Origin of the sequence: Halodesulfurarchaeum sp., assembly GCF_036626455.1 — an archaeon.
Lineage (GTDB): Archaea > Halobacteriota > Halobacteria > Halobacteriales > Halobacteriaceae > Halodesulfurarchaeum.
Window position 1 is genome coordinate 1 of sequence record NZ_JAZKRK010000018.1, and the last position, 42,658, is coordinate 42,658.

45 protein-coding genes and 1 pseudogene are annotated in these 42,658 nt (G+C 59.9%); 22 read left to right on the forward strand and 24 right to left on the reverse strand.

Translation table 11 applies throughout. From position 1 onward, the window contains the following. The coding region (locus tag V5A26_RS06925; RefSeq protein WP_332322295.1) for an IS5/IS1182 family transposase at nucleotides 1-705 on the reverse strand (705 nt) is incomplete at its 3' end. Nucleotides 706-1,263: 558 nt separating this feature from the next. Between V5A26_RS06925 and V5A26_RS06930 the strand changes: the two genes are divergently transcribed. Then, nucleotides 1,264-1,959: a hypothetical protein gene (locus V5A26_RS06930; protein ID WP_332321966.1), complete on the forward strand. Its 696-nt coding sequence runs from the start codon at nucleotides 1,264-1,266 to the stop codon at nucleotides 1,957-1,959. Between the two features lie 47 nt (nucleotides 1,960-2,006). Further along, complete coding sequence (locus tag V5A26_RS06935; RefSeq protein ID WP_332321967.1) at nucleotides 2,007-2,471, forward strand: TlpA family protein disulfide reductase; 465 nt, start codon at nucleotides 2,007-2,009, stop codon at nucleotides 2,469-2,471. A 148-nt stretch (nucleotides 2,472-2,619) separates the two neighbouring features. Here V5A26_RS06935 and V5A26_RS06940 read toward each other — a convergent pair whose 3' ends face one another. After that, a complete protein-coding gene (locus tag V5A26_RS06940) occupies nucleotides 2,620-4,206 on the reverse strand; it encodes a PAS domain-containing protein (protein ID WP_332321968.1) in 1,587 nt (528 codons plus the stop codon). Between the two features lie 146 nt (nucleotides 4,207-4,352). Between V5A26_RS06940 and V5A26_RS06945 the strand changes: the two genes are divergently transcribed. Beyond that, nucleotides 4,353-4,535 (forward strand): hypothetical protein, encoded by a 183-nt coding sequence (locus tag V5A26_RS06945; protein ID WP_332321969.1) that lies wholly within the window; start codon nucleotides 4,353-4,355, stop codon nucleotides 4,533-4,535. On the opposite strand, the gene V5A26_RS06950 is transcribed toward V5A26_RS06945, so the two are convergent. From V5A26_RS06950 to pyrH, 3 genes are read right to left on the reverse strand one after another with little or no spacing between them, the layout of a single operon-like run. Beyond that, nucleotides 4,532-6,298, reverse strand: coding sequence for a site-2 protease family protein (locus V5A26_RS06950; RefSeq protein ID WP_332321970.1), 1,767 nt, complete (start codon nucleotides 6,296-6,298; stop codon nucleotides 4,532-4,534). The genes V5A26_RS06945 and V5A26_RS06950 overlap by 4 nt on opposite strands. A gap of 48 nt (nucleotides 6,299-6,346) precedes the next feature. Further along, the gene (gene lysS / locus V5A26_RS06955) at nucleotides 6,347-8,038 is read right to left on the reverse strand and encodes a lysine--tRNA ligase (RefSeq protein ID WP_442908760.1); all 1,692 of its coding nucleotides are present in this window, start codon (nucleotides 8,036-8,038) and stop codon (nucleotides 6,347-6,349) included. A gap of 2 nt (nucleotides 8,039-8,040) precedes the next feature. Next, complete coding sequence (gene pyrH, locus V5A26_RS06960; RefSeq protein ID WP_332321972.1) at nucleotides 8,041-8,760, reverse strand: UMP kinase; 720 nt, start codon at nucleotides 8,758-8,760, stop codon at nucleotides 8,041-8,043. Between the two features lie 100 nt (nucleotides 8,761-8,860). Between pyrH and V5A26_RS06965 the strand changes: the two genes are divergently transcribed. From V5A26_RS06965 to V5A26_RS07005, 9 genes are all read left to right on the forward strand, one after another. After that, entirely contained in the window at nucleotides 8,861-9,640 is a 780-nt protein-coding gene (locus V5A26_RS06965; RefSeq protein WP_332322296.1) for a molybdopterin synthase, read from the forward strand. Between the two features lie 288 nt (nucleotides 9,641-9,928). Further along, entirely contained in the window at nucleotides 9,929-10,168 is a 240-nt protein-coding gene (locus V5A26_RS06970; protein WP_332321764.1) for a DUF7123 family protein, read from the forward strand. A gap of 154 nt (nucleotides 10,169-10,322) precedes the next feature. Beyond that, entirely contained in the window at nucleotides 10,323-10,979 is a 657-nt protein-coding gene (locus tag V5A26_RS06975; protein WP_332321765.1) for an NUDIX hydrolase, read from the forward strand. Nucleotides 10,980-11,038: 59 nt separating this feature from the next. Continuing rightward, the gene (gene tgtA / locus V5A26_RS06980; protein WP_332322297.1) at nucleotides 11,039-12,508 is read left to right on the forward strand and encodes a tRNA guanosine(15) transglycosylase TgtA; all 1,470 of its coding nucleotides are present in this window, start codon (nucleotides 11,039-11,041) and stop codon (nucleotides 12,506-12,508) included. Nucleotides 12,509-12,553: 45 nt separating this feature from the next. After that, the gene (arcS, locus tag V5A26_RS06985) at nucleotides 12,554-14,320 is read left to right on the forward strand and encodes an archaeosine synthase subunit alpha (RefSeq protein ID WP_332321767.1); all 1,767 of its coding nucleotides are present in this window, start codon (nucleotides 12,554-12,556) and stop codon (nucleotides 14,318-14,320) included. A 37-nt stretch (nucleotides 14,321-14,357) separates the two neighbouring features. Then, complete coding sequence (locus V5A26_RS06990; protein WP_332321768.1) at nucleotides 14,358-14,642, forward strand: hypothetical protein; 285 nt, start codon at nucleotides 14,358-14,360, stop codon at nucleotides 14,640-14,642. A gap of 132 nt (nucleotides 14,643-14,774) precedes the next feature. Continuing rightward, nucleotides 14,775-15,167 (forward strand): hypothetical protein, encoded by a 393-nt coding sequence (locus tag V5A26_RS06995; RefSeq protein WP_332321769.1) that lies wholly within the window; start codon nucleotides 14,775-14,777, stop codon nucleotides 15,165-15,167. 13 nt (nucleotides 15,168-15,180) lie between these two features. After that, nucleotides 15,181-15,462: a ubiquitin-like small modifier protein 1 gene (locus tag V5A26_RS07000; RefSeq protein ID WP_442908755.1), complete on the forward strand. Its 282-nt coding sequence runs from the start codon at nucleotides 15,181-15,183 to the stop codon at nucleotides 15,460-15,462. Beyond that, nucleotides 15,463-15,717, forward strand: coding sequence for a hypothetical protein (locus V5A26_RS07005; protein WP_332321771.1), 255 nt, complete (start codon nucleotides 15,463-15,465; stop codon nucleotides 15,715-15,717). A gap of 131 nt (nucleotides 15,718-15,848) precedes the next feature. On the opposite strand, the gene panB is transcribed toward V5A26_RS07005, so the two are convergent. Together panB and V5A26_RS07015 are read right to left on the reverse strand one after the other, a co-directional pair. After that, entirely contained in the window at nucleotides 15,849-16,661 is an 813-nt protein-coding gene (gene panB, locus V5A26_RS07010; RefSeq protein WP_332321772.1) for a 3-methyl-2-oxobutanoate hydroxymethyltransferase, read from the reverse strand. 85 nt (nucleotides 16,662-16,746) lie between these two features. Further along, on the reverse strand, nucleotides 16,747-18,669 hold the full coding sequence (locus tag V5A26_RS07015) for an aldehyde ferredoxin oxidoreductase family protein (RefSeq protein ID WP_332321773.1): 1,923 nt from the start codon (nucleotides 18,667-18,669) through the stop codon (nucleotides 16,747-16,749). A gap of 121 nt (nucleotides 18,670-18,790) precedes the next feature. Between V5A26_RS07015 and V5A26_RS07020 the strand changes: the two genes are divergently transcribed. Next, complete coding sequence (locus tag V5A26_RS07020; protein ID WP_332321774.1) at nucleotides 18,791-19,858, forward strand: archaeosine biosynthesis radical SAM protein RaSEA; 1,068 nt, start codon at nucleotides 18,791-18,793, stop codon at nucleotides 19,856-19,858. A gap of 193 nt (nucleotides 19,859-20,051) precedes the next feature. Here V5A26_RS07020 and purQ read toward each other — a convergent pair whose 3' ends face one another. From purQ to V5A26_RS07055, 7 genes are all read right to left on the reverse strand, one after another. Continuing rightward, nucleotides 20,052-20,744, reverse strand: a complete 693-nt coding sequence (gene purQ, locus V5A26_RS07025) for a phosphoribosylformylglycinamidine synthase I (protein WP_332321775.1) — start codon at nucleotides 20,742-20,744, stop codon at nucleotides 20,052-20,054. After that, complete coding sequence (purS, locus tag V5A26_RS07030) at nucleotides 20,741-20,992, reverse strand: phosphoribosylformylglycinamidine synthase subunit PurS (protein ID WP_332321776.1); 252 nt, start codon at nucleotides 20,990-20,992, stop codon at nucleotides 20,741-20,743. Before purS ends, purQ begins: the two co-directional genes overlap by 4 nt. A 119-nt stretch (nucleotides 20,993-21,111) precedes the next feature. Next, complete coding sequence (locus V5A26_RS07035) at nucleotides 21,112-22,131, reverse strand: phosphoribosylaminoimidazolesuccinocarboxamide synthase (RefSeq protein ID WP_332321777.1); 1,020 nt, start codon at nucleotides 22,129-22,131, stop codon at nucleotides 21,112-21,114. Nucleotides 22,132-22,356: 225 nt separating this feature from the next. Then, nucleotides 22,357-22,983 (reverse strand): 2-phospho-L-lactate guanylyltransferase, encoded by a 627-nt coding sequence (gene cofC, locus V5A26_RS07040; RefSeq protein WP_332321778.1) that lies wholly within the window; start codon nucleotides 22,981-22,983, stop codon nucleotides 22,357-22,359. A 6-nt stretch (nucleotides 22,984-22,989) separates the two neighbouring features. Further along, on the reverse strand, nucleotides 22,990-23,772 hold the full coding sequence (locus tag V5A26_RS07045) for a hypothetical protein (RefSeq protein ID WP_332321779.1): 783 nt from the start codon (nucleotides 23,770-23,772) through the stop codon (nucleotides 22,990-22,992). Further along, nucleotides 23,750-24,916, reverse strand: coding sequence for a tubulin/FtsZ family protein (locus tag V5A26_RS07050; protein WP_442908756.1), 1,167 nt, complete (start codon nucleotides 24,914-24,916; stop codon nucleotides 23,750-23,752). Before V5A26_RS07050 ends, V5A26_RS07045 begins: the two co-directional genes overlap by 23 nt. Nucleotides 24,917-25,065: 149 nt before the next feature. Continuing rightward, nucleotides 25,066-25,953: a complex I NDUFA9 subunit family protein gene (locus tag V5A26_RS07055; protein ID WP_332321781.1), complete on the reverse strand. Its 888-nt coding sequence runs from the start codon at nucleotides 25,951-25,953 to the stop codon at nucleotides 25,066-25,068. A 117-nt stretch (nucleotides 25,954-26,070) separates the two neighbouring features. Here V5A26_RS07055 and tmk point away from each other — a divergent pair, with 117 nt between their 5' ends. Further along, nucleotides 26,071-26,673 (forward strand): dTMP kinase, encoded by a 603-nt coding sequence (gene tmk, locus V5A26_RS07060; protein WP_332321782.1) that lies wholly within the window; start codon nucleotides 26,071-26,073, stop codon nucleotides 26,671-26,673. A 1-nt stretch (nucleotide 26,674) separates the two neighbouring features. Here the strand turns inward: tmk and V5A26_RS07065 are convergent, their stop codons facing one another. Beyond that, nucleotides 26,675-26,908: an Lrp/AsnC family transcriptional regulator gene (locus V5A26_RS07065; RefSeq protein ID WP_332321783.1), complete on the reverse strand. Its 234-nt coding sequence runs from the start codon at nucleotides 26,906-26,908 to the stop codon at nucleotides 26,675-26,677. Between the two features lie 132 nt (nucleotides 26,909-27,040). Here V5A26_RS07065 and V5A26_RS07070 point away from each other — a divergent pair, with 132 nt between their 5' ends. Further along, nucleotides 27,041-27,274, forward strand: coding sequence for an Lrp/AsnC ligand binding domain-containing protein (locus V5A26_RS07070; RefSeq protein ID WP_332321784.1), 234 nt, complete (start codon nucleotides 27,041-27,043; stop codon nucleotides 27,272-27,274). A gap of 81 nt (nucleotides 27,275-27,355) precedes the next feature. Then, the gene (locus V5A26_RS07075) at nucleotides 27,356-27,820 is read left to right on the forward strand and encodes a DUF5813 family protein (protein WP_332321785.1); all 465 of its coding nucleotides are present in this window, start codon (nucleotides 27,356-27,358) and stop codon (nucleotides 27,818-27,820) included. 15 nt (nucleotides 27,821-27,835) lie between these two features. Here the strand turns inward: V5A26_RS07075 and V5A26_RS07080 are convergent, their stop codons facing one another. The 3 genes from V5A26_RS07080 to V5A26_RS07090 all read right to left on the reverse strand — a co-directional run bounded on the left by V5A26_RS07080 (nucleotide 27,836) and on the right by V5A26_RS07090 (nucleotide 31,519). Further along, complete coding sequence (locus tag V5A26_RS07080; RefSeq protein WP_332321786.1) at nucleotides 27,836-28,252, reverse strand: universal stress protein; 417 nt, start codon at nucleotides 28,250-28,252, stop codon at nucleotides 27,836-27,838. A gap of 53 nt (nucleotides 28,253-28,305) precedes the next feature. Further along, nucleotides 28,306-30,123, reverse strand: a complete 1,818-nt coding sequence (locus tag V5A26_RS07085) for an ATP-binding protein (protein WP_332322298.1) — start codon at nucleotides 30,121-30,123, stop codon at nucleotides 28,306-28,308. Between the two features lie 76 nt (nucleotides 30,124-30,199). After that, entirely contained in the window at nucleotides 30,200-31,519 is a 1,320-nt protein-coding gene (locus V5A26_RS07090; protein ID WP_332322299.1) for a DNA double-strand break repair nuclease NurA, read from the reverse strand. Nucleotides 31,520-31,756: 237 nt separating this feature from the next. Here V5A26_RS07090 and V5A26_RS07095 point away from each other — a divergent pair, with 237 nt between their 5' ends. Beyond that, nucleotides 31,757-32,392: an HD domain-containing protein gene (locus V5A26_RS07095; protein ID WP_332322300.1), complete on the forward strand. Its 636-nt coding sequence runs from the start codon at nucleotides 31,757-31,759 to the stop codon at nucleotides 32,390-32,392. Nucleotides 32,393-32,419: 27 nt separating this feature from the next. Here the strand turns inward: V5A26_RS07095 and V5A26_RS07100 are convergent, their stop codons facing one another. After that, nucleotides 32,420-33,226 carry an inositol monophosphatase family protein gene (locus V5A26_RS07100; protein ID WP_332321898.1) on the reverse strand — a complete coding sequence of 269 codons (807 nt, stop codon included), beginning with the start codon at nucleotides 33,224-33,226 and terminating at the stop codon, nucleotides 32,420-32,422. 246 nt (nucleotides 33,227-33,472) lie between these two features. Here V5A26_RS07100 and V5A26_RS07105 point away from each other — a divergent pair, with 246 nt between their 5' ends. Genes V5A26_RS07105 through phnE form a run of 3 tightly spaced genes read left to right on the forward strand, consistent with a single transcriptional unit; the run spans nucleotide 33,473 to nucleotide 36,533 of the window. Next, nucleotides 33,473-34,585, forward strand: coding sequence for a PhnD/SsuA/transferrin family substrate-binding protein (locus V5A26_RS07105; RefSeq protein ID WP_332321897.1), 1,113 nt, complete (start codon nucleotides 33,473-33,475; stop codon nucleotides 34,583-34,585). Nucleotides 34,586-34,609: 24 nt separating this feature from the next. After that, nucleotides 34,610-35,401: a phosphonate ABC transporter ATP-binding protein gene (locus tag V5A26_RS07110; protein ID WP_332321896.1), complete on the forward strand. Its 792-nt coding sequence runs from the start codon at nucleotides 34,610-34,612 to the stop codon at nucleotides 35,399-35,401. Between the two features lie 19 nt (nucleotides 35,402-35,420). After that, nucleotides 35,421-36,533 carry a phosphonate ABC transporter, permease protein PhnE gene (phnE, locus tag V5A26_RS07115; RefSeq protein WP_442908758.1) on the forward strand — a complete coding sequence of 371 codons (1,113 nt, stop codon included), beginning with the start codon at nucleotides 35,421-35,423 and terminating at the stop codon, nucleotides 36,531-36,533. Between the two features lie 149 nt (nucleotides 36,534-36,682). On the opposite strand, the gene hjc is transcribed toward phnE, so the two are convergent. Next, nucleotides 36,683-37,174, reverse strand: a complete 492-nt coding sequence (gene hjc, locus V5A26_RS07120; RefSeq protein ID WP_332321894.1) for a Holliday junction resolvase Hjc — start codon at nucleotides 37,172-37,174, stop codon at nucleotides 36,683-36,685. A 50-nt stretch (nucleotides 37,175-37,224) separates the two neighbouring features. Further along, nucleotides 37,225-37,968: a DNA polymerase sliding clamp gene (locus V5A26_RS07125; RefSeq protein ID WP_332321893.1), complete on the reverse strand. Its 744-nt coding sequence runs from the start codon at nucleotides 37,966-37,968 to the stop codon at nucleotides 37,225-37,227. A gap of 122 nt (nucleotides 37,969-38,090) precedes the next feature. Between V5A26_RS07125 and V5A26_RS07130 the strand changes: the two genes are divergently transcribed. Then, nucleotides 38,091-38,861 (forward strand): 23S rRNA (uridine(2552)-2'-O)-methyltransferase, encoded by a 771-nt coding sequence (locus V5A26_RS07130; protein ID WP_332321892.1) that lies wholly within the window; start codon nucleotides 38,091-38,093, stop codon nucleotides 38,859-38,861. Here V5A26_RS07130 and V5A26_RS07135 read toward each other — a convergent pair. The 3 genes from V5A26_RS07135 to tatC form a co-directional block, all read right to left on the reverse strand. Beyond that, a complete protein-coding gene (locus tag V5A26_RS07135; protein WP_332321891.1) occupies nucleotides 38,858-39,571 on the reverse strand; it encodes a queuosine precursor transporter in 714 nt (237 codons plus the stop codon). The two genes, V5A26_RS07130 and V5A26_RS07135, sit on opposite strands and share 4 nt — an antisense overlap. Continuing rightward, nucleotides 39,568-39,759 carry a ribbon-helix-helix domain-containing protein gene (locus tag V5A26_RS07140; protein WP_332321890.1) on the reverse strand — a complete coding sequence of 64 codons (192 nt, stop codon included), beginning with the start codon at nucleotides 39,757-39,759 and terminating at the stop codon, nucleotides 39,568-39,570. The genes V5A26_RS07135 and V5A26_RS07140 overlap by 4 nt, the downstream gene beginning before the upstream one ends. A 125-nt stretch (nucleotides 39,760-39,884) precedes the next feature. Further along, nucleotides 39,885-42,140 carry a twin-arginine translocase subunit TatC gene (gene tatC / locus V5A26_RS07145; RefSeq protein ID WP_332321889.1) on the reverse strand — a complete coding sequence of 752 codons (2,256 nt, stop codon included), beginning with the start codon at nucleotides 42,138-42,140 and terminating at the stop codon, nucleotides 39,885-39,887. A gap of 98 nt (nucleotides 42,141-42,238) precedes the next feature. On the opposite strand from tatC, the pseudogene V5A26_RS07150 reads away from it, so the two are divergent. Beyond that, nucleotides 42,239-42,658: pseudogene (locus V5A26_RS07150) on the forward strand (hypothetical protein); the annotation flags it as partial.

Genomic DNA, 42,658 nt, shown 5'->3' on the forward strand with positions numbered 1-42,658 from the left:
ATACTGGCGATCCGTAATCAACAGATTTTGTGTATATCCCATCAAATCTTTCACTCGTGTCTGAATTAGTGGTTTGATACTTTCTGGCCAAAGCCTCGTCCGCAAAACATCCCAATCATATCCTTTATCGGTCGCGATAGCACTCAGATCGTCTAAATTCCGCACTACCACTTGGAAACCGACTTGGGTATCATGCGGTTGTTTCATCGAACAATGTATATCTAGGATTGCACTTGTTTTGCAATCAATAAGTACTAAAGTTTTGACCGCTTCAAATATGTAATCGGTTCGTTTCGCATAATGTTGACTAGCTTGGATTCGATCAACACCCGTCGCATCGATAGCCTGGACCTCTCCGAGATCGTAGAGCTCGATCGAATAATCGAGAATGGCTCGCCACCGTTTCATCGGAATATCTTGTTTTCTAGTACAAAATGTTGAAAAATGAGGAACGGTTTCAAGCGTTAAACCGAGCATATTAGTTATTCTCGGCATTTTTCTGAGTACATTCATCAATTTCCTGTATTGATGACCGAGATACTCTTTCAGCCCTTGAATAGCGAGAATTACCCAGTCGCCGTAGCCATATTTTCCCGGTCGGTAAGCCGGATCTGGCTGACCAACGACGGCTTTTTGTGCAAGCGATACCACTTCTTTTGTGAAGCGAGGGGTCTTAGTTAGTACACCTAAACCGTCTCGATTCACTTCCTAGTAAATTTGGTATTTCTCTGGAGCTACTAGAATCCTGATAATAGTAGTACAGGCTCTAGTCTGCTTGAATTTGATCGGCTAAACAAGGTTTAGAGGTTCTATTCAGCAGACGGTTTTGGTTATTATCTGAGTAGTTACAACCTACCGCTGATGAATACAAGGTGCAAATGCAGCAAACAAATATTCTCCTTACAGTGAGTTTTCTCCCCAGAGGGTAGGTATTGCTCAATTGGAGGGGGAACCGGAGCCGGTGTAACATACTATACGAAAGGACACGCTGCCCACCGTTCCGATCGACCGGGATCGCAAAAATTGAAGGATTTCAGTATGCAAATTTACTAATGAATGGTGCGGAAGATCAGAGCGATAATTGTAGGTATGATGTTCATTGCCCTGTTGGGGCTTCTTTCGGGGTTTCCTCTTCCCAATCCAAATGCGGCATCAACCGTTTTCGAGGGTCAGCCGATTCTCATATCGACAGCAATCATCGGTTTCGTCGACGGGTTCAATCCCTGTTCGCTGTGGATCCTTTCCGTATTGATTGGTCTAGTAATGCGTTCGGGCCGAAATAAGGTCCTGATCGTTGGCGGAACCTTTCTTGCGGTCACAGGGGCGATTTATGGATTTTTCGTTGCCGGTATTTTCACTGCAATGGATATCATCGCTCACTTGGATGTTGTTCGATACGTCGTTGCGGTGTTCGCGATCGGATTTGCGGTCGTAAGTATCAAGGATTACTTCTTTTTCGGCGAAGGCGTCTCATTTACCATACCGGATCGAGTGAAACCAGACGTCTATCGAGGGCTGCGGGAGGCGGTTCAAACGGACGGCACACTCTCCACGATTTTCGCGACTGCTGTGATGGCTGGCGGTGTTGCGCTGATTGAGCTTCCATGTACGTCTGGTTTCCCGGTCGTTTGGAGTAACTTGGTGGCCGTACACGATCCCTCGAAGGGGATTTTCGGTGCGTTGGTTTTGGTCTATATTTTGCTGTATCTGGCCGTCGAGATCGTGATTATTGGAGCGGCTTGGTATTCGATGGATCGGGTCCCGTATTCGGAAATACATGGACGATTCCTCAAGTTGTTTGCTGGTGTAGTTCTCTTGGGGTTGGGTATCGCGATGGTAATTCGCCCTGAAATTCTAGAGAATGTTAGGGAAACAGTCATCTTGTTCCTCGGTGCCGTGATTTTCTCAGGTTTAATTGTGTGGGCCGAATCGGTGGTGCGGGAGAATTCGGTCGTCTGAATAGATTGGCGGGGGTTTTTGAGGGATAACTGGCCTACTATTGATTGATGGCCGAACGTCGGGTAAGTCGAAGGGGATTGCTTGCGGCGGGTTCGGGACTGGCTCTCAGTGGGGTTGCTGGGTGTTTGTCATCGAACGAGACCAAAGAGGCTCAAGAACCGTTTTACGGGTGGGATGAAGAAGTAACGGAAGACGTCATCGTGTATTGGTTCTGGGGTGCGTCCTGTCCGCATTGTGAAAATATGATGCCATTCATGGAGGGGTTAGCAGATCGTAAAAATGTGGGTGTCGTCGGTTTGGAGGTGTATAATAACGAGGACAATCGCCAACGAATGAAAGAGTTTATCGATGGTTTTGGGGTCGATCAAGAGGCTGTCCCGATGACATTTATCGGCTCGAATTACTGGATCGGCTACGGTGATGAAATAGTGGCAAAAATCAAGGCCAAGATCGATGAGTGTTTAGATGAGGGGTGCCGGGATACGAGAGATATCGTCGCCAATCAGGATTAACGCTGGTCTGCGACGTGCTCAATTTGTTTGATGCTGGCCGACGTCTCCCGTGTGCGGGGCAATATCCTCCACTTTGTCGGTTACATTGCGGCAGACGGTGCTGATCAATCTACGACCAGGGAGGGGGACCGGGCTCAGCCATCCGTCGTTAGCGGTCGAAGTACGCCGTAATGAGTTTGCGTTCGGCCGCCCGGAGATGCTGGTGGAACGTCGACGGGTGAATGTCCATCGCACTGGCCAGACTCTCTCCCTCGACGCTTCTGGGCCACTCGAAAAACCCGCTGAGGTGGGCCTTTTGAAGTGCCTCGAGTTGCCGGTCGGTGAGTTCCTCGGTCACCGCTTCACGGAACTCCGGTCCGCGCTGCCCGCCACTCGTTCGCTCCCGAAAGGCAAGCAATTCGGTCCCGTCGTAGCCGTCACGGAACCGACCGACGACCGTGTTGGCCATGTGCTCGGAGGCAGCCCCAAATCGGAGTCTGACACTTGACGGGGTCGCGGACAGGCCATCGAGCCGAACGGCGTCCTCCACGAGCGAACGGGACAGCGGCCCCTCCGGAACAGTCCACTCGACGACAGTCTCCTCCGAACCACCGATCAGCGTGATGTCGGGGGTTCGGGAGACCGCATCAGCAACGGCGGCCGCCGGGACGTCGCCCAACCGCAGCAATAAGGTCGGATCGCCATCGGAGACCGCGACTTGCCCGTCCGCTGTCACCTCACTTGAAAGCGTGTCCGCGAGTTCGACCAGCGGCATTGTTGGATCGGCGATTTCCAACCGTGTTTCGATAACCGTCTGTGCGCCGGTGAGACTGACCCGTTCGAGCGCGTTTATCGCTGCGCCAGTGGCCTGGCCGACCGCTTGCATTACGACGGTCTCTCGCTCGTCGAACAGGTCCGTCTGGCTGGTCGCGGCCGCAAGCACACCGTACACCGTGTCACGATACTGGAGCGGGATCAGCGCCGTTGCAGCCACTCCACCCAGATCGCTGAAATAGTCCGCTGACTCCGTAACGAGCTCCACCGACCCTGACCCGACCAACTCGGAAAGCGGCGATGACTCCCCGTCCGGGACTGAGATTCCCCCTGCAGGCTGGTTGGTCCCTGCGACCGGTCGAAGCAGCCCCGTCGACGGGTTGTATTGACCGAGCCAGGCCGCCTCGATGTCAGGCTGGTCGGCAAACCGCTCTGCAATCGTCGATTCGAGGGCGTCCCGAGAGTCCGAGTGAATGATCGCTTCGGCGATCGCCGGAACAAGCGAAGCGACCCGCGAGAGGACGTGATCGAGGGTCTCCCGTTCGGCCGCAAGCGCCAGTTCGGCCTCCTTTCGGTCGGTCACGTCCGCCTGGTAGCCCACGAAGTACCGGGCCGACCCCGAGTCGTCCCAAATGGGGGCGATCTCGATCCGGTTCCAGAACAGTTCGCCGTTCTTCCGGTAGTTTTTGATCTCGACGGCGGTCTCCGCTTCCTCTGAAACCGCCTGGCCCATCTTCGCGACCGCCTCCTGGTCAGTGTCCTCGCCCTGAAGGAACCGACAATTGGTTCCCAGAATCTTGTCCCGATCGTAGCCGGTGATGTCGAGGAACGATTCGTTGACGTAGATCAACGGGTTGTCCGGGAGCATCGAATCGGAGATCGTGATCCCCACCGGGGCGCCGTCCATTGCGTCTTCCTTGAGATGGAGTTCCTCCTCGACGGAGAGTTGCTCTATCTGTGCCTCGGCAGGTTGCTCAACCATCGATACCACCCCGTGGGTCCCGGCCCGGCTCAGGACGATTCCCCTTCCAGCAGCTAATCCCTGTCAGCATCATCCGTCCCTACAAGCCCGGCCAAAATAAACATCCAGGCGGTACCGTTTTCCTCGCGGATAGGAAACACACCAGTATGGGCGTCGAGACCGTTCAGTGTCCGACCTGTAACGCCGACGTTCGCGTCGGCCTCCCGCAGGGGAGCGAGATACAATCGGTCCAGACCGAAGCAGAAAGAGCGTCGACCGAGCGAACGAAGACCCGGCCCCTTTCCTGTCCCGAAAGCCACGAGTTTGCCGTCCAGTTTACGGTCGGTTAAGGCCCGAGCAACTGTGGCCCGAACAACATCAACAAGAGGGCTAGCAACATCGTCAGCCCGACCGATGTTGTGATCGCTTTGGCCGCTGTTTGCCGGTCCGAAATGGGCAGTCTGGAAACCGTCGCTTCGGCCATCATCCGGAGAAGATGCCCACCGTCAAGCGGGAAGGCGGGAATGCAGTTGAAAAAGCCGAGGTTGAGATTGATCCACCCCGTCCAGAAGAGGAGATTCGCGAACAGGAAGACGCTGCTTCCCAGCGGCGCGAGTGGCCCCTCGACCGTGAAGAAACTCAGGTTCCAGCCGACGAACCCGGCGAAATTGTATTCCAGGCCACTCAAGCCAACACTCCCCACGAGCGGTAACAGCAAGCTCACGCCAATACCGCGGAGGAACCCGACGATCCCAGAACCGGTCGCGTCGCCACCGGCCATCTGGAGGTACGTCTGGGCCGGATAGAGTTTCGCTCCGAAGTCCGAGACGACCAGACCGCTGATCCCCTGGTACACCTGCACGCCTATGTAACTCGACCCGTCCTGGGACCCCAGTGTGACAGTAAACGTTTCGGCGGCGCCGTCACTGGCGGCTCGGACTGACACTTCTTCCCCGGGCTCGTACCTATCCAGCACGTCGTTCAGGGCCGTTTGCGAAGTGACCCGTTCGCCGCCGATATGTGTCACCACCAGCGACGACTCAGTCGGCATGCCGGCCGATGCGGCCGGTTCGTTCGGGACCGCCACGACCATGGCCCCGATTGGACCAGTGACTTCCTCGCCACCAGCGGTTCCAAGCGTCGCAACCGTCGTATTTCGAAGTGTCCCTCGAAGGTCGGCCTCGGTTTTCACCGGCGTCGAGTTGGCCGTCCGGATAGTGGTGTTCGTTCCGAACGTGTCAAACGGTGACCCTTCGGCGACGCCGGTTACCAACACGGAACGCTCGATTTCCGTCTCGCTGCCATCAGCAAGCCCCACCGTCACCGCGTCTGCGCCTGCAACGGACAGCGTGTCGCCCAGATCATCGTTTGTCTCGATCGGCTGGTCGCCAACGGCCACTATCCGATCGCCGCTATCGATCTCGGCCTGATCAGCCGGTGAGCCGGGGAAGACCCCGCCGATTGCGGCCCCTGGCGCGACCCCGATTGATCCGACGACTGGGCCAAACAGGAGGGCAAACGCGATCGCGGTCAAGACAAAATTGTTCGTCACGCCGGCCGCAAACATGCGGGCCCGACTGCCCCGATCGACTGACTGCACGCTCTCTTCGTCGGGTTCGACGAAGGCCCCGATTGGGAGGATGGCAAGGAGGACGACCCCCATCGATTCGACTTCGATACCCTCGACTCGAGAAAGGATACCGTGGCCGCCCTCGTGGACCAGCATCCCGAGAAAGAGCCCGAAGATGATTTCGGGGGCCACCGCCAGCGGGAGGAAGTCGTTCACGCCCGGAATGACGAGGAAGTTCTGTGGTTGATTGACCGCACTGACTTGCGGCGGACTCCGAAGGACCTGCACCGCGTTGGCCAGCAATAGCAAAAACGCCCCGGCAAGGATGACGAGCGCAAACCCAACTCCCATGTTCGCCCAGATCCGCCAGAGGCGACGCGGTTTGGCCAGTTGATCGAGCATGTCCCGGCCGCGTTTCGTATGGACCGTCAGAATCGGGCCCATCACCCCAATATACTCGGGAAACCAGTCGCGGGACTGCAACAGGGAGACGGCCAGCCAATAGGCTAAAAGGCCACCGAGAATCCAGGACCAGGCATTCATCATCGTGATACGAGGCCGCGATAAGGAAAGGCGTTCGGATTGTGACCCTCAGCGTTCGCGCCGCAATCGGGCCAGGACGAACTCCTGATCGAGTTTGCCGAGGAAGGTCCCGAGTTTTGGGCCCTCGGGCTGATCGAAGAACAGGCGATAGCCCGTCTCGAAGAAGTCACTCACCTCGATGTCGTATTCCCGGGCCGTTTCGTAGATCTCGCCCTGTATCTCTTGGGGGCTCGCACCGCTCTCGATGAACTCGGCCAGGGCGTCTAGGGCTGCAACGGTCGACTCCTTGATCTCGACCTCGGGCATCGACTCTCGCTTGAGGTCGTAGTTGAAGGCGTTATCCGTGCGTCGGGCCCATTCCCGAGCCCGCTCGACACGGTCCAATGCCCCTTCAATAGCCCACTCTGGTGCGTCATCGGGAATATGACCTTCACGCCTGGCTATCTCCTCTCGAAGCGCCGAATCCTCGGTCATGCCGAGCACGGCGGCAAAGCTGAACGGGATTCGGACCCGTTCCGGACGAATCTCCTCGACGAGGAGCGGGTACACCCGCTCCGCCCTGGCCTGCTCGTCCTCGTCAACCTCGTTTTCGCCGAAGTATGTCGCCTCCAATCGGTCGAACTCCGCGACCAGTTGGTCAACGTGTTCGATCGAGAAATCCCGGGCCTTCCGCGGGTTCTTGCTGAAGAAATACCGGACAACCGGGGCTTCGAGGAACTCCAAAACCTCGGAGACGAGGATCACGTTCCCCGCTGAAGAGGAAAACGGCGCCCCGTCGAGCGTAAACCATTCGTAGACCATCGGAATCGGGGGCTCGGTATCCAGCACCGTGCGGCCGATATCGACGCCGCTGGGCCAGGACCCTTCAGCGTGGTCCTTTCCGAACGGCTCGTGGTCGACGCCCAAGAGCTGCCACTGGGCCGGCCACTCGAACCGCCATGGCAGTTTCCCCTCTCGAAGCGACACCGACCCCTCATGGCCACAGCCTTCGATCGTCCGATCGCCTGCTTCCATGTCGGTACACCGGTAAGAGACTCGCCCGGCCGCGAGATCCACATCCGTCACCGTTTCGGTTACTTTGCCACATTCCGAGCAGATCGGATTGAAGGGGACATAATCCTCATCCACCTTGTTCTGATAGGCCGAAAGCACTTCTCGAGCCGTTTCCATTCGCTCGAGAAAGGTTCGAGTGACTGCCTCGAAGGAGCCATCCTCGTAGCGGGCCGTATTCGAGATCATCTCGACGGGAATGTCAAGCAGAGTCGCGGAGCGCTCGACGAGTTCGGCGAAGTGGGCCCCATACGAATCGCAGCACCCGAACGGATCCGGAATATCAGTGTAGGGTTTCCCGAGATTCCGACCGAGTGCGCCGGCGTTGACGTCGCCCAAATCGACGATTTCGCCGTCGAGAGCGGCTAATTTCCGGGGAAGTTTCCGGAGAGGGTCTCGATCGTCACTCGTGAACACCTGCCGGACGTCGAATCCACGCTCGCGGAGCACTTCCGCGACGAAGTAGCCCCTGACGATCTCGTTCATGTTCCCGAAGTGTGGGACACCTGACGGGGAAATTCCTCCTTTGATGACGATCGGTTCAGCGGGTTCCCGGTCGAGAATCCGGTCGGCGACCACGTCAGCCCAGAAGTCCCGCCGAGCGTCGGACGCAGCCAGAATGTACGGGTCGTCCAATTCGGGCCGGCTCTCGCCGTCCGACTCCGCCGTCTCGGTAGTGTCCCCGGACACGGTCACTCACGCTCCCAGGCGGGCAGACTCGTCCGGTTCCCATCGGGTGTAATGTCGGTTCCGTCGTGGGCCCCGCGAAGGACTGCGTCCACCACCCGTTTGGGCTCCGTTCCATCCAGGACGATCGTGCGCATTCCGGACCGTTCTATCAGTTTCGCTGCGAGCAGGTCAACCGGTGCGGAACTCCCGGCGATCAATTCCGTGTCGACGATAACGTCGACGAGGTCCGCCGGCGTCATCGAACTGATGTGTTCAGCTTGGTCGTCTTGGTCCGGGTCCGCCGTGAACACGCCCGGGACGCTCGTCGCATAGACAAGGAGGTCGGCCTCCACATACTCCGCGAGTGCGGCTGAAACCGCATCCGTCGTCTGACCGGGTGTCACGCCCCCCAAAACCGGGATGTCCCCGCGCCGCATCGCTTTAAGCCCGGCTTCGTAGCTTTCGACCGGCGTCGGCGCGGCCAGACCGTCCAACGCTGCGATGAGCAGCCTGGCGTTAAGTCGCGTGACCGAGATGCCAATATCGTCGAGGGCGATCTCGTTTTCACCCAGTTCACGAGCGGCCTCGATGTAGTCTCTGGCAATCGAACCCCCGCCCACAACGATTCCGAGTTCAACCCCGGCCGCCTCCAGTTGTTCGATGGCCTCGGCGTTGGCTCGGATCGACTCCTCGTCGAGGTCCGGCGCGAGCACGCTGCCACCGAGAGAAACCACTACCCTCATTGCCGCCAGTTTACCCGGTAGCGCTCTTAAGGATTGGTATGTTCGGCCCGAAACCGCCGCGTACGACACCTACAAACCGAGGGCGCTCATGCGTGGGGACATGCACGCGCTGGGAATTGTCACGGGACCGACCGTCGAGCCCGACACCGTTCTCGAACCCCTGCTCGACCAGCTCGAAGACCGTGGCCGGGTCGGCGTGGTACGGAAAGGAGAGATGGCCCCGGACCGAACCGTCTACGAGATTGGCGATGAGGGTTGGTCGGCCCGGGGATCCGGTCTCGACGCCGAGGATGCGCTGTCTTCCCTCGCCGAAACGCATGACGCCGCTTTGATCGTGGGGTTCCCCCAAGCTGACGTGCCCCAGATGGCCGTCGGAGAAACCGAACTCGATGAGCCAGCAGTCGCGTTTTCTGATCCAGGGGCGGTCGAGCCAAGGACAGCGATCGAAGCGATGGAGGGGTGCGAGCCGATTGAAACCCTCGAAAGTCTCGTCGCGACGGTCAAAGCGTCCCCGAGGGCCGAGTTGTCTGGTGCGATCGCAACGTTCACTGGGCAGGTCCGAGCCAAAGAAACCGTTGATGACGAGCCGACGGAGTCCCTGACCTTCGAGAAATACGACGAGGTGGCCGCTGAGCGGATGGGGGAGATCGAAGAAGAGTTGACCGATTGGGACGGTGTCCACGAGGTCGCGATGCATCACAAGGTCGGCCGGATAGAACGCGGAAACGACATCGTCTTTGTCGTCGTCCTCGCGGGCCACCGCGGGCAGGCCTTCAAAGCCGTCGAAGCGGGAATCAATCGGCTGAAAGAGGCGGTCCCGATTTTCAAGAAGGAGACGACCGTCGAAGCGGAATTCTGGCGACACGAACGAGAGCCCTAAGAAGTGGGATAATCCGTGGCAGAGCCACGAGAACAGTCCGCGCGCTTGCTTGCTTCGTCCGCCAGGGAGCCAAAACCGATGGTGATGCCGGAATATCGTGGGTGAAAGTATACTGTCACAAAAGAGGGGGATAGGCCAGAGTACCGATTAAATCGCTTGATAAAATGTCTAAGCGTTTTTCGACCAGGTATGAAATGAAGTAAAAAGTTCCAAACAGTCGTGAATGGACCCAAAATTGTACGAACCGTCACCCCGGTATAAGTTACCCGACACAATAGAGTTGCTTGCATGAGCCCCTCCACGACAACCGCGGCCCAACCCAAAGAAGCGCGATTGCGTTCGTATCTGCGGGAGAAGGCAACGGACGGTGAGATGTACTTCAAGAGCAAGTTCATCGCCGACGATGTCGATCTCTCGCCGAAAGAGATCGGCGCACTCATGGTCAAGCTCAAAGAGAGCGCTTCGGACCTCGAGATCGAAAAGTGGTCCTACACGAGCGCAACGACCTGGCGTGTCAGCCCTGCCTAAGTACCCACACCCATCCGTTGGATCTTCCCGCCCTGCTTTCCCTTCCCCGTCCCCATTCTTCGACGATGTCATGCCCCGTTTCGTAGCCGGTTAACTCGGACGTATCGAGATCGCCACCGGGACGTTTTTGCCGCCCTGCCAAGTCCTCTGGAGCATGACCAACCCCGAGCCAGAGGACGGGGATTCACCCCGTGACACGAGCGAGGAGACCGACCCCGATTCGGCCGGAGGCGAGCACGAGGAACCCCTCCAGTGGGTCACCGAGGACCGCGAGAACGCCTATTCCTGCCCAGGGTTTTCGATCGTTCACGAAGAGGTGACCCTCCCCGATGGCACCACCACGGACTTCGATTACCTCCATGATGGGCCTAGCGTCGTCATTCTTCCGTTCACCCCGCACGGTGATCTCGTCCTCATCGAAGAGTGGCGCCAAGCGGTGAAACAGGTGACACGGGGGTTCCCAGCCGGCGGAATCGAGCCGGGCGAGGGGTTTCATCAGGCCGCACAGCGCGAACTCACTGAGGAAACCGGATACGAAACATCGGACGTGTACCGCCTCGACACGTTCGAGCCGGCGACCGGTATCTCGGACGCGGTCTTTCACTATTTCGTCGCGACCGACTGCCGCCCGACGGGCACACAAAACCTGGACGAGGACGAAAGCATCCGGGTGGTCACGAGCTCGCTTGGAGACATTCTGGAAACGCTGTTTCAGGGCGATCTCAAGGACGGCCGGACCGCCCTTGGACTCCTCCGATACGTCGTCGGGGACATGGATCAGATATCAGTCTCGCCCCCGAACGGGCCGTGAGTTTCTGTCAGTGACGGCAAACACAACGAGTATGCCTCCCCGCGGGTAATTCTGGTCCAATGGCGGACAGTTTCGAGATCCGATCACAGGACGCGTCCGGCCGGATCGGCGACCTCCAAGTCCCTCGCGCCGACCGGACCGTTCGCACCCCGGCCTTGCTCCCAGTCGTCAATCCCCACTACCGTACGATCGACCCGGATCGTTTCGAAGCGTTCGGGGTGGAGATGCTGATCACGAACGCCTACATCATTTATCAGGACGAGGAGCTTCGAGCACAGGCAAAATCCGAGGGGTTGCACGAAGTCATCGGCTTTGACGGCCCGATCATGACCGATTCGGGCTCGTTCCAACTTGCGGAGTACGGCGACATCTCGGTCTCGACGGAGGAGATCCTGTCCTTTCAAACGGCGATCGGGTCGGACATCGGGACGCCAGTCGATATCCCAACCCATCCGGACGCCGACCGAGAAACCGTCACAACCGATTTAGCCGAAACCGAGCGGCGCCTCGAAATCGCTGCATCGGTCGAGACCGAAGACATGCTGGTAACCGCGCCCGTCCAGGGCGGCACACTTCCAGATCTCCGGGAGCAGGCCGGGGCAACCGCCGCGGAAACGAAACTCGACGTGTTCCCGATCGGAGCAGTCGTTCCCTTGTTGAACAACTACCGATACGCCGATGTCGTCGAACAGGTCATGGCTGCAAAACGGGGCCTTGGAACAGCCGCCCCCGTCCACCTCTTTGGGGCTGGTCACCCGATGACCTTCGCGTTGGCCGCTGCAATGGGGTGTGACCTCTTCGATTCGGCTGCCTACGCGCTGTTTGCCCGCGAGGGACGCTACCTCACTGTCCGGGGGACAAAGCACCTCGAAGACCTGCAGGAATTCCCGTGTTCCTGTCCCGTCTGCACGAATCACGAACCGAGTGAGTTGCGCGATGTCGATGAGGAGACACGAACACGTTTGCTGGCCGAGCACAACCTTCACGTCTCCATGGCCGAGATCCGTCGGATCAGATCGGCGATCCGGGACGGGTCCCTGCTCGAACTCGTCGAGGCGCGGGCTCACGCCCATCCGAGTTTGCTCGATGGTTATCGGACCCTCCTCGAACACGTCGAGCACCTGGAAACCCACGATCGTTCGAGCAAAAGCACGTTCTTCTACCTCTCGGCGGACAGCGCGCACCGACCGGAAGTCCTGCGCCATCACGACCGACTCGACCGGCTGACCGTCGAGGGTTCGCTCTTGCTAACCGAGGGACGGGCCGATGATCGGTTTGCGACCACCTGGCGACTCAAACCGCCATTTGGCCCGATCCCGCCAGGACTCACAACAACCTATCCTCTGACGGCTGAAGTCCCTGAACAAATGGATACACCTGGCTACGTGGCCGCTGCGGAGGGTGTCACTCGGCTCGTCGAGGCAAATCCCGAGACGTCGGTCACGGTCGCCCAGCGCCAATGGCCCGACCGTGCGTTGGCGAAACTCCCCGAGTCGGTGACTATCGAACGGCTGGGTCGGAACCCATAACCCGCGATGGGAAGATAATTCCCCGACGCACCCGCAGTACGGGCCATGACCGAGTATTTCGAGGTCCTCGACAGAGACGGGGCCGCGAGGGTCGGCGAACTCGGCCTCGCCGAACCACGCCACACGCCCGGACTCATTGGGGACGCCCTCCAGGACGCCGGCAGCCTCTGGGCAGATGAACGCGAGGTTCCGTCCGGAAGCGATTCGGAACTCACGTTGCTCCCGCATCGAGCCTTCCCGCCTGGAACGCCCGGATCGGTTCAGGACGAACTCGATGTCTCGGCCCCCGATATCGATGGCCCAAGTGCAGCCGTTATCTCCCAGGAGTCGGTCGAGGACCGTGGCACTGACGCCTACATCCTTTCGACACCCGGACCACTGATCGGACATGCACGTGCGTTCGTCGAGACCATCATCGAGATCAGACGGTCGATTCCGGACGATACCGCGCTCCTGTTTTCGGGGGTCGCGACACCGGCGAACGTCGGCCTGTTGGCCTATGCGGGCGTGGACATCGTCGATACAGATCGGGCCGTCGTGGCGGGCACCCGGGGCCGATATCTCGAACCAACCGAGGAATCGTTTCTGGAGGACCGGTCGGAGTTGTCCTGTACCTGCCCGGCCTGCCAGGGCCCACGTTCGGAGTTCACCACCGAGGACTGTATCGAGCATAACGTGGCCGCACTTTCCGCCGAACTGGCCCGGGTCCGTGAACGGATTCGGTCCGGCCGCCTCCGCGATTACCTGGAGGGGCAGGCCAGGCATCATCCGTGGATGACGGCGGCGCTGCGACGCTTCGATCAGGAGGGTGCGTTCCTGAAAGAGCGGGCACCACTCTTCCGCCGGTCGGAACTGGCAGCGACGACCGATGATTCCCTGTTCCGCCCGGCCGTCACTCGGTTTGCCGACCGGGTCGAAACGCGGTACGCGAACCGGTTCGAGGACGTCCCGTTGTTGCTCGTCCCCTGTTCGGCCGGGAAACCCTACAGCGACTCCCAGAGCCATCGACAGTTCCAGGAAGCCGCCCGCTATCGGGCGCACAAGGTGTCCCTCACCGCCCCGCTCGGGGTCGTTCCCCAGGAACTCGAGTTGACCTATCCCGCCCAGCATTACGACGCGGCCGTGACACATGACTGGAGCGAGACCGAGATCTCGGTCATCGCCGACCGATTGGGTAACCTGCTCGACGCAACGGAGTATGACCGTGTCATTGCCCATGTCTCGCCAGGTGGCGAACAGGAAATCGTCGAGCAAGCGCTGGCGGAACGAGATCTGCCGGTGACGTTCACAGTCGAGAACCATCCGACTGCAGGGAACTCACTCGCAGCGCTCGGCGAGGCCCTCGAGGGCGAGCGGACGATCCAGGTCGAAGCGAAGGAACGGGCGAGCCTGCGAGCAATTGCGGATTATCAATTCGGTCCGGGAGCGGGCGATGCAATCCTCCCAGAGTTCGAGTTACAGGGGCGGTATCCCAGGCTCCAGGCACTCGCACCGGACGGTGAACAACTCGCTGCTCTCGTCCCCCAATACGGAACGCTCGCCCTCACACTGGCGGGTGCAAGGCAGTGGGTCGAGAGCACTGTTCGAACGAGCCGTGTCGAAATCGACGCGTTCCGGCCCCACGGCAGCGTGCTGGCCCCCGGGATCGTGGATGCGGACGAATCGATCCGAGTCGGCGACGAAGTGGTCTTCGAGGGGCCCGAGGCCTTCGGGATCGGCCGGGCATCGATGCACGGGGCTGCAATGATCGAAAGCACTCGCGGCGAGGCGATTGATGTGCGCCATGTGACCGATTCTGCCGCGGATCGATGACGATACCTTTTCGGTTGTCGCCATCCTTGGATGGAATATGGCGATCAATCTCGGATACCTGGGCTTTGCCGCGGTCGGTTGGGTGGTACTCCTGGCGAGCCTCTGGCTCGTTCTCCGGGTTAAACCCTGGCACTACCCGGTTCGGTACGTCGAGTTCGATTTCGGCACCCGAGAGATGACCGAAAAGTTGCTGAGCCGTGGGCCGTCCGGAAAGGAACGTGAGGACCGTGACGTCCATGATGATGAAGAAGCAGAGAGCCTGTGGGAGCGGGTGAAAATGGGTCTGTATACCTATCCGCTGCGACCCTCGAAGGTCAAGTAGCCAGTCCATCGCGGCGTTTTGCCGGTTGTGACCCCCTTGCAGCGGCGCCCAAATCAGCCCGAAATCGACAGGGAACGGTGCGTACTTCGCCCCCGACGGGGCGTTTTTGTGCCTGCGGCGAGGATTGGCCCCATGGACGAACTCTCACTCGGAGTCCCGCGACAGATCCTCGAGTCACTTCCGGACGAGGACGACGACGCAGCCACAGACATGCAAACAGCGGTTGCTGCCTGGGAAGACCGACTCAATCGTCTGCTCGAGGAGGCAGCCTCCGACCAGGAGGCCGCGAGTGGGATCGTGGACGCCATCGATCGGCTCGAAGACCGCCACGAGCAGTACGACGACTTCGTCGCCGAGCTCCGGGCTTGGGGGCAGTCTCCTATCTACGCCATCGGGTGGCGGAACCTCTATGCGGACCTGATCGCCCAGATCTACGATCACGAGTCGGTCGGGGAGACAGTCGACCGCGAGCGAAATGCCAGGCTCGTCGAGGACGGAATCCGGTTCCAATCCGATGACGACTGAGGGAGACGGAGCCATCGAACTCGAACTCCGACTGTTCGCCACCTTCCGGGAGGCAGTCGGCCAGAAAACGATCACCCGTGAGTACCCCGACTCGGTTAGGGTCGGTGAGGTGCTTGTGGCACTCGAAGACGAGTTCGAAGATTTGAACGGACAGTTGCTCGATGAAGAGGGCGAAATACAGCCTCAGCTCAACGTCCTCAAAAACGGAAAGGAGGTCCTGCATCTCGATGGCCTTGACGAGACGTTTGCGGTTGGGGATCGCCTTTCGTTGTTCCCGCCCGTCGCAGGTGGATAGATGCGTATCGAGCGGTCGTTCAGGGGCATCTCGATTCGACTCGCGGTGAAGTACCTGGAGTCAGTCGGCGCCGAAACCGTCGGCGAGGACTACGCCGAGGGTGAGGGGTGGCGGGCTGACCTCTCCGCCGAGACCGTCGAAATCGGGCCGTCGCTCGAACTCACCGAAGTCACACTCGTCTTCGAGGGCGAAGAAGCCGTACTCGAGGAGCTGGTTCCGTCATTCGCGAAGAAAGCGGTTCGTGCAGGCGGTTGAGAAGCGGAGCGGGAGTAGTGGTCGGCGGCTGAGAAGGGGTGCAAGATGGGGGTCGGCGGCCGAGAAGGGGCTCCAAGAATGGGAGGTCGGCGACTAAAAGGAGGTCAGCGAGAGCGGGACGGACCGGACAGTTATTCCCAACCGTCGATTTCTGCCTGGACGTAGTGGTCCTCGGCCGGGAAACTTCCAGATTTGACGTCTTCCATGTAGGCCTCGATTCCTGCTTCCATCTCGGATTGCACATCGGCGTATTGTTTGGCGAACGGCGGGACCCAGTCGCCGACCCCGAGGACGTCGGTGATGATCAGGCCTTGACCGCTCACCTTTGGGCCGGCGCCAATACCGATAGTCGGGATATCAATGGCATCGGTGACGTGTTTGGCCACGTTCGCGGGAATGTGTTCGAGCAGAAGCGCAAAGGCGCCAGCGGCTTCGTGTGCTTTCGCCAGTTCCAGAATCTCATCGGCTTCGTCCGATTCAGTCGCTCGCCGAGTGAGATCGCCGGTCTCGTTGACTTTCTGTGGGCTCAGCCCGAGGTGGGCCATTACCGGGATACCGTTTTGCACCAGCCGTTTGGTCAACTCGATCGTATTGGGACCACTCTCGTGTTTGACCGCCTGGGCCCCCGCTTCCTTGAGCATCCGCCCAGCCGTTTCGATCGCATCGTTCGGATCCGCACCATAACTCATGAAGGGCATGTCGGCAATGACCAGGGCGTCTTCCGTGGCCCGGGTTACAGCACCCGTATGACTGAGAATCTCCTCGACGGTCACCGGAAGCGTAGAATCGTAGCCGAGCATCGTGTTTCCAACACTATCGCCGACGAGGATCATGTCCACGCCCGCCTCGTCAACAGCAGCAGCGGTTGGGGCATCGTAGGCAGTCAAGAAGGTCAGTGGTCGATCCGCGTCGTCGTGGGACCGGATGTCAGCGACGGTGGGCATGTTACCCACCAATGAGTCCGCTCTCTTAAGGACCCTGTCTTCGTCGAAACCTGCCACGGTGTCGACCGCGGATCGGACAGGCCGGTCAGTCGTCAGCGGAGGCCGCGCCGCTCACACCGGTGCCCGGGCCCACTTCGATACCAAGTTCGTCGAGTTTCTCCTCAGGCACAACGCCGTCCTCCCAACCGCGGACGGAGTAGTACTCGTCCTTGAGGAGGTCCATCTCGACCAGTTCGCCTTCGGCAGCGCCCTTCCCAGGGATGCCTGCCTCGGAATCCTCGAGGAACCGCTCGGGCAGCGTGTCGTCCTCGCCGTCGAAGCCGTTGAGGTTGTTGTAGTAGCGTTCGAGCGTGTAAATCCGCTCGCCGGCTTTGGTCAACTCGTCCTCGGAGATGTCCCGCCCGGTCATGCCGTTGTACTGGGCGGTGTACTCCTCGATGCCCTCGGCGAAGGCGCTGAATTTGCAGAGGTCAAAGGAGTCCGAAACCGCATGCAGGTCCTGGAACACCGCGAGGAGTTCGCCTTTGCCCTCCGCCTCGACGGGATCGACTTTCTCCGGGATGCCCAATACCTCTGCGGCAGGCGTGTAGCCGCGCAGGTGGCAAGCGCCGCGGTTCGAGGTCGCATAGCCGATGGCCATGCCCTTCATGCCCCGCGGGTCGTAAGCCGGGATCGTCTGGTTCTTGACGTCCAGTCTGGTGTCCTCCGCGTCGAACTCCGCCGCCGCACCCGCCGCACCCTCGGCGAGGGCGTCGGCCAGTTCGTCCTCGCGGCGGCCGATCCGCTCTATCAGGTCGATCATCTTGTCGGCGTCGCCCCAATCAATACCCTCTTCGAGGTAGCCCTTCTCGTCCATCTCCATGGCCTGCGCGATGATGTTCCCGGTCTCGATGGCGTCGATGCCCATCTTGTTACACCGGTCGATCATGATGGCCAGTTTCTCGATGTCCTCGTTCATGGGGTTGGGACCGAACGTGAACGCCGGTTCGTACTCCAGGGACTCCATCCGGAGGTCGACATCCTCGCCGTCGACGGTCGTGCTGACCTCGACCTCCTTCTTGCAGGCGACCGGGCAGGAGTGACATGTCGGTTCGTCCACGAGGATGTTCTCCCGGACGTACTCCCCGGAGACGTTCTCCGAGTCCATGTTGGGCTCCTCGGGTTCGGCTTCCCGCTCGGCCCGGGTCGAGGTATACTTCCCGTTCCGGGCTGGCAGTGCGTCGATCTCCTCGGTGAGGTTCATCAGGACGTTCGTTCCATAGACCGAGAGTCCACCCTCGTTCGGAGCGGTAACGTCCGATTCCTGAACCACCGACATGGCCTCGGACGTCCCCTCGGTGAACGTCTCGACGGCCGCGGGTTCAGGCATGTCCGTGGTGGCCTTGACCATCACGGCCTTGAGGTTCTTTGACCCCATCACGCATCCGGTTCCCCCACGACCGCTCGCGCGGTCGTCCTCGTTCATGATGCAGGCGTATTTGACGCCGTTCTCGCCGCCCGGGCCGATACCCATGAAGCTCAGGTTCTTCCCGTACTCCCCCTCGACCTCCTCTTCGAGCACGTCGCGAGCCTCGTGGGTGGTCATACCCCAAACGTGGGACGCATCACGGAGTTCGACGTCACCGTCCTCGATGACGGCATACACCGGCTCCTCGGCCGCGCCTTCGAAAATCAGGCCGTCGAAGCCCGACCATTTGAGCCGTGCTCCACTCCAGCCCCCGTGATGGGAATCGGTAACAGTCCCCGTGAGCGGTGACTTGGTCACGACGGCGATTCGGCCGGACATGACAGCCCGCGAACCGGTCAGCGGGCCAGTCATGAACGTCAGGATGTTTTCCGAACCTGTCGGGTCCACGTCCGGACCGTTGTCGAAGACGTATTTGACACCGAGACCCCGCGCCCCGATGTACTTCTTGGCGTCCTCGTCCGGGATGCTTTCATAGGCTACCGAGCCCTCAGTCAGATCGACCCTGGCGACACGGTCGTTGAATCCGCCGAGTTCTGTCATAAGTAACCTCCATCAATTGTATAGGGGTGGATGGGGCGTAGTTTTTCCCGTCGGTATGTAACCAAATATAGTTACGTGATCGAGCGACGGCGATTTACGCGCCGCCGCCATCAATTCCATCATGACCGACGCGACGCCGGACACTTACGACTATGGGCGTGGGATGGACGCGCTCAACCGAGCCACCGGTCGGCTGCGCTCGCGCCACGAGGGCGGGGATCCGACCCAGCCGACTCGGACCTGGCTTGACAAGGACCTCACACCCGACGGCATCAGATCCTCGCTCACGATCATTCTGGACACCGGGGGCTGTCGCTGGGCCCGGGCCGGGGGCTGTACGATGTGTGGCTACGTCTCGGAATCCGAAAACGCCGAGGGCGTGAGCCACGAGGCACTCATGAGTCAGATCGAATCCGCGATCGAGTACGAAGCGGCGAACGCTGACGAGCCGGCGGCGGTGGTGAAACTCTACTCCTCGGGATCGATCCTGGACGACCGGGAGGTAGGGGCCCCCAGCCGCCAGGGAATCGCCGAGCGGTTCGCGGACCGCGAGCGTATCGTCATCGAGAGTCTGCCGGATTTCGTCACCGAATCTCGGCTTGAACCGTTTCTCGACGCTGGGCTCGCGACCGACGTGGCCATCGGCGTCGAAACGGCCACTGACCGTGTGCGCCGGGATTGTGTGAACAAATATTTCGACTTTGACGCGGTCGTAGACGCTGCGAAAACCGCTCACGAGGCCGGCGCCAGCGTGAAAGCGTACCTGTTGCTCAAACCACCGTTCCTGACCGAATCCGAAGCGATCGAGGACGCAGTTTCGTCCATCGAGCAACTGGCACCGCTTGCGCATACGATATCAGTCAACCCGACGACGGTTATGGAAGACACGCTCGTCGAGGAACTCTACTACGATAACGGCTATCGGCCACCGTGGCTCTGGTCGGTCACCGACGTGCTCGAACAGACGGCTACGGTTGACGCAATCGTCGTCTCGGACCCCGTCGGGGCTGGAAACGACCGTGGGCCTCACAACTGCGGGGAGTGTGACGAAACCGTAACGCGAGCGATCGGGGACTTCAACCGCCGCCAGGACCCATCAGTGTTCGACGAAGTGTCCTGTGAGTGTGAGGTGACCTGGGAGTCAGTCTGCGAGCGAGAGACGAGTTACAACATGCCACTCGTAAACTGAACGGCGTGTTTCCCAGTAGAATATACCATTGATTGAATACCCCCCGGGTGATAGTACCACTCGTGGCGAGCAACTCGCCGCGAATGACACGTTATGGACGAACCCATTTGCGAGGGCTACGACTGTTCGGATGGCTGGTTCGAGATCCGGGACGATGACGGCCCGCACCGCTGGATCGCCACTCGGGACCCGGTCACGGTGCGACGGTAGTTGCTCCGAAGCCCGCAAGAATTCCCCGCCCGTCTGTCGGCCCAATATCGGCTAGAGCCACGCGCTCAGGGTGGGGCATCAACACGGCCACGTTCTCGGTGTCGCCCAGAATACCCGCCACATTATCCGTTGATCCGTTCGGATTAGCGCCGTTTGTAATCTCCCCATCAGGGGTCGAATAGCGGAAGAGAACTCTTCGTTCGGCTTTGAGATCGGCGAGTTTCTCCTCGGAAATCTCGAACCGCCCTTCCCCATGGGCAATCGGGAGTTCGAGCACCTGTCCCTCCTCGTAGGCTGCGGTCCATCGGGTCTCGGCGTTCTCCACGCGAACGTGGACGTGTTCGCACTGGAATCGGGCGCTTTCGTTCGTCGTGAACGCGCCGGGAGTCATACTTGCTTCACACCCCATCTGTGCCCCGTTGCAGATGCCGAGAACCGGGACGCCATCAGCCGCGAGGTCCGTGATGGCGCTCATAATAGGAGCGCGGGCGGCCATGGCACCGGCTCGAAGGTAGTCGCCATAGGAGAAGCCACCGGGCAGCATCACACCGGTGGTGTCCGCCGGGAGCCCGTCCTCGTGCCAGACGATCTCGGAGTCGATGTCCAGGGCGTCGAGTGCGCGGGCGGCGTCCCGGTCACAGTTCGAGCCTCCGAACCGCACGATCGCGACCGTCATCGCTCACTGACCGCCACCGAGTAGTCGTGAATGGTGGGGTTTGCGAGGAGGCGTTCGGCCATCTCGGTCGCCCGCGCGGTGGCAGACTCGGCGTCGGCAGCCTCCAGGTCGATTTCGAACTGATCGGCCGACCGGAGGTCCTCGAGCTCGAAGCCCAGGCGTTCGAGGGCGCGCTGGGTCGTCGTTGCCTCCGGATCGAGAACGCCCTGTTTGAGACGGACGGTCACCGTGGCGGTGTAGGCGGTCATCGGGCGTAACTGCGCGATTGTGCTCAAAAACTCTTTTGGAAACGTTGGTGTATCCCACGTTCTTGGATACTCGACCCGCGACTCACGACCGAAAAACTGATACACCACTCACGAACCGCTTACAGCCGCCGGATGTGTTCCAGCACCGAGCCCAGGTCGGGAGCATCGAAGAGTTCCCGACCGAGGTAGGTGTTCGCGCCCGCCGCGTACATGTTCGCAACGTGTCGAAGGACGTGTTCGGGCAGCGGTTTGGGTTGCATGTCGACGTCCTCGCGCCAGTCGGGACTATCACTCGCCAGGGCCTCGCGTTTGGCCGTTTTGACCGCCTGGACCCATTCCGGATCGGTTTCTCGATAATACTGCCTGATGACTTCTTTCGAAAGCTGGACCCCGTCCCGGCTAAAGCGGTTCTCGTCAAAGGTGCCCGCGACATCCCCGACCGCGATCGTCCCATCGTGGTACAGACACTCGATCTTGCCGTCCTGGTGAGTAAACCCAACAGCCTCCGCCTGTTCGGAGATGACTCGGTTAACCTCCCTAGCACACCCCTCGAGGGCATCCAGATCGGGGTGTCCGGCGATTCGGTCGGCCTCCGCACGATCGAGGTACCGGTCCTGGCGCTCGAACTTCGTGGAGAATTCGACGATCGGCTCTCTGAGTTCGACCGGTTCCTCTGGCCACACGTCGTATTCGAGACCGTGGTCAGTCGGGTCGCTTCGGTCCCGCAGACTCGATCCGGGTGGGACGACATTCCGGAAGACGACCTCGAGGGGGACGACGTATGCATCCCCGCCCGCCTCGTGATAGGCGTCGTAATCGTACCCAGCCGAGTCATGCGGAAGCTCGGGGGTTCGAGCGATGTCGATGGCCATCTCCGTCGGTGGTTCTGAGACGGCAGCGAGTGGAACCACCTCACCGCCCTTGAGTACTCCACGATAGTGCGTTTCGACCCCAGCCTCCGCCAGGCGCTCGAAATTGTAGGCGCCCATCGCACAGAGGCTCGCACCCTTTTTCGGAAGCTGATCCGGCATCCGCCCCCAGTCAAACACTGAGTAGTCGTCGCTGAAGACGAAGGCCCCCCGCCCCAGGTTCCCGTCCGAGGGTTTCGAATCGGCCCGGACGTCCTTGACGCTGGTCATACCCCTTCCTGGGACCTCCGGCATCAAAGCGTTTCTCACCGACCCCGCCCGCTTCCGTTCCTGTACGAGTTGCGGCGGGACGATGGGAGACAGAGCAACCCTCGAAACCGGCGTTCCCCGGGACCGAGAAAGACGTCCCGTGTGAATGTGATCTCGATAGGCGAGGGCACGTCAGTCAGTTCACCGACCAGCAGTACCGCAACGGCCGAATCCGCAAACCCCCGGTCAATCGCTGTCGCCAGCCCGAGTCACCGTTGGACGGCCGGCCGATTCCGTGAGCCGGAAGCCGGCCGCCTCCAACCACTCGGCACTCCGACCATTGCTGTGGAGTAAGACATCGAGGAGGTCCGCGGGTTCGTCGACGTCGGTTCCGAGTCTAAACGAATCCAGTTCCCCAACCGAAAGGCCCCGCTCTCTGGCGATCTCCCGATGATCCCTGATCGACGCACCGTGATAGTCGGTTTCGAACGCCGCGTCACGGACCATCATTGCGTTCGTCCCGCCACCACGACCCGGAGCGAGCACAACGTCGCTTGTTGTGTTCCTGAGGCGGGCAAGGGTGTCGGGAGTGAGAAGCGGCAGGTCCGCCATGACAACCGCAAGTGGGGCGTTCGCTTCGATCTCTGCCGTGATTACGGCATCGAGTGATCGGTCATCAATCGTGTGTGGCACCGAAACCGAATCGGGGAGCGTGGCGGTAGCGATCACCTGGGGGTCAAAGCGAGTCGGCTCCATCGTGTCGAGGATATCCCGCAACATTGCTATCGCGAACGCTCGCCGTTCGTCCGAATCAAGCACGGCAGAAAGTCGCTGGTTTGGCGATCGCGCGTCAAACGGAATAACAGCCCGCATAGGGCTTTAGCCGAGTTTGTCGTAGGTCTCGCGATTCGAGAAATACCAGTACACCAGTCCCGCAAGGATCGCGATGACGACGATGACGCCACCGATCAGCAGCAACATGCTCGTTTGTTGGCTCGACTGCTGTGCCGATTCGGCGGCGTTCAGCGAGTCTTCAGCCAGGTCTTGGGCGTTCTCGAAGTTGCCCGCGTCGTACGCCGAAATGGCGTTGTCGAGTCGTGAGGTTGCTTCCTCGACGTTCACACCGGCCGCGTCGGCTTCGTCAATGGCGGCCTGGGCCTCCTCGATTGCATCACGGGCCGTCTGGCTCTCTTCGTTATACGGACGAATCTCGGACGTCTGTAACTCGGTTTCCGCACCGCCCTCCTGGGTCTCACTGAAATTGGCGAGGGTCACGGATTGGGGTGGTTCGTAGGACCAGTCGTCCCATTCGGGGACGGTTCCCTGGAGGCGTACCGTGACCTCCGCCACTTCATCGGCTTTCGCGATGGTGTGGCTGAAGGTCTGTCCGTTGTACTCCTGTTGGTTGATTTGGGTGTCACCAACCTCGTAGCTCGTCACGGTCCACGTGACGGATTCGAGTGCCGTTTCACCCTCCAGCTGCCACTGGTCGTAGTTCGTGTACAATTCCTCGACTGTGTAAGTCACGTCCACAGTCGACCCAATCGCCGCGTCGTCCGGAACTTCAGCACCGCTGACTGACACCGCTGCGGCCGGGCCGGCCGCGACGACCGCCAGAAGAACCGCAACGAGCGCGATTTTAGAATAGTGGCTCGAGTTCATCATCCTCGTCTTCGACCAAGTCCTGTAAGGCCGCTTCGCTTTCTTCGCGAATGTCGTCGATGTTCTCTTGGGCTTCGACTGCTTTGCCCTGGAGCTCCTTGATCCGCGGCACATTCGTAACTCCCGAAAGGAGCGTGACCGCCGCGACCTGCCCCGACTCGTTGACGGGGTAGTCCCCACCTCGCACTTCCATCGAGCCGGTCTGCTCTTCGAGCCATTTGCGTCCGCGTTCAATGCCTTTCCGGTTCAGATAACTCGTCGGACCGGCGACGACCAGCAGGGCCCGTTCGGTCCCTTCGATCTCACAGGGGAGTGTCAGCCGTCCGAGCGCCGCCTTGCGGACGAGACTGGTAATCCGGTTTGTCGTGTTGGCCGAGTCCTCGGTTTCCGAGCCTCCCGACCCCCGAAGCTTCGAGAGCAGACCTCCCGAACTCTGGGGTTGAACGGATTCCGAGGCGTACCCGACTGTCGAGACGCCGCCGCCGGCGAGCGTGTTGATGATCTCGCTGGAGTCGACAACGCTCTCGCCGACGTCCGCACTGCTTTCGACTTCGCCGGCGCCAAAGAGGATGCCAAAGCGGGTGACGATCTCCTCATTGATCTCGTCGTAGCCACCCTGGATCGACTCACCCGACTTGCGCCAGGCGTCGTTGTCGAAGACGAGAAGGTTGTCCACCTCGTTGACGAACGTCTGGAAGGATCGAGCGGCGTTCAATGTGTAGATCCCGCCCTCGTCCTTGCCCGGCAAGACACCGATCCCGTAGACCGGTTCAGTATAGATCCGTTTGAGGTGCTTTGCGAGGACCGGTGCGCCCCCACTACCGGTTCCGCCGCCCAGTGCGGCGATGATCAGGAACGCGTCGACCTCGTGGACCGGAATGTTGTCGATCGCACCCTGAATCTCGTCGATGTCTTCCTCGGCGATTTCCGCGCCGAGTTCGTTGTCTGCCCCCACGCCGTGTCCCTTTACTCGGGACTGTCCGATCAGTACCCGGTTATCCTCAGGAACTTTCTCGAGACCCATGAGGTCGGCCTTTGCGGTGTTGACCGCAATAGCGGACCGTACAATCCCCGAACCCGTCCGTTGGTCGTATTCGAGGAATTTGTCGAGTATTTTGCCCCCCGCCTGGCCGATCCCGATCATTGCGAGTTTCATGCTGCTATGTGCTCTGTTTTTAAACACGCGATAGTGCGGCCATAAGGCTTTTGTTGGAAACCGCGTGTGACAGGCGGCAGACTGCGCCTATCGGAGGTTTGCCGTTCGGTGACGGGGCAAATATGCGGCGCCAGGCATCAGGGTTCTGAAAGGTATTCACGGAGGGTGCGTAACTCGTCCTCGGAAACCGCAAATTCGGCCACGTCGTTCGTCGCCGTCGTGTTGTCGAACCGAAGGGACCGGTACTGATCAGGCCCGAACGGGACGAATGGCAGTGGATCGGCGAGGTGCATCCCGATTCGGGTGAGTGACATTGGCACGGGTAATACCGAGAGGGATTTGCCCTCGGTCTGGTAGACCAGCCGGGCGATATCCGCGAGTGTCTGCGTCTCAGGCCCGCCGATATCGTAGGTCTCGCCCCGGTGGCGCTCGTCCTCAACCGCGGCTGCGAGCATCGGCGCCAGATCGCCGATCCAGATCGGCTGGAAGCGTGTCGAGCCGCCCGACGGGAGCGCCGTAACGTATGGTGTCGTGAGGACCCGTGTGAACCGGACGAACTCGCCACCCTCGCCGAAAATGACCGACGGGCGGACGATCGTCCAGTCGAGTGTCGACTCCCGAACCGCCGTTTCGGCCCGTCCCTTGGCCCGAATGTAGGCGGTCGAGCCCTCGGGATCGGCACCAAGTGCGCTCATTTGGACGATTGTAGACACGTCAGCGGCCTCGGCCGCCTCGATGACGTTTCGCGTGCCCTGCAAGTGCACGTGTTCGTGCATTTTGTCTCCACCCTTTGGCTTGAACAGCGGCGAGAGCGCGACGAGGTTCACGACCACGTCCTGGTCGGCTATCGGACCTGTGAGCGAGTCGGGGTCGGTCACATCTCCCGAAACCACCTCAACGGAATCGGGGAGTCCCGAGGGGTCAGCCGAACGGGAGAGCGCCGTGACCGAGTGGCCCCGGTCCACGAGTTCGCGGGAGAGATGTGTGCCGACGAAGCCTGTACCGCCGGTGACGAGTACATGCATGTATGATTATATGCTCGCAACCGGGATAACGGTTGGCGCGACTGGACGTCTTGCCGGTTCACCCAAGACGAGTCGTCGGTCACAAACGGTATGTGACAGGTAAGCCAAGTCCGTGACATGCTCGTGACGCTGGAGGGGTTGGACGGGAGCGGGAAGACCACAGTCTGGAACCGGTTGACGGAGGCTTACGACGAGGGCTACACCTTCACCCGTGAGCCGACACGGTCCTGGTATGGCGACGCTGTCCGCCGATCCATCGAGACCGACGGGGCCGACCCGCTCGCGGAACTGTTCCTGTTTACGGCCGACCACGCTGACCACCTACAGCGGGTCATCCATCCGGCACTTGACCAGGGTGACATCGTCGTCTCGGATCGATACTCCGACTCACGATTCGCCTATCAGGGAGCGGCGATCGACGGGGAGATGCCAGATCCAGTCGAGTTCATCCAGTCGGTTCACCGCCCGTTCACTCGGCCCCCCGATCTCACGATTTACTTCGAGGTCGAACCGGAAACCGCAGTCCATCGGAGCGGGGCGACGAACAAACTCGAACAACTTGCGTTCCTCGAACAGGTCCAGGCCACCTACGAACAGTTGATCGCAGCCGAGCCGGACCGCTTCATTCGGGTGAACGCGGAGCAACCATTGGAGGCCGTCACGGAAGCCGTCGAGTCGATCATCGACCGACACGCTGGGGACGAAACCGCTTCGAACTAAATCAGTCGCTCATCGAAACGTAGGTTTTCGTCTCAACGACGCCCTCGATGCCTTGGATATCGTCGGTCGCGACGTCGAGAACGTCGTACACCGCCGAGGCAGAGACCTCGACAATGAGATCGTACTCACCAGCCACCACGTGGGCCTCAGTGACTGCGCCCACCGTTTCGAGGGTATCCCGGACGTCCTGCGGCGTCCCCGCTTCGGTGCCGACCATGACAAAGGCATGAACCATACCGGTGCTTCGGGCCGATATGCCAAAAACTCTCGCGGACGCGTTCCCCACTGGTCCAAATCGATCACTGCCCCGCTGTTCCAAATCGGTCATCAGCCGAAACCTCATATGCGAAGTGGTCCAGTTGTGGGTATGGTCGTGGCCTACGCACTCGTCGAAGCTGACACGAGCGACACGTCGGGACTGGTCGCCGAGGTGACTGACATCGAGGGTGTCAAAGGCGCTCACGTCGTCGCGGGGGACATCGATTTGATCGCCCAGGTTGAGGTCCCCAATCCCGGATCCGTCTCGCAGATAATTACTGGCGAAATCGCCGCCTTTGACGCGGTCGCGGACACGGAGACCTACATGAGTATGGACAAGTAGTCGGAGAGTGAGTATGGACAAGTAGTCGGAGACACGAGCAGCGGTCTCAAGGCCTTTAGTCGGCCGCCCGTATCATCGTGTATGACCGACGAGATCGCCGACGCCTTTCGGGCCGCACCCGGCTATCACGAGCAGGAGGCGGGGGTATTCGAGGTCGGCCGGTTGAACTTCGACGGGCAACTTACGGTCTCCAAGGGGCCTGTGACACTTGCCCTCACAGTTCCCACACTCGATGCGACCGTCGAAAACGAGACCGTCGCCCCAGTCGTCGAACAGGGCTGGGAGGAGACCTTCGAACGACGCGTGGAAGACGTCACAAACCTGGTTTCCACCCTCACCGAGGAGCCGGAGGTGACGAATGTGAGCGGGTCGCTTCGCGTATCGATGAGTTTCCGAAGAGATTCCAGCACGCTCACGGAGGAGGTCCGCAACGCGGCGAATTACGTCGAAGGTACCTGGGTCGAGGGGATTATTCCGGGTTACGAGTACGAGGACCAAGTCCAGGCGATTCGAGAACGGGCCAGCAAGACGGCCAGCGAGGAGTGAGTGCCAAATCGGGTGTTATCTGACGATCGTCACCGGAATCGGCGACCGTCGAACGACGGCTTCGGCCACGCTTCCGAGGAGAATGCGGGTCACGCCCGACCGACCGTGACTTCCCATGACGACATGATCAATGTCGTTGTCCTCGACGTAGGTGACGATGGTTCGGGACGGTCGCCCGACTTCGGTTGTCTTTGTGACCGTCTGGTCTTCGAGATGGGTTTTGGCTTCTGAAAAGAGGGATTTGGCCTCGTCCTTGCGGTTCTCGTACCATTCCTCCGAGTAGCCCGGCATCGTGGCGGCGGCACTGTAGCCGGCTTCGACCGGGTCGATGACGTGAAGGAGTACGATTTCCTCGGGGTCAAGCGTCTCGGCCACGTACTTAACGGCGGTCGTCGACTGGGCGGAGCCGTCGATCGGAACCAGGGCCTTCATACCTGAACCTTCAGTCGCTGCAGCCAAATACTTACGGGCCGGAAGCGGCCGTCTCACTCCCGACCGTGCCGTGTTACACAGGCAGGCAGCCCGACGACCTCGACTGGTTTGGAGTTATCCGGCGAATACACGGCCATGCTCCCCCGTTGCATGTCAGTCACCCGAGATTCGAGGGCAGTCGGAAGGTTCAAGCTCGAAACGGCGTCCTCGTCACTCAGCGTCAGCGCGATGCGAGTGTTGAGCTGTTTGAAAACCGGATCGGCGATGTCCTGTGGGTCCTGTGTAATGAGGAAGAGCCCGAGTCGCTCCTTCCGGCCCTGTTTTGCGGCCTCGGTGAACTTCCCGATGACTTTCCGGGCCTGGACGCTGTCCGCGTCAGCGAGGAAGTCGTGGGCCTCGTCCATCCCAACGACCAGAGGGGTCTCTTTGATCCGCTCATAACGAGGGTCACTCGACAGTTTCTGGTCGATGAGGAGACTCGACAGCGCGAGGACCACCATCTCCGCGGCCCGGGAAGAGGTCAGGTGATACGTCGGCACCACCGAGAGTCGTCCCGGCCGGACAAAGTCGCGGACAAGGTCGGTGATCGGGGGGGCGTCCTGATCGAAAACGCCCCGAGGGACGGCCATGACCCGTCGTTTGACCGCGTCGAAGGTCTTCTCATGGACGTGACCCGTTTCGTCGAGCTCCTGCCGAAGCGCCGGAGCGTCCAGGAAATTCCGGAAAGCGTCGTAGGTAGCCTCGCCACTCCGCTCGTCGAAAAAGCGATCGAGGAGGAGGTCGAGCGCGTTGTACTGGTTATCGTTGAGTTGCCCCCCTGCGAGGAGCCACCGGTTCGAGCTCACCATCGAGAACGGGATCGTGAACGGCTGTTGCTCGGCCCGGTGATGGCCCGCGCTGTACCGCGCATTCCCCACCTTCGGAACGAAGGCGACCGTGTCTTCGTGCCCGTCGGAGGCGATCCCCTGTGCATCGAGCCGGCGCGTTTCTGCCTCGTCCAGGTCCGGGTTGTCGTCGTGCATCTGGGCGTACTCGTCCTGGGGATCGAACTGGACGACAGCCGCTCGCGGCGTTCGGCCGCTGCCGGGCTCGATCGCGTAGCGCCGATCTTCGGTGAGGTACTGCCGGAGGACGTTTTTCGCGGTATGTGTCTTCCCCGAGCCGGTGCCGCCAGCAATGAGCACGTGCCGAAATATCAGGGGGTCGGCCCCCGTTTCGCCGTCCTCCAGCCGGTAATCAACCGTCGGGGGACTGGCCTGCGTTTCGATCTTTTCGCCGCCGACCGCAAGATGGCCGAGGAACGCCCCCGACTCCGGTAGATCCAGCCCGGTGCGGATCTTTTCGTGGTCGCTCGCATGCCGGACGACCGTTTCCGGTTTTGGAACCCGATCCGGCGCCCGCCGGTGCAGTTCGCCCCCATCCGGATACAGCACCGCGAGCGGTTCGAGGTCGGCCATCAGCTTGTAATCACGTTCGTCGATGCCCGAGGAACGCATCGCTCGCCGTGCGTGGATCTCGGTGGCGTCGTCGCTTCGAAACGCCTGGGCGTATTCCAAACCGGTCACCCGGCAGAAGAGCGTCTCCGCGTCCGGATACGGTGCGAGCAAGTAGGTGCCCAGCCTGACATCCGTTCGGTTCCCGGCCGTGACGTACGCACGCAGGCGGTTTTCATCGGCCTCTTCGGCGACTCGCAGCCCTTCAGAAACGGCGAGCGCGCCGACGCCCGAATCGCTGCCCCGGGCCTCGATGTCCGGACGGTCAAAGGAACGGCTATCCGGGTCTCCAGGTTCTGCTGACCCCTCGGTCGACGCCCCGCTCTCCGATTCGTCGTCTTCGGCCTCGAACTCGGAGAACGATCCCAGATCGGTCATGGCTGGAGTCAGTCCCGGAACGCACTAACTCCTTTCCCCCGGTCCAGTGGTCACGGGCACCCGCTCTCGTAGGACCTTATGCCTCGCGACCCCACCGCTCGTAGTTGTAGTTCCGGTCCTCAGTCGTGTTGAAGGCCACCTCCAGACGACGGACGAGTTCCGCCTTGCCCTCAGCACCGATTCGGGCCAGTTCATCAGCCTTCGCAATGGGGAGCGGAGGCCCACGTTCGGCCGCCACCCCCCGGAGGACTGCCTGTTCGACAGCCGATCTGACTGCGGACTCCTCGGCGAAGCCACCCGGCAGTTCAGCCTTGAACAGCAAGTCCGTTCGTGGGTCGTAGACGACGAAAAATGTGATCTCGTAGTCCGTGGCCGGTCGTGATCGTGTGACACCAAGCTCCGTTTCCGGTGCTGAAAAAACGCCGTCGGCACCAAGTCGCGAACGGAACCACCCGGTCCAAGTGAGGTCCTCGGTCACTCGGCCCCGCTGTCCTGTCCCTCCAGCCTGCGGTCCACCCACTCGCTCCTGCTGGCTACTCCCTCGCGCCTGCGGTTCGGTCTCGCCCTCCCGCTGTTCCAGTACCTGGGTGAAAAAAGCCGCATCGCTTGCCCATGGACTCGGACGACCGGTTTCGGCAAGCGTCCTGATGAGGCCCCGGGATTGCGGGCTCTTGACGAAACCCACGAGTGGGACCCCCCGGTCCAGGAAGTCTTCGACCAGGTCCACATAGTTCTGGAGGACTTCCGCGACGAGGTCATTTTCGCCGGCAAGGTCTCCGATCGATCCGTGGCGGCCCCGCCAGTGGACCAGTCCTTTCGGATACAGCGGCCCATCGAGGAAGAGCACCTCCTCAACCGCATCTGCATGCTGCAAGGCATGATGACTTTCGGCAAGATACAACGCGAGACCGTGGACGATCCGTTCTTCGTCGCGGGCCAGGGCCTCGGTCTGCACGATTCGGCCTCGGCCATGATCCTCGTCGAACGGGATCCACCCATCGGTCGCGTGATCGACCGTGGCGTCGTTGGAGTGGACCGGCATGATGTAGGTCCGGGCTCGATGGAGCCCAAGATTCGAAGGAACGGCGCTCATGGCTGCCTGGGCAAGGTCCAACAGCAGGCCGTTCTTGAATGTCGTCGGATTGATCGTCCCCGAATCGAGGCCATGAGCCGTACCGAAAGGTGATTCTTGCAGGGCCAGGTCCTCAATGGGCGCCGCTCGCCGGGTCACAGAATCGATCGGTTCCAGAACAGCAGCCCCATCCTTGCGGAGCGGGTCAAGGTGGTCGGCCCAAACGGTTTCAGCAAGGTCACGATGGGCCTCGGGATCGGCGTCGTGGCGAATTCGATCTGCCAGTGAAGCGATCCCGTCGTAATGGACGGGGTCGATGGTCATCATGCCCACCTTCTTTTCCCACCGTAATCACGCCTCGGGTTTTGGGCGAACCGTGGGCCTTGGTGTGCGGGGTGCAATCGGGTCTGCTGGGTTTCGATTCGTTGGGCCCGGATTGGTACAGCGCCACCAGTGATTTTCGGCAGATCACTGCATGTCGGTGCAGTCGATGTGGTGAGAGTCAAACCAGGAACGAGATCGGCGTCATGGTTTTGTAGTGGCCACACGGTAGCTCACACAATGTCATTGGCCGCGGTTGTGGAAGCCGCCAAAGCGTACTTTTCGGAGGGAATGAACCCGGCACACGATTGGCACCACGTCGAACGGGTCGACGCGAACGCGGACCGGCTCCGCTCCGAGTATCAAGCGGTAGATGACTTTGTCGTCCGAGCGAGTGTATACCTCCACGATATCGGTCGGGAACGAGAAGACACTGGGGAAATCACGGACCATGCCGAATGGGGAGCTCGAGAATCTGAGACGATACTCAGGGAGCACGGAGTGGCTGCCGAAAGGGTATCTGCGATCTCTCATGCGATTCGTGCACACCGGTTTTCTCGAGGGCCCGAGCCGGAGTCACTCGAAGCCAAAATCCTCTCGGACGCCGATAACCTCGATGCCTTGGGCGCTGTCGGGATTGCACGGTGTTTTACCCAGGGAGGCGACCGTGGATCACCAATCCACGATCCCGATCTCCCACCCAAAGCGGACGAAACTGAGGCCGGTGCCACGCAGTACAACCATTTCTATAAGAAACTGCTCGACCTCCCGGCCAGGATGTATACCCAGACCGGTCGAGAGATCGCAGAAGATCGACGGGAGTTCATGAAACGATTTTTGACCCGGTTTGACGAGGAGATCGCGGGTGACCGGTGACTGCTGGGTCGAGCCAAAGACACCCAGTCACTGGGACGATCGGACCGACTCGACTGCCTGCACGGCCGCCAATACCTGATCGTGAGCCTCGCCGTTCGAGGCGGCGATTCCTCGACTATCGAATTCCCACCGGTCTCCTTCGATATCGGTCACTGAACCACCCGCCTGTTCGATCAAAAAGGCCCCCGCCACGGAGTCCCACGAATTCATTGTCCGATTCGTGAATGTGGCATCGATAGCGCCCCGAGCCACGAGAGCCAGAGTCAATTGGGCTGAGCGTAGGCGGATCAAATCCCCGAACCGCTCGACAATTTCACTGGCAGCGGTCCCGTATTCGGCCCGTCGATCTGTCGGCCACCAAAACGTGGGGGCGACTGCCATTTCCTCAGGATCGTGCCGGTTGTTGACGGTTATTGGCTCCCCGTTCATTCGGGCGCCGTCCGTGTCCGCGGTAAACGTATAACCGAGTTCAGGAGCCTCAATCGCCGCTGCAATCGGTTGTCTGTCTTCGACAACCGCCACGGCCGTCACCCAGAGCGGAATCCCTCGCACGTAATTATTCGTCCCATCGATCGGATCAATGATCCACGCCCGTCCTTCGTCGGGAATCGTGGCCTCATCTGCCGATTCTTCAGCCACAATTGTGGCCGTCGGATCGGTGTCTCGAATGCAGTCGATGACCGCCATCTCGGCCTCCCTGTCGGCACGAGTCACCACATCGGTTTTGTTGGTTTTCGTCTCGATGGTGAGTTCCTCCCGGAATAACGAGTCCGCCTTGTTCCCCCCGACTTCGGCAGCAGACCGGGCACCATCGGCCAGATCGGTCGGTTCCATATCACCGACTTTGCTCCACGGCCAAAAAGTGAATCCATTTATCGCTCGCCGAGAGCGTTTCATCTATATAGAGGAGCGACAATCCGAGTATAGATTTAGCTGCTGGTAAAGAGAGTTTTACAGCGGGCAACGAATAGTTGGGTTTAGAATAAATTCGATTTGATCTATATAAGTATATATTACTACCGAGGACATCGTGGGAAAAATATAAAACTACTTTGGGTAGCCACATATTGGACCACCTGGATGGTAAACCGAAGGTCCTATTTGAAACGACTCGCAGCGGTCACAACTGTTGGGACGGTCGGTGGATTGGCTGGTTGTTCGGGGGAAGACGAACCCGAGGATGCCGAGCAAACGGAGGAAGAACAAACTGAGGAGCCTCCTGCCGAAATTACCTGGATTATGAATCCGGCCCAGGAGGAAATCGACATTACTGTTCAGTATCAACCGCTCTTTGACTACCTCGAAGAGAACGCGGACGTGAAAATCAACGGGCAGCCGACAGCCAGTTATTCCGGGACGGTACAGGAGCTCAGGCGGTCGGAAGGGGGAGATCGGGTGTTTGCGGACACGTCACCAGGGGCCGTGGCGCAGATTCCAGGTGAAATTGATGTCACTGGGATGCGGATTGCGTATGGCGCGGAAAAGTACTTCTCACTCATCACGACGACAGCTGACAGTGATATAGAGGAACTCGCTGACCTCGAGGGTGAAGTAATTGCTACGGCGGCACCAACCTCCGTATCAGGCACGTTATTCCCACTCTATATGCTTAGTAACGCCGGGTTAGACATCGGTAATGCCCCAGGTGGAAGCCCGGCAGACTTCGAGATACGCGCCTCGGACCATACGACGGCTCGTAAACAGATGATTGAGGACGACCGCATTGCGGCCGCTGCTACGGGTGCATTTTCGACGGCGGCACATGTACCTCAAGAACAATTCGATGCGATGTCCGAGGATTTCGTCGACATATCAGTCGAATACGACAGTGCCGGCGAACGTGAGCCGGAATTGCAGTTGCTTGCCGTTTCCGAACCGATTCCCCGGGCTCCGATCGTGAGTAATGCGGCGTGGGACGAATCGCTCAAAGGCGAACTTCGCCAGCTGATGATCGACGCACCCCAAGAAGCGTTCGAACACGAGTCTCAGGAATTATTGGCCGAAGAACTCGGTGTCGATCCTGCACTCCTGGAGAAGGATGAGAGCGAGCTAACCGAAGCCGAACAGGATTCGGTTGAACTGGTCGAAGATCACGGCCTCTGGTTTAGTGGGGTCGCACCCGCGAGTGTCGAAGACTACGACCCGGTGTCGAATCTTGGCCAGGAACTCGGATTGGAATGGTCTGACTTATAAATCTCGGTGAGCACATCCGAGAAAATGACCCAAATCGAGCTTGACGGGATTACGAAGACCTACGGTGAAACAGTCGCGCTTGAAGACGTATCGTTCGAGGTGCCAAGAGGAGAGTTCGTCGTGATTCTTGGCGTCTCGGGATCGGGAAAATCCACCCTTTTGCGGATACTGAGTGGCTTGACTGAGCCGAGTGCCGGTGAGGCGTTTATCGAGGGCACAAAGGTAATCGAGCCAAGGCCGGAAGTGGCGATGATTTTTCAACAACACAATATTATCGGAGATCTCTCTGCCTATTCGAATGCGCTCGCCGGGGGCGTTGACCGGAGCGGATTCTTCACGAGTGTGTTTCAACTCCAAGATCAAGAGGAAAAACTCCGGGCCCTGGACGCATTAGACACCGTCGGCTTGCTCGAAGAGGCCAAACAGAAGGCGCGATCAATGAGCGGCGGGCAACAACAGCGAGTCGGCATCGCCAGGGCACTCGTCCAGCAACCGAAGGTATTGCTAGCAGACGAACCAGTAGCTAGTCTGGATCCGGGAAGCGCACAGGACGTGATGCGATACCTTCGACAGGCCTCCGAGGACCGCAATCTTACGACCTTTTCGAGCCTCCATCAGGTTAACACGGCCCGCAAATTCGGCGAACGGTTTATCGGGCTGCGTGACGGCAAAAAGGTCTTTGACGGCTATCGGGACGAGTTGACAATCGACGACGTCGACGACATTTACGGCGATATCGATACGGAAGGAATGTTTGTCACGGATTCAGGTGAAACGACCAATGGAACCGGCACTACCACGACAACGACCTCATGATTACTGAATCGGATAACCTATGACGACTGAAAATCCCGAGGGAGAAGGTTCGGAACCCTCTAGCGATTCGGTTCGTTTCAAAACGGACAAAGAAAGCTCGTCATCTCATGACGACTCGGACCCGATACGGGATCAGTTCGATAGCATCAAGAAGATGCGACGGCGACGAGCCGTCGGCTGGCTTGCGTTAATTACCTTCATTGCATTCATCGGCTTGCAGTCAGCATCGGCGACAGGGTTGCTCAATCCGGACGCACGGATTGGAACGTTCCTCGAATCGTTGGGTCAATTTTTCCCTGTTACCTTACATTTCGGGATCATCCCCTTCCTCAATCTTGGCCAATATGCCGATTTCATCGTCCAAATGAACCTGCTGTATGATCCAGAAATCGGTGGCCTGATCTTCCAGTGGCCGCCGAGCCCTGGTGACATTTATGCGTTTTTCTTCCAGGAATTGGGCATGTTCCAGATCTTTGGAGAAGCCGGTGTTACCCTTGGGATGGGATTTCTTGGAACGTTGCTAGGGTTTCCGTTCGCCCTCATTTTCGGGACGCTGGGGTCAGAACGGGTTACTCCATTTCCCTTTAATTTCATCTTCAGGGGAACGATGTCGTTCATCAGAGCGATCCCAGCCATCATTTGGACGCTTATTTTCATTCCCTTCTTCGGACTCGGCCCAACCTCGGCAGCCATCGCTATCGCTTTCGACACGATCGGGAATCTAGGCCGACTGTTCGTCGACGAACTCGAAGAGATCGAAGACGGCCCGATCGAAGCCATGCAGACGACGGGTGCCAACAAACCACAGGTGGTCTTTTTCGGGATGTTGAGCCAAGTCAAGACATCGTTCATCGCCTGGACGCTCTATATCTTCGAAATCAACGTTCGGATTGGGGTGACAGTTGGAGTCGTCGGGGCTGGAGGTCTCGGCTACATCGTCGTCGCCCAACAGAATTTACTACGGTTCACGAACATGATGGCGACGTTGATCGCAATATTCATCCTGATCATCTCCGTGGAACTGTTCAGCCAGCGACTTCGGTCCCGGTTACGTTCCGACGAAGAGCGAATGGGCATCTGGGAACTGATTACCGGCTTCCCCGAGCGGATGGCAGAATCGGCACTGAAATAACGGGTCGATCTAAACCCATTTCTTCGCCAAATTCGGGAACGGATGTGATAGCCACCAAATAGTCGTGGCCAAAACCGTTGCTGAATAGTAGTCCGTATGCAGCACGGCACTCCTGTCGGGAACAAAAGATTCCGCTTACCGCCACTCGATCACAACAACGAATCCACAGCCTCCTCGACCGACATCACCTCCTGGTCGAGGGCGTCAAGGATGCCTTTGATCTCCTCACGTTGCGCATCGGTATCCGGCTCCTCCACCCAGAGGTCGTCCATCGATTCGCCGGCTTCCAGGGTCAACTCCTTTTTGACCCGGTAGGCCCCGTTCTCGGTGAGGATATCGGCGGGATGGAAAAACGCCCACTCTTCGCGGTCAAAGCGCACACCGATCCGGGGTTTTGCCCCGAACGACTCGGCGAAATAGCGCAGTGCTTCGACCTCCTCACTTGTGAGGTAGATCGGATCGCCGGCGCTCGCTTTGGCCTCGATGGCGTAGAAGACGGTGCCATTGCCCGCTAGAACATCCGGAAGTTCACGCTCCGTCGCACTCCCGCTGGCTGGGGCTCGCATGACGGCGAACCCAGCCGAATCAAGGGCATTGACCAGTTGGCGCTCCCGGCGGTCGCCCTTGCGGTTGGCTGACATCTATCTCGAAGCAGGTGTCGGCGGGTGAAAACCTCCGCGGATCGGTTGCGTTATTCGCTCTGGATCCGCGGTGCGAGCATGTAGGTCACATTGCCCAAGCCCTCCGCGATATCGAAGTGCAGTTTGACCGGGAACTCCTCGCCGAGTTCCACCTCGACCTCCCCGTCGGCCGGGATGGCCTTGTTCATGTCCTTGAGGTAGTCCAGGGAGAACAACGAATGTGCGTCCCCGAGTTCGAGTTGGATCAGATCCGGCGCTTCCAGTTCGAGGTGGACGTCGTCGGTGTCACCTTCGGCGTCGACGTAGAAGTGCTCGGCCTCCAGATCGACCCCGAGGGCGATGTGATCCGAGACCATGTCCGCCGCTCGGACGGCCCGGTCGATGTCCCGACCTTCGATGATGATACGGGCTGGGAGGTCGAGATCGGGGAGGTCCGGTTCCTGGCGGATCGAATCTGGATCGATGAGCGCGAGGGTGTACTCCAATCCGTCGATATGGATGTGGAGTTTCCGAGTTTCCTCGTCGAGCTCGAGCTGGATGAGTTGACCGGCATCGGCCATGCCGGCAATATCCTCCAGTCGGGAGAGGTCCACGCCGATAATACCGCCGTCGGCTTCGTACGACTCGAATGCTGCAGATTCGAGGTCCAGGTCTACCATGCCCACGTTAGCCGGGTCGACCGCTCGGATCTCTAACCCCGCTTCCGTGAGGTGGATCTTGCATTCGTCCACCAGCACGCTCACGGAATCGAGTGTGGTCCGGAGCGTTTCGGCGCTGACGATGGCCGTAAACATCTTGTTCTGGGATTAGACACAATCCCTTAAAAAGTCACCCGTTCGCACCGGCCCCGAACCGGTCGATCCACGGGGCAGCGCCCATCGTCAGCCACTTCTCGCCGGCTCCCGTACACCATTCAATGACTGGGAAAGACGAGTACTACAACAAGGCCAAACAACAGGGCTATCGGTCGCGATCCGCGTACAAACTCAAACAGATCGACGACCAGATGGGGCTGTTCGATCCGGGCGATACGGTCCTCGATCTGGGCGCGGCCCCAGGTGGGTGGCTCCAGGTCGCCGCCGAAACCGTCGGCGAGGCTGGCCGAGTTATCGGCGTCGACTTCCAGCGCATCGAAACCATCGAACCAGGCGACGTGGAGACGCTCCGTGGGGACATGACCGAAGACAAGACCCAAGAACGAATCGCCGATCTCGCGCCGGACGTGGTCGATGTTGTCATCTCCGACATGGCCCCGAACATGACCGGGGAGTACAGCCTGGATCAGGCCCGGTCGCTCCACCTGGCCCGAACCGCGTTTGAAGTGGCCCAAGAATTCCTCGAATCGGGCGGCAATTTCGTTGCTAAAGTCTTCGAAGGACGAGACCTGGATGATTTCGTCGAGGACGTCGAAGACGAGTTCGACAAGGTGAGCATTCTCAGACCGGACGCCTCACGTGACTCCTCCTCGGAAATCTTCGTCGTTGGGATCGGTCGACTCACGGCCCCCGTCTCGGAAGGCGAGACGGTCGAGGTGTCGATCGAAGCGACCGGCGAAGACGGCGACGGGATCGCCTATGTCGAGGGCTACACGATTTTCGTTCCGGACACGAGAATCGGCGACGAGGTGACAATCGAAATTGGAGACGTCAAACCACGATACGGTTTCGGCAAGCGGATCGACGATTAATCCGCAGCCGGGACGGCCTGTGCGGGTTCCTGTCGACGGATGAATCCGACGACGAGATAGATAAACGGCGTGTCGATGAGCGCGATGGCGAGTTTGAGGAGATACTGTCCCACCAGGAGCGAGGCGACCACCGCAAGCGGAAGCGGGTCACCCGTACCCAAAGCCAGCGGCACCAGATAAAAGCCCAGGCCGACGAAAATCGCCGTGTCCAGGAGTTGACTGGTCGCCGTCGAACCGATGTTGCGAAGCCAGAGATGGGCCCCGCCAGTCAGGTCCCGCAAGTAGTGAAAAACCAGTACGTCCCAATTCTGGCTCACAAGGTAGGCCGCCAGACTCGCAATCACGATGTTCGTACTCGAGCCCAGGACAGTGGCAAAGGTATCCGGCGCGACCGTCGAGGAACTCGCGGCCGGTGCCAGGATGGTACTCCAGACCAGTGCCAACATGACGAAGTTGAGGCCGAACGCCACGTTCACCAGTACCTGAGCCGCCCGTCGCCCATAGATCTCCGCGTAGATGTCCGAGGCGAAGAAAGTCAGAGCATAAGCCAGCGCCGCCCCTGGGAGCGCAAGCGTCTCACCGGCGACCGGAATCGAGACTGGCAGGTCAAAGGCCAGCACTTTCGAGGCGGTGAGTTGGGCCGTGATCAATGCGGTGACGAACAGACCGACCAACGCCACCTGCGCGATGGGAGTTTCCTGGCGGGTCATTCGTCCGTCATTCCCTCATCCGGGTCGAGACGGTCGTGTCTGGCGTCGATCTCGTCGAGCAGATCCAACGTTTTTCGCACCGACGCCCGGATCGCGTCGCTCCGATTGACGAATTTCCCGTCCTCCCCGACGTGTTCGTCGAGATCTGCGAGGAGTTCGCCCGGTATTTCGACACTGATTTTGGGCATCAACAATCCCACCCGGCCGGGATCGGGGCCGATATTTCGATATATGCTGCCATAGTATTCCTAGAAGGATATTTGAGGAGTACTGGAAGAGTATTACGGTCTGACTACCGGACCGATCGACACAGTCAGGCCGGCTCAGCCGCCTTCGGCTTCTTCCCCCGTCGTCCGCCGAGTGTCACAAGCCAGAGCCCGCCCAGGCCGACGAGATAGGCCAACGAGGTGGGGATTGCGATCAGGAACATCGTCCAGATGCTGCTGGACGAGAAGAACGTAGCGAAGACGAAGATGACGAGGACCACCGGACGCCAGCTCTTGCGCATCCGCTCGTAGCTCACGATCCCGCCACGATGGAACAACCACATGGTGATCGGAATATCCGCGAGCAAGCCCACCCCGGCAGTCGTGAAAAAGACCATCCAGAAGAAGTTGTTCACCCGATAGCTCACGACCATTCCGGCCCGGATGCCGTCCTCGACGAGGTAGGAAATGATCGGGGGGGCGACGTACAGATACCCAACGATGCTCCCGACGAGGACACCGATGATGATCGAGAGCCCCCAGAAGGAGACTGCCCGCCGTTTTCCGGTTATGAACCCACGGTGTTCCAGGGCCGGCCAGGCGTAGTAAAACAGCACCGGGAGCGTGACCACGGCACCGATGACCATCGAAATCTTGACCTCGAAGACCAGCGCCTCCACCGGGTGCAGCGTGATCGGCCAGGCGATGGCTTCGGGGTCGGGCCGCACTTCCGGCGGAATTCGGGAGATGAAATCGGCCCGAATCGTTCCGATCCCGCCGCGGTAGAGGAACATGAAGAGGCCGGCCATCACGACCATGAAGACGGCGACAAGGTGGAAGGCCCGGGAGCGGAGGCTGTCGAGAATGAATGCGATATCGTGGTAATACCCGCCGATGTCCTCCTCAGTCGTCTCTTCCTCGGTGAACGCGTTGAACATCCCCATTCCCGCATCGGACATGGCGCCACCGACGCCCTTCTGCCGAGTGCCTTTAGGCGGTTCGTCGGGTGCGTCGTCAAACCGTTCGAAAATGGCTTCCGCTTTGTCCGGGTCGCCGTCGTCCATGGCCTGCTGGGCCGCCTCAAGGGCATCCTCCTCGTCCATCGCCGCGAACACCACCTCCGGCATCGCTTGGACGCCATCGGCCCCATGAACCGATTCAACGGACGGCGCGTCTTCGAGCGTCTCGTGGGCCGCATCCGCTTCTGATTCTGGCCCTTCCACTGCAGTTTCTGACGACGGGGCGTCCGACGACACAGCCGGTTCTTTCGGTGGCAATCCGTCCGCAGGTTGGGCCCGCATCGTCGCCCGATACAGGACGACCAATGTGCCGAGAACGGCAAAGACGAGGGCGGCCACCACCACCGCAACGGCAAGCGAAAGTCCACCTGGGAGCCCCAGGGCCTGGTCGATCGGTGCCAGTGGAGCTGGCCGGATCAGTGCAGGGAGTGAGGGCCTGATCGTCGTATTAAAAAGCTCCAGCCCGCCGGCCCCATACACCCAGAATCCTATCGCAGCGCCAATCGCAGCCGTTCCAGCAACCTGGTGGAGGCGCCGCCGAAGCGCCACGAAGAAATCCAACGATTGCCGGCCGCGTTTCCCCGCGGTGACGATTTTTGAGAGATACAGGCTGAACCCATACAGCGCCAAGAGCGGGAACGCCCACATCAACTGGGTGAACGGGTCCGGTGGCGAGAACATCGCCCCAAACCCGAAGATGGCGACGACGGCGTACTTCCACTTGTCACGGAAGGTTTCGTACGGGATGATTTCGGAGTAGGAAAACGCCGTCATCAAAAGCGGCAGTTGGGCCGCCAGCGCGAAGGAGAGGGCAAGCACCATAATGAACTCCGTCCAGTGCACGATGGAGTAAAGCGGTGCAAGCCCGGCCCCGAGCGCGTTGCCGGCCAGGAAATTGAACATGATCGGGAAGAAGAGGAAGTACGCATAGATGACCCCGAAGGTCGAGAGGGCCACTGCCAGCGTGGCCACGATCGCCAGTTTCCACCGCGGGACGTGGATGTCCGGAACGATATCGCGGTCGGCGAGTGGTCCTTTCGCGTAGTAGGCCAACACCGGAAGGGCCGCAAAAATCCCAGTGGCGAGCCCGATTTTCACCTGCATTAAAATCACGTCAAATGGCGTTTGGGCGATGACGGAGGCCCCGCGAGCGAGCAGGTCCTCTTTTAGCACCGGCCAGATCCACAATCGCATCGCGATCACACCCGCAAAAAGCCCCACGACGAAGGCGACGAACACTACTTTAAGCCGCTGTTGAGCGGTTTTCAAAACGGTCCCGAGGGTTTGCCGGCCGCTCTCGAGCGAGCGAGCGGTATCCTCGTCTATCGGCCCCGGGGCACTCATCTTATAGGGCCTATCCGAGTCGCGACTATCAATCTTCTTCTCTGGAGACGGCGACGAAACGAAAAGGCCCATAACGACGCCCTAGCCTATTCTGGCCCATGTCGCGGGAGCCGGGCGAGGGCCCGGACGAGGACGGGGAGCCGGACGAGAAGCGGCCGGACCAGGCCGACGAGGCCGAATCCACGGCGACCAAATCGGCGGAAGAGACCGCCACAACTGAGACAGAGCCGGTGGATTCGGCTGCCGAAGACGGGTCCCAGGAGGGGCCATCTGACACGGCCCCCGAAGCCGAAACGAATGCAGCCGCGGACGACACGGAGCCCAACGAAGAAACTGCGGGCGACGATAGCGAAGACACGGACACAGCTGAAGCTGACGAGGAGGTCGGTGACGAAAGTAAAGCCGTAACCCAAGACGACGGGGAAGCTGAGAAGGATACTGAGGCCGAGGCGGACGAAGAGGCGGACCAGGCAGACGGAGCAGACGACGAAGCGGACCATGAGGAGGCCGAATCAAGT

Coding starts and splice junctions, on each gene's coding strand:
- V5A26_RS06930 (WP_332321966.1), top strand. CDS start 1,264: ATGCGTTCGGGCCGAAATAAGGTCCTGATCGTTGGCGGAACCTTTCTT.
- V5A26_RS06935 (WP_332321967.1), top strand. CDS start 2,007: ATGGCCGAACGTCGGGTAAGTCGAAGGGGATTGCTTGCGGCGGGTTCG.
- V5A26_RS06940 (WP_332321968.1), bottom strand. CDS start 4,206: ATGGTTGAGCAACCTGCCGAGGCACAGATAGAGCAACTCTCCGTCGAG.
- V5A26_RS06945 (WP_332321969.1), top strand. CDS start 4,353: ATGGGCGTCGAGACCGTTCAGTGTCCGACCTGTAACGCCGACGTTCGC.
- V5A26_RS06950 (WP_332321970.1), bottom strand. CDS start 6,298: ATGAATGCCTGGTCCTGGATTCTCGGTGGCCTTTTAGCCTATTGGCTG.
- pyrH (WP_332321972.1), bottom strand. CDS start 8,760: ATGAGGGTAGTGGTTTCTCTCGGTGGCAGCGTGCTCGCGCCGGACCTC.
- V5A26_RS06965 (WP_332322296.1), top strand. CDS start 8,861: ATGCACGCGCTGGGAATTGTCACGGGACCGACCGTCGAGCCCGACACC.
- V5A26_RS06970 (WP_332321764.1), top strand. CDS start 9,929: ATGAGCCCCTCCACGACAACCGCGGCCCAACCCAAAGAAGCGCGATTG.
- V5A26_RS06975 (WP_332321765.1), top strand. CDS start 10,323: ATGACCAACCCCGAGCCAGAGGACGGGGATTCACCCCGTGACACGAGC.
- tgtA (WP_332322297.1), top strand. CDS start 11,039: ATGGCGGACAGTTTCGAGATCCGATCACAGGACGCGTCCGGCCGGATC.
- arcS (WP_332321767.1), top strand. CDS start 12,554: ATGACCGAGTATTTCGAGGTCCTCGACAGAGACGGGGCCGCGAGGGTC.
- V5A26_RS06990 (WP_332321768.1), top strand. CDS start 14,358: ATGGCGATCAATCTCGGATACCTGGGCTTTGCCGCGGTCGGTTGGGTG.
- V5A26_RS06995 (WP_332321769.1), top strand. CDS start 14,775: ATGGACGAACTCTCACTCGGAGTCCCGCGACAGATCCTCGAGTCACTT.
- V5A26_RS07005 (WP_332321771.1), top strand. CDS start 15,463: ATGCGTATCGAGCGGTCGTTCAGGGGCATCTCGATTCGACTCGCGGTG.
- panB (WP_332321772.1), bottom strand. CDS start 16,661: ATGCCCACCGTCGCTGACATCCGGTCCCACGACGACGCGGATCGACCA.
- V5A26_RS07015 (WP_332321773.1), bottom strand. CDS start 18,669: ATGACAGAACTCGGCGGATTCAACGACCGTGTCGCCAGGGTCGATCTG.
- V5A26_RS07020 (WP_332321774.1), top strand. CDS start 18,791: ATGACCGACGCGACGCCGGACACTTACGACTATGGGCGTGGGATGGAC.
- purQ (WP_332321775.1), bottom strand. CDS start 20,744: ATGACGGTCGCGATCGTGCGGTTCGGAGGCTCGAACTGTGACCGGGAC.
- purS (WP_332321776.1), bottom strand. CDS start 20,992: ATGACCGCCTACACCGCCACGGTGACCGTCCGTCTCAAACAGGGCGTT.
- V5A26_RS07035 (WP_332321777.1), bottom strand. CDS start 22,131: ATGACCAGCGTCAAGGACGTCCGGGCCGATTCGAAACCCTCGGACGGG.
- cofC (WP_332321778.1), bottom strand. CDS start 22,983: ATGCGGGCTGTTATTCCGTTTGACGCGCGATCGCCAAACCAGCGACTT.
- V5A26_RS07045 (WP_332321779.1), bottom strand. CDS start 23,772: ATGAACTCGAGCCACTATTCTAAAATCGCGCTCGTTGCGGTTCTTCTG.
- V5A26_RS07050 (WP_442908756.1), bottom strand. CDS start 24,916: ATGATCGGGATCGGCCAGGCGGGGGGCAAAATACTCGACAAATTCCTC.
- V5A26_RS07055 (WP_332321781.1), bottom strand. CDS start 25,953: ATGCATGTACTCGTCACCGGCGGTACAGGCTTCGTCGGCACACATCTC.
- tmk (WP_332321782.1), top strand. CDS start 26,071: ATGCTCGTGACGCTGGAGGGGTTGGACGGGAGCGGGAAGACCACAGTC.
- V5A26_RS07065 (WP_332321783.1), bottom strand. CDS start 26,908: ATGGTTCATGCCTTTGTCATGGTCGGCACCGAAGCGGGGACGCCGCAG.
- V5A26_RS07070 (WP_332321784.1), top strand. CDS start 27,041: ATGGTCGTGGCCTACGCACTCGTCGAAGCTGACACGAGCGACACGTCG.
- V5A26_RS07075 (WP_332321785.1), top strand. CDS start 27,356: ATGACCGACGAGATCGCCGACGCCTTTCGGGCCGCACCCGGCTATCAC.
- V5A26_RS07080 (WP_332321786.1), bottom strand. CDS start 28,252: ATGAAGGCCCTGGTTCCGATCGACGGCTCCGCCCAGTCGACGACCGCC.
- V5A26_RS07085 (WP_332322298.1), bottom strand. CDS start 30,123: ATGACCGATCTGGGATCGTTCTCCGAGTTCGAGGCCGAAGACGACGAA.
- V5A26_RS07090 (WP_332322299.1), bottom strand. CDS start 31,519: ATGACCATCGACCCCGTCCATTACGACGGGATCGCTTCACTGGCAGAT.
- V5A26_RS07095 (WP_332322300.1), top strand. CDS start 31,757: ATGTCATTGGCCGCGGTTGTGGAAGCCGCCAAAGCGTACTTTTCGGAG.
- V5A26_RS07100 (WP_332321898.1), bottom strand. CDS start 33,226: ATGGAACCGACCGATCTGGCCGATGGTGCCCGGTCTGCTGCCGAAGTC.
- V5A26_RS07105 (WP_332321897.1), top strand. CDS start 33,473: ATGGTAAACCGAAGGTCCTATTTGAAACGACTCGCAGCGGTCACAACT.
- V5A26_RS07110 (WP_332321896.1), top strand. CDS start 34,610: ATGACCCAAATCGAGCTTGACGGGATTACGAAGACCTACGGTGAAACA.
- phnE (WP_442908758.1), top strand. CDS start 35,421: ATGACGACTGAAAATCCCGAGGGAGAAGGTTCGGAACCCTCTAGCGAT.
- hjc (WP_332321894.1), bottom strand. CDS start 37,174: ATGTCAGCCAACCGCAAGGGCGACCGCCGGGAGCGCCAACTGGTCAAT.
- V5A26_RS07125 (WP_332321893.1), bottom strand. CDS start 37,968: ATGTTTACGGCCATCGTCAGCGCCGAAACGCTCCGGACCACACTCGAT.
- V5A26_RS07130 (WP_332321892.1), top strand. CDS start 38,091: ATGACTGGGAAAGACGAGTACTACAACAAGGCCAAACAACAGGGCTAT.
- V5A26_RS07135 (WP_332321891.1), bottom strand. CDS start 39,571: ATGACCCGCCAGGAAACTCCCATCGCGCAGGTGGCGTTGGTCGGTCTG.
- V5A26_RS07140 (WP_332321890.1), bottom strand. CDS start 39,759: ATGCCCAAAATCAGTGTCGAAATACCGGGCGAACTCCTCGCAGATCTC.
- tatC (WP_332321889.1), bottom strand. CDS start 42,140: ATGAGTGCCCCGGGGCCGATAGACGAGGATACCGCTCGCTCGCTCGAG.